This window comes from Kosakonia sp. MH5, assembly GCF_009935945.1.
GTDB lineage: Bacteria > Pseudomonadota > Gammaproteobacteria > Enterobacterales > Enterobacteriaceae > Kosakonia > Kosakonia radicincitans.
In genome coordinates this window covers 1-42,423 of the sequence record NZ_QODH01000018.1, presented here as the reverse complement: position 1 = coordinate 42,423, position 42,423 = coordinate 1, and the positions used below count along the sequence as shown (strand labels likewise).

Annotated in this window: 40 protein-coding genes and 1 pseudogene; 23 read left to right on the top strand and 18 right to left on the bottom strand. The window is 51.4% G+C overall.

What is annotated here, in order from left to right:
- Window positions 1-123 precede the first annotated feature (123 nt).
- Complete coding sequence (locus tag DK872_RS26140; protein ID WP_071921819.1) at window positions 124-450, bottom strand: helix-turn-helix domain-containing protein; 327 nt, start codon at window positions 448-450, stop codon at window positions 124-126.
- 90 nt (window positions 451-540) lie between these two features.
- Here DK872_RS26140 and DK872_RS26135 point away from each other — a divergent pair, with 90 nt between their 5' ends.
- Together DK872_RS26135 and DK872_RS26130 are read left to right on the top strand one after the other, a co-directional pair.
- Window positions 541-867: a nuclear transport factor 2 family protein gene (locus DK872_RS26135; RefSeq protein WP_161519052.1), complete on the top strand. Its 327-nt coding sequence runs from the start codon at window positions 541-543 to the stop codon at window positions 865-867.
- On the top strand, window positions 867-1,646 hold the full coding sequence (locus DK872_RS26130; protein WP_161519051.1) for an SDR family oxidoreductase: 780 nt from the start codon (window positions 867-869) through the stop codon (window positions 1,644-1,646). The genes DK872_RS26135 and DK872_RS26130 overlap by 1 nt, the downstream gene beginning before the upstream one ends.
- Window positions 1,647-1,735: 89 nt before the next feature.
- Here DK872_RS26130 and DK872_RS26125 read toward each other — a convergent pair whose 3' ends face one another.
- On the bottom strand, window positions 1,736-2,341 hold the full coding sequence (locus tag DK872_RS26125; protein ID WP_090398119.1) for a glutathione S-transferase family protein: 606 nt from the start codon (window positions 2,339-2,341) through the stop codon (window positions 1,736-1,738).
- Window positions 2,342-2,642: 301 nt separating this feature from the next.
- On the opposite strand from DK872_RS26125, the gene DK872_RS26120 reads away from it, so the two are divergent.
- Both DK872_RS26120 and DK872_RS26115 read left to right on the top strand, forming a co-directional pair.
- On the top strand, window positions 2,643-3,533 hold the full coding sequence (locus tag DK872_RS26120; protein WP_035889934.1) for a LysR substrate-binding domain-containing protein: 891 nt from the start codon (window positions 2,643-2,645) through the stop codon (window positions 3,531-3,533).
- A gap of 420 nt (window positions 3,534-3,953) precedes the next feature.
- Window positions 3,954-6,020 carry a TonB-dependent siderophore receptor gene (locus DK872_RS26115; protein WP_071920129.1) on the top strand — a complete coding sequence of 689 codons (2,067 nt, stop codon included), beginning with the start codon at window positions 3,954-3,956 and terminating at the stop codon, window positions 6,018-6,020.
- 40 nt (window positions 6,021-6,060) lie between these two features.
- Here the strand turns inward: DK872_RS26115 and DK872_RS26110 are convergent, their stop codons facing one another.
- Entirely contained in the window at window positions 6,061-7,179 is a 1,119-nt protein-coding gene (locus tag DK872_RS26110; RefSeq protein ID WP_079517008.1) for an ABC transporter substrate-binding protein, read from the bottom strand.
- Window positions 7,180-7,450: 271 nt separating this feature from the next.
- Here DK872_RS26110 and DK872_RS26105 point away from each other — a divergent pair, with 271 nt between their 5' ends.
- The 6 genes from DK872_RS26105 to DK872_RS26080 are packed head-to-tail and all read left to right on the top strand — an operon-like array spanning window position 7,451 to window position 15,197.
- The gene (locus DK872_RS26105) at window positions 7,451-8,218 is read left to right on the top strand and encodes an HpcH/HpaI aldolase/citrate lyase family protein (protein WP_035889929.1); all 768 of its coding nucleotides are present in this window, start codon (window positions 7,451-7,453) and stop codon (window positions 8,216-8,218) included.
- A 33-nt stretch (window positions 8,219-8,251) separates the two neighbouring features.
- Window positions 8,252-9,418, top strand: coding sequence for a siderophore biosynthesis protein PvsA (locus DK872_RS26100; protein ID WP_161519050.1), 1,167 nt, complete (start codon window positions 8,252-8,254; stop codon window positions 9,416-9,418).
- A complete protein-coding gene (locus DK872_RS26095; RefSeq protein ID WP_161519049.1) occupies window positions 9,418-11,130 on the top strand; it encodes an IucA/IucC family protein in 1,713 nt (570 codons plus the stop codon). The genes DK872_RS26100 and DK872_RS26095 overlap by 1 nt, the downstream gene beginning before the upstream one ends.
- Window positions 11,130-12,287: an MFS transporter gene (locus DK872_RS26090; protein WP_161519048.1), complete on the top strand. Its 1,158-nt coding sequence runs from the start codon at window positions 11,130-11,132 to the stop codon at window positions 12,285-12,287. Before DK872_RS26095 ends, DK872_RS26090 begins: the two co-directional genes overlap by 1 nt.
- On the top strand, window positions 12,262-14,019 hold the full coding sequence (locus DK872_RS26085; RefSeq protein WP_161519047.1) for an IucA/IucC family siderophore biosynthesis protein: 1,758 nt from the start codon (window positions 12,262-12,264) through the stop codon (window positions 14,017-14,019). The genes DK872_RS26090 and DK872_RS26085 overlap by 26 nt, the downstream gene beginning before the upstream one ends.
- Entirely contained in the window at window positions 14,016-15,197 is a 1,182-nt protein-coding gene (locus tag DK872_RS26080) for a type III PLP-dependent enzyme (RefSeq protein WP_007372895.1), read from the top strand. Before DK872_RS26085 ends, DK872_RS26080 begins: the two co-directional genes overlap by 4 nt.
- A gap of 100 nt (window positions 15,198-15,297) precedes the next feature.
- Here DK872_RS26080 and DK872_RS26075 read toward each other — a convergent pair whose 3' ends face one another.
- Complete coding sequence (locus tag DK872_RS26075; RefSeq protein ID WP_161519053.1) at window positions 15,298-16,209, bottom strand: LysR substrate-binding domain-containing protein; 912 nt, start codon at window positions 16,207-16,209, stop codon at window positions 15,298-15,300.
- Window positions 16,210-16,370: 161 nt separating this feature from the next.
- Between DK872_RS26075 and DK872_RS26070 the strand changes: the two genes are divergently transcribed.
- From DK872_RS26070 to DK872_RS26060, 3 genes are read left to right on the top strand one after another with little or no spacing between them, the layout of a single operon-like run.
- Window positions 16,371-16,916, top strand: coding sequence for a sugar ABC transporter (locus DK872_RS26070; RefSeq protein ID WP_079517012.1), 546 nt, complete (start codon window positions 16,371-16,373; stop codon window positions 16,914-16,916).
- A gap of 3 nt (window positions 16,917-16,919) precedes the next feature.
- The gene (locus DK872_RS26065) at window positions 16,920-17,246 is read left to right on the top strand and encodes a hypothetical protein (RefSeq protein ID WP_072440735.1); all 327 of its coding nucleotides are present in this window, start codon (window positions 16,920-16,922) and stop codon (window positions 17,244-17,246) included.
- A gap of 13 nt (window positions 17,247-17,259) precedes the next feature.
- On the top strand, window positions 17,260-18,096 hold the full coding sequence (locus DK872_RS26060; RefSeq protein ID WP_072440737.1) for an MBL fold metallo-hydrolase: 837 nt from the start codon (window positions 17,260-17,262) through the stop codon (window positions 18,094-18,096).
- Window positions 18,097-18,165: 69 nt separating this feature from the next.
- Here the strand turns inward: DK872_RS26060 and DK872_RS26055 are convergent, their stop codons facing one another.
- Window positions 18,166-18,936, bottom strand: coding sequence for an SDR family oxidoreductase (locus DK872_RS26055; RefSeq protein ID WP_007372889.1), 771 nt, complete (start codon window positions 18,934-18,936; stop codon window positions 18,166-18,168).
- Window positions 18,937-19,030: 94 nt separating this feature from the next.
- Here DK872_RS26055 and DK872_RS26050 point away from each other — a divergent pair, with 94 nt between their 5' ends.
- Window positions 19,031-19,975 carry an AraC family transcriptional regulator gene (locus tag DK872_RS26050; RefSeq protein ID WP_079517013.1) on the top strand — a complete coding sequence of 315 codons (945 nt, stop codon included), beginning with the start codon at window positions 19,031-19,033 and terminating at the stop codon, window positions 19,973-19,975.
- 61 nt (window positions 19,976-20,036) lie between these two features.
- On the opposite strand, the gene DK872_RS26045 is transcribed toward DK872_RS26050, so the two are convergent.
- The 12 genes and pseudogenes from DK872_RS26045 to DK872_RS25995 form a co-directional block, all read right to left on the bottom strand.
- Window positions 20,037-20,513 carry a DUF1348 family protein gene (locus DK872_RS26045; protein ID WP_079517014.1) on the bottom strand — a complete coding sequence of 159 codons (477 nt, stop codon included), beginning with the start codon at window positions 20,511-20,513 and terminating at the stop codon, window positions 20,037-20,039.
- 58 nt (window positions 20,514-20,571) lie between these two features.
- Window positions 20,572-21,141 carry a TetR/AcrR family transcriptional regulator gene (locus tag DK872_RS26040; protein ID WP_079517015.1) on the bottom strand — a complete coding sequence of 190 codons (570 nt, stop codon included), beginning with the start codon at window positions 21,139-21,141 and terminating at the stop codon, window positions 20,572-20,574.
- A gap of 223 nt (window positions 21,142-21,364) precedes the next feature.
- Window positions 21,365-22,297: a homocysteine S-methyltransferase gene (gene mmuM / locus DK872_RS26035; RefSeq protein WP_161519046.1), complete on the bottom strand. Its 933-nt coding sequence runs from the start codon at window positions 22,295-22,297 to the stop codon at window positions 21,365-21,367.
- Window positions 22,284-23,684 carry an S-methylmethionine permease gene (gene mmuP / locus DK872_RS26030; protein WP_035889910.1) on the bottom strand — a complete coding sequence of 467 codons (1,401 nt, stop codon included), beginning with the start codon at window positions 23,682-23,684 and terminating at the stop codon, window positions 22,284-22,286. Before mmuP ends, mmuM begins: the two co-directional genes overlap by 14 nt.
- Window positions 23,685-23,976: 292 nt before the next feature.
- On the bottom strand, window positions 23,977-25,746 hold the full coding sequence (gene uidA / locus DK872_RS26025) for a beta-glucuronidase (protein ID WP_007372883.1): 1,770 nt from the start codon (window positions 25,744-25,746) through the stop codon (window positions 23,977-23,979).
- 47 nt (window positions 25,747-25,793) lie between these two features.
- Window positions 25,794-27,068, bottom strand: a complete 1,275-nt coding sequence (uidC, locus tag DK872_RS26020; protein ID WP_007372882.1) for a glucuronide uptake porin UidC — start codon at window positions 27,066-27,068, stop codon at window positions 25,794-25,796.
- Between the two features lie 152 nt (window positions 27,069-27,220).
- Window positions 27,221-28,498 carry a PTS sugar transporter subunit IIC gene (locus DK872_RS26015; protein WP_007372881.1) on the bottom strand — a complete coding sequence of 426 codons (1,278 nt, stop codon included), beginning with the start codon at window positions 28,496-28,498 and terminating at the stop codon, window positions 27,221-27,223.
- A 57-nt stretch (window positions 28,499-28,555) separates the two neighbouring features.
- Window positions 28,556-28,861, bottom strand: coding sequence for a PTS sugar transporter subunit IIB (locus DK872_RS26010; RefSeq protein WP_035889908.1), 306 nt, complete (start codon window positions 28,859-28,861; stop codon window positions 28,556-28,558).
- Window positions 28,862-28,876: 15 nt separating this feature from the next.
- Window positions 28,877-29,200 (bottom strand): PTS lactose/cellobiose transporter subunit IIA, encoded by a 324-nt coding sequence (locus tag DK872_RS26005; protein ID WP_090398103.1) that lies wholly within the window; start codon window positions 29,198-29,200, stop codon window positions 28,877-28,879.
- 105 nt (window positions 29,201-29,305) lie between these two features.
- Window positions 29,306-31,270: a transcription antiterminator gene (locus tag DK872_RS26000; protein WP_237656263.1), complete on the bottom strand. Its 1,965-nt coding sequence runs from the start codon at window positions 31,268-31,270 to the stop codon at window positions 29,306-29,308.
- Between the two features lie 387 nt (window positions 31,271-31,657).
- Window positions 31,658-31,836, bottom strand: a pseudogene (locus tag DK872_RS28065) (IS110 family transposase); the annotation flags it as partial.
- Window positions 31,837-31,857: 21 nt separating this feature from the next.
- Window positions 31,858-32,610 carry an IclR family transcriptional regulator gene (locus DK872_RS25995; RefSeq protein WP_007372875.1) on the bottom strand — a complete coding sequence of 251 codons (753 nt, stop codon included), beginning with the start codon at window positions 32,608-32,610 and terminating at the stop codon, window positions 31,858-31,860.
- Window positions 32,611-33,014: 404 nt separating this feature from the next.
- On the opposite strand from DK872_RS25995, the gene DK872_RS25990 reads away from it, so the two are divergent.
- The 6 genes from DK872_RS25990 (at window position 33,015) to DK872_RS25965 (ending at window position 37,889) form a co-directional block, all read left to right on the top strand.
- Complete coding sequence (locus tag DK872_RS25990) at window positions 33,015-33,407, top strand: RidA family protein (RefSeq protein ID WP_007372873.1); 393 nt, start codon at window positions 33,015-33,017, stop codon at window positions 33,405-33,407.
- 199 nt (window positions 33,408-33,606) lie between these two features.
- Window positions 33,607-34,443 carry a transporter substrate-binding domain-containing protein gene (locus DK872_RS25985; RefSeq protein WP_007372872.1) on the top strand — a complete coding sequence of 279 codons (837 nt, stop codon included), beginning with the start codon at window positions 33,607-33,609 and terminating at the stop codon, window positions 34,441-34,443.
- A 53-nt stretch (window positions 34,444-34,496) separates the two neighbouring features.
- Window positions 34,497-35,231, top strand: coding sequence for an amino acid ABC transporter permease (locus DK872_RS25980; RefSeq protein WP_007372871.1), 735 nt, complete (start codon window positions 34,497-34,499; stop codon window positions 35,229-35,231).
- Window positions 35,228-35,872, top strand: coding sequence for an amino acid ABC transporter permease (locus DK872_RS25975; protein ID WP_007372870.1), 645 nt, complete (start codon window positions 35,228-35,230; stop codon window positions 35,870-35,872). Before DK872_RS25980 ends, DK872_RS25975 begins: the two co-directional genes overlap by 4 nt.
- Window positions 35,869-36,606 carry an amino acid ABC transporter ATP-binding protein gene (locus tag DK872_RS25970; RefSeq protein WP_035889906.1) on the top strand — a complete coding sequence of 246 codons (738 nt, stop codon included), beginning with the start codon at window positions 35,869-35,871 and terminating at the stop codon, window positions 36,604-36,606. The genes DK872_RS25975 and DK872_RS25970 overlap by 4 nt, the downstream gene beginning before the upstream one ends.
- Window positions 36,607-36,617: 11 nt before the next feature.
- Complete coding sequence (locus DK872_RS25965; protein ID WP_035889905.1) at window positions 36,618-37,889, top strand: alanine racemase; 1,272 nt, start codon at window positions 36,618-36,620, stop codon at window positions 37,887-37,889.
- 124 nt (window positions 37,890-38,013) lie between these two features.
- On the opposite strand, the gene DK872_RS25960 is transcribed toward DK872_RS25965, so the two are convergent.
- Window positions 38,014-38,901: an AraC family transcriptional regulator gene (locus DK872_RS25960; protein ID WP_035889952.1), complete on the bottom strand. Its 888-nt coding sequence runs from the start codon at window positions 38,899-38,901 to the stop codon at window positions 38,014-38,016.
- A 198-nt stretch (window positions 38,902-39,099) separates the two neighbouring features.
- On the opposite strand from DK872_RS25960, the gene DK872_RS25955 reads away from it, so the two are divergent.
- The 3 genes from DK872_RS25955 to DK872_RS25945 form a co-directional block, all read left to right on the top strand.
- The gene (locus tag DK872_RS25955; RefSeq protein WP_107146948.1) at window positions 39,100-39,846 is read left to right on the top strand and encodes an SDR family NAD(P)-dependent oxidoreductase; all 747 of its coding nucleotides are present in this window, start codon (window positions 39,100-39,102) and stop codon (window positions 39,844-39,846) included.
- A 10-nt stretch (window positions 39,847-39,856) separates the two neighbouring features.
- Window positions 39,857-40,573: an SDR family oxidoreductase gene (locus tag DK872_RS25950; protein WP_035889901.1), complete on the top strand. Its 717-nt coding sequence runs from the start codon at window positions 39,857-39,859 to the stop codon at window positions 40,571-40,573.
- A 714-nt stretch (window positions 40,574-41,287) separates the two neighbouring features.
- Window positions 41,288-42,423 (top strand): cache domain-containing protein (locus DK872_RS25945; RefSeq protein ID WP_161519045.1); only part of this gene is annotated, 1,136 nt, incomplete at its 3' end.

The window sequence follows — 42,423 nt, the reverse complement described above, 5'->3', positions numbered from 1 at the left end:
TTTGCTGGCTCTCAAAGCGCGAAACTCGCCCTTACTGAAGCCATAAAAAGCTTGTCGAATGTCTCAGGGCGTGAAGCAGGCATCCGTGATTTTCGCTCAGCAACAAAAAAGTTCTGCTAATACTTAAGCCTCGCGTTTTTCTGCCCACTTCAGCATTGCATCGAGAGCAGGGCACAGCGCCTGTCCCCACTCAGTGAGCCGATATTCCACTTTCGGCGGCACCTGGGGATATACCGTCCGCGACACGATTCCGTCGGCTTCAAGCTGTCGCAATTGCTGCGCCAGCATCTTCTGCGAAATAGCGGGGATCAGTTTTTCGAAATCGGAATAGCGCTGCACCTTTCCGTCGAAGAGATGAAAAAGAATAATTAATTTCCAGCGCCCTTCCAGCAGTCGCAGGACTTGCTCCACGCCGCTTGCAGCAGATTCCGGGCTATATAACTTACTCATAATATAGTCACTCACTTTTTCGTGCGTACTTGTCAATTTCACAGTCTATGTTGAAAATTCCCGTACTGTAAATTACGGGAGTATAAAGCCATGTCATTATCACTACCGCACGCTATTTCTACCTATTTCGCGATCAGCAATGGTGGCGATATCGCCAACGTTAAGCACTGCTTTACCGCAGATGCCGTCGTGAAAGATGAAGGTAAAACCCATCAGGGACATGCGGCGATCGAGGCATGGCAACGTGCCGCGCAGGCCGCGTTTGACTACAGCGTTGAGCCGGTTCAGATTCTCATCGACGGCGACCGGGTGACCGTCACGTCGAACGTCGCCGGTAATTTTCCCGGCAGCCCGGTAGTGCTGAAACATACTTTCGGCCTGGTCGGCGACAAGATCAACGCACTGGAGATTGTCTGATGTCGTGGGATCTTGATTTCCAGGGCACGCGCGTGGTGGTGACGGCGGGCACTAAAGGCGTTGGTAAAGCGGTCGTCGGGTTATTAAAACAGCTGGGCGCCAGGGTGTTAACGACGGCGCGCCACGCTCCTGCGGAATGTCTCGCCGATGTCTTCGTCGCGGCAGACCTGACCACTGCCGACGGGTGCGCCTCAGTAGCGCAAGCCGTTCAGACGCACCTGGGTGGTGTCGACGCCATCATTCATGTGGTGGGCGGTTCTACCGCTCCCGCCGGTGGTTTTGCGGCGCTGGGCGAAGAGGAATGGCAGCAGGAACTCAACCTTAATCTGTTGCCAGCGGTACGCTTAGATCGTGCGCTGTTGCCAGGAATGCTGGCACAGGGTAGCGGAGTGATCATTCACGTCACCTCTATTCAGCGCGAATTGCCGTTGCCGGAATCGACCACCGGCTATGCAGCGGCCAAAGCGGCGCTCTCGGCATACAGCAAAAGCCTGTCGAAAGAGGTTTCGCCAAAGGGAATTCGGGTTGTGCGCGTTGCGCCCGGCTGGATCGAAACCGAAGCGGCGGTGGCACTGGCGGAGCGGCTGGCGCAGCAGGCGGGAACGGATTATGAAGGCGGTAAACAGATCATCATGAATGCACTCGGTGGTATTCCGCTGGGGCGTCCGTCAAAGCCGATTGAGGTGGCGAATCTCATTGCCTTCCTCGCCTCATCTCATGCAGCCGCCATCACCGGTACCGAATATGTCATCGATGGCGGCACCATCCCGACGGTGTAACGCTGTATCACAATCGGCGCATCATTTGCGCCGATTGCGATCGCTTGTGGAAATCGGATAACCGTAATCTCCGCTCATTAGCATCGCTTTTAACCCAGGGGATATTTTTTAAACGCTGGCAGGGCTTCACATGATTCAGCAAGCGACTGAATGTTTTTAAAATTGTCTACCGCTACCACCCCAGCGATCATGAACTGAATAAACGACCACACCACCGTACTGGTTACCGCGACCTGGTCAGGGCGAGGTGCTATAGCGCGGCCTTCAAGCAGAGTATCCCATTCACGGCATGCTGCGAGGAGTTGCCGGGTAATTCGCTCAACCCACGGCTGATGTTGTTTTTCTTCTGGTCTGAGCTTGTGCTCATAAATATTTTGCACCGCTTTTTCGCAGGCTGCGAGAATAACGCCCAAAATCTGCAGATCTTTTGCCAGCGCGTCGGTATTGGCGGGTAAAAGTTTGTGATTTGCTCCGGACAGGGCTTCAAAATAATAAAGAATGAGCGTTGAATCCATCAACTGCAAACCGCTATCCAGAATGACTGTAGGAGCTTTGACTACCGGGTTTATGCGGGAAAACTCTTCAAATGTACTAAATACCGAGAGCGGCATACTTTTGAATTCAATACCATAGAGTTCCAGGGATACCGCAACACGCCTTACGTAAGGCGAATCCATCATACCAATGAGTTTCATCGTTATTCCTGTTCGTGCTACACAACTGTCGTTAATCGATTACCTGTCAGCATCAGGTGATTCGGCAAAGCAGGCAGGCACACATTATCGTAAATCTGCAGGGGCGAATATCATGGATTCCTTACCTCAGGTGTTAGTATTTCTAACCTGTTATTCCACTTTCGCAGGATGAAAAGGCAACGATGAAAATTAATCCATTTTAAATCATTAAGTTAATTTATCCCGCCATTAAATCCAGATTTAAAAAAGGTTTATATGGTAGTAACGTTAACGTATTAAACAACGTTAAGAAAAATGCCCTATGTCGGATTACCCACCTATCTCCGCTCTGCGAAGTTTCGAGGCGGTTGCGCGCCTTGGCAGCGTCACGTTGGCCGCGAACGAGATGAACATGACGCATTCAGCTATTAGCCAACACATTAAAACGCTGGAGGGCATGGTAGGCATAAAGCTATTTATCCGTCACGGGCGCGGGGTACAGATTAATGAAGAAGGGAGGCTTTATGCTTTGCAAATACGCGAAGCATTGAACCGTATCTCGGATGCCACCAGGCTGGTGCAGGTGAAACCGCGCGCAATAGAACTGACGCTGGCGACATTGCCTTCTTTTGGCTGTCACTGGTTATTGCCGCGCCTTTCGCGATTCCGCGAGAAATATCCCCATATCTCATTACGTCTGCAGGCCAGTCTGACGGTGACCAACCTGCAACAGGAAGGCATCGATATTGCGATTCGTATGGGTCAGGGTGACTGGGAAGGAATGGAAAGCCGCTTTCTTTTTTCTGATGAGCTTATTGTCGTCGCCGCACCCGGTTATAACAATGGCAAGCTACCTGGTACGCCAGACGAGGTGGCAAAGAGCAGCATTATTTTTTCGATGGAATCGTGGAAAAGCTGGTGCCTCAATGCAGGGCTGGAGAAAGAGATCCTGCCTGCCGGGTTACGCATTAATGATTCAAACCTGGTCATCGAAGCCGTACGACGGGGAACCGGCATTGCTCTGGAGCGTCGCTCTCTGGTTGAAGACGCTATTTCACGGGGAGAGCTGGTACAAATAACTCCGGTCACCGCACCTTATCCCTGGCACTACTGGCTTGTGACATCCCCACTGGCAGAAAAAAAGCCGGAAGTCGCTCTTTTTATTGCCTGGCTGGAGGAAGAAATAATAGTCGGGAATAAACAGCGGCAGTAATGAGCTCACCGGCGGTTGTGCGCGAGGAGCATAAATAACCGCGTTATTGCGGGCACCCTGTACTTCTGGAAATGGCAAAACCATACCGACAACAGGATAACTCCCCTCTTTTATCGTGGCAGTGGTAATAAACGTCATGTTGGCACAGTAACTAATTCAAAAATATTAAACATGAACGTCATAAAATTCGAACTTTAACGCCAGACATCAATTCCGGTTACTTTTTCCCTCTTGCAGCCAGCGCCTTCTCTGGGTTTCCGCATTCCTTTGCTCATGCTTTTTCATGTTTTATCCCGGAAAAATACCCATATTATTGTCTTGACATAGGTTTACGTTCAATTCAGGAATATTAAGTTTTGTTTGATAATGATAATGTTTATCAGAATCATTACCATAAATTACCAATATTCAGGGTTGACGATGAGACGCACAAAAATTGCCGCAGCAGTGGCCATGCTCATGGCCGGTAAATGCAGTTATGCAGCAGAACAAACCATCACGGTGTCAGGGAATATTCTTGGCGATTCACGCGCAGAAGAAGTGAAAACCTGGGCCGGTAGCCGCACCGTTATCAGCAACGATCAATTGGAAAAAGGGGCCAATCGCACTCTTGATGATGCGTTACAGCGTGTGCCTGGGGTCAAGATTCAGGATGAAACCGGTACAGGCGTGCTTCCGCAAATTGCGGTACGTGGCTTGTACGACAGCCGCAGCGGCCGCGCACAAATCCTTGAGGACGGAATTCCACTGGTACTGGCACCTTACGGCCAGGAAGGTATGTCGCTGTTTCCTGTAACATTTTCGACCATTGATCGCATTGACGTGGTTCGCGGTGGCGCGGCAGTACAATATGGCCCGAATAACGTTGGCGGCGTCATCAATCTGATCAGTAAACCCATTCCGCTGAAATGGGAAAATGAGATTACCGAGCGCGCCACGTTTTACGGTAAGGGACACAATCTTTGGGATACCTACCTTCGCACCGGCGGCATGCTGAATGATGACTTCGGGCTGCAGGTCGAAGCTAACCAGGTAAAAGGTAGCTCGTTCCGCGAGCATAGCGACAGCAAAGTTCAGAACTTCCGCGTACGCGGCCTGTGGAATATCAACGAAGACACAACCTTAAATCTCTCCTACCAATACTACGATGCACACGCCGATCTGGCGGGTGCCCTTTCGACCGCAGACTATAATCGCGATCGCCGTCAAAGCACCCGTCCATGGGATGATTACGACGGTCACACCAAGCGTTATAGCGCAGTTTATAACCAGCAACTCGGTTCACTGGGTTTTATTGATAACGCAGAATTTAACTGGATGTTCTTTGGTCATGAGTCGGATCGTGATTTCCACGTCGGCATGAGTAAAGTCGCCGGGCAAAACTTCAACCCGGCCTTACCTGCCGATATCGTGCAAAACTCGCCGCGTAGTTTCAGGGTCTGGGGGACTGAACCGCGTATCAGCATGGATATCAACGGCGATAATGTGAACCAGCAATGGATTGTGGGTGGGCGCTTTGTCAGTGAAAAAATCGATTACCAGGTACGTCAGCGCACGCTGGCTACAGGCGTGACAGCGGTAACGCGTGACTGGGACTTTGATAATAATGCCTGGGCAGGTTATATCAGCAATGCCGTCAAACTGTTCAATGACACGCTGACCATTACGCCGGGTATGCGCTATGAGAACATCAGCGAAAAATACACCGATAAAAAAACGGGCCAGCGCACCTCCACGCCGGACACGCAGTGGCTTCCCGGCCTGACGGTAGGTTACCAGCTTACCTCGCAGTGGTTCCTGTATGCAGACATGCAGAAAAGCCTGCGTCCGGCACAGGCTACGCAAATCGTCAAAGGCGGCGACGTCAGCTCTGAACTGGCGTGGAACTATGAGAGTGGCGTACGTTACAAACCAACCGAGAATGTCAGTCTTCATGCCGGTCTGTATCGCATTGATTATAAAGACCAGATCTCCTACGACAGCGTATCCGATAGCTATCTCAACATCGGACGCACCCGCCATCAGGGCGTTGAGCTGGAAGGGTTCTGGAGCCCGCAAGCCATTGAAGGCCTCAAATTGCATGCAGGATATGCTTACCTGCAGGCTGAACAGCGTAACGGCGTGAACCGTGGTAAGGAAGTGCCGTATGCCTCGCGCACGCAGCTGACGTTGGATGGAAGCTATGACTGGCGTGAAACCACCTTCTCACTGGCAGGCTACTACTTTAGTAAATCCTATTCGGATGCAGCGAATACCGTTTCGGAGAACAGCACCGGTTCCGTTGGTCAAATGCCGTCTTACTGGGTATGGAATGCTCAAGTGAGCCGCGATCTGTTTAAGTCAGGCAGTACCGTGCTGAACGGCTATGTCGGAATTAACAATATCTTTAATCGCGACTACTGGTTCCGCGGTATTGATACCAGCCCGTGGGGACGTCAGCCAGCGCCGGGACGTTCAGTCACTGCGGGCGTTAGCCTGAAGTTCTGATAGCCAAAAGAAGCCCGTCACGTTGAACGGGCTTCTTTCATTAAGGCTGGACGTAAAACAACCCGCTGTATGGAATGCCGACAAAGTCGCGGTATAACGATGCTAAATCGGCCTGCGGATCGACATCGTCAAACTGCTGAGGATGGAAAAGTTTAGCCATGGCTTCCAGTGCTACTACGTTGAAAGGGCTGTCGTAGAATTGGTGATAGATGGCCATTACCTGCTTGCCCTTCGCCACGGGCAATACACTCACCCCTTCTCGCTGCATCAGCTTCTGCAGCTTCGGTAAAGTACTGGCGCGGCTGGCTTCATATCCCAGCGGCACTGCCAGCGAAGAACTCCCGCGCTGGCTCCAGTCGGCGCCACTCATTAAATAAATGTCGGGGCGCACCGCAATCAGCAATTCGGCGCTAATATCGGCTCCCTGAGGGGGAACTTTGTCCGCCATCAGATTGCGGCCACCGGCTTCAGGAATGAACTGGCCAAAACTGTCGCGACCAAATACGGTACAACAGTTCATGCCCGTCATACCGGCATGGTTTTCAAACACAACGCCAGGCCACGCTTCGCGGGGGATTGTTGCCACTCGCTGGCGGGTACGATCCAACAATTGATTCCAACGCTGAATGAAACGCCCGGCATTCTGCTGTTCGGCAGTCACCTCCCCCAATAACCGCATACTCTCCGGTGTATGGGTTAAGGGTTGCTGGCGAAAATCGATAAACACCACCGGAATTCCGCTTTTCTCCAGTAATGCCAGCGTCCCTTCACTTTCGAGCTTCTTCAGGATCCCCGTATCGAAAACAATCAGATCCGGTTTTAGCATCGCGGCTTGCTCAACGTTAAAGCTGCTCCGGTAAGGGTTAATAAATACCGGTATGGAAGGCAGCGCTGGATAATGCCGGGTAAAAAAACGCCCCATATCCGGCGCCCGGGTTTGCAGCGAATCATCCCATCCGACAATCCCTTTAAGCGCATCGCCAGGATGCAGCAGGCTCATCGGTAACAACATCCGGCTGTCAGCGAGAATGATGCGCGTTGCGGGTGCGTTAAGCGTGACCTGGCGACCGGCAAGATCGGTCACCGTAACCGATTGTGCCTGTGCAGCCCACGGCCACACTAAAGCGGTAAATATAATAATAAGCCACTGGCCTTTCATTCTGGCGATTTCCTTACTGAGCTTGCGCTGACTAAACCACACATAAGTGTTTTTAATTTTTGCTGCCATCAATATGGCAACCCCAAACAGCCTTTTATCAAAGATTAGATATATATCAAAAAGTTACAACAAAACCGCAATCAGACTACTTCGATTCAGCAACTATCACTTAGTGAATTTATTTAATGATCTTGTTTAAATCTTTTGAAAAGCGCTAGTTCATTAGTAATGATAATGTAAATGATAAGCATTACCAACATGGACTAGTTATATGATCTCGCTTGCACTACCAGGGGAACGCCGCAGGTCCAGCAATGGGCTATTTGGCATTCTGAACTCCGTTCCCCACCCAACTCTTGTTGAGATGATTGCCATTGCCGGGTATGACTTCGTGATACTCGATCTGGAACATCTTCCCCATAACGAAACGCTTCTTAGCCACTGTATTCAACTGGCACAACTCAACCACTGCACCCCATTGATACGCCTCACCTGTGACGATATTCCGCGTGCCGGACGCCTGCTCGATATGGGAGCTGGCGGGATTGTACTATCACGGGCGGAAAGTGCGGAACAGGTTAACGCCCTGAAAAATGCGATGTTCTTTCCCCCCATTGGAACACGAGGTATCACCGGCGGCAGCGTAACCGGCTTTGGTACTTTGCCCCTTGAGGATTATATCCGCCAGGTCAATGAGAAGTTATGGCTGGTACCCATGATTGAAACGCCGCCCGGCATTGAGGCTATTGACGCCATATTGCTTATCCCTCAGGTCACGATGGTTATGGAAGGTGCGCTTGACCTGGCAATGAGCATGCAACTTGGCCCGCAGCCTACGCATCCTGAGGTTGAAGCGCTTATTCGCCAACTGGCTACACGTTGCGCAGCCGCAGGGAAATCTTTTTGCGCCAACCCCCGCACCGCAGAACAGCAGCAATACTGGCAACGCCAGGGCGTGGACAGCTGGCTGTGCGGCGAAGATCGCGGTTTTTTGTTTCGGGCGCTAAAGCAACGGCTTACTGACGTTCAGTCTCTTTAACCTTTCCTACTCAACACCCAAACAGGTATACACATGTTCAACCAAAAGCCCTATGTGATCATCAGTCACGTTGTTAACGCGGCCGTGACAGAAGGTTTTATTCCCGCAGCGCAACGCCTGGGCTATTCGGTGATCCTGCTTACCGATCACGCGATGGCGCATAACAGCAAGGTGGATGACAGCGTTACGGTTATCGAATGCGAAGTATTTAACCCACTGTCCATTCTCGACACGCTCACCGAATGGGGGATCACGCCTGCTGCGCTGTTCTCCAATAGCGATCACTTGCAAACGGCAACGGCTATTGCCGCCACTGCACTTGGTCTGCCCGCCAAGAACTGGCAAATTTGCTACGCCGCGAAAGAGAAATGGCGCATGCGCCAGCGCCTGAAAGCACTCGGGCAACCTTCAGTCTGGTCTGCTCAACTCCTTCCTGATACATCACCGGCCGCTGACTGGCCGTGGCCAGTCGTGATCAAGCCAGGCCAGGGCGTGGCGTCTATGGATGTACGGCTTATTGAGGATCTCACGCGTTGCCAGCACTACCTTGACTCCCTGCCTGTCCGCCAGACATTGCTGGTTGAAGCGTTTATGCAAGGACCGCTGTTTACGCTGGAAACTCTCGGCGATGGCAATGAGCTGGTGGCAATTGGCGGTTTCGATGTCGAACTCTCCGCGCCGCCGCACTTTGTGGAGATGAGTGCGCGTTGGGCCGGTGAACATAGCACACGCTGGAAGCAGCAGGCGCTGGCGCAGTTGCGTGAGTTTGGCGTGGGGTTTGGCGCTTGCCACAGCGAATTTATCGTTACGGATAATGGCCCCGTCTTAGTTGAAATCAATTACCGCAGTATTGGCGATGGCCGCGAATTTCTGCTGGACCGCCTGCTGCCGGAGGGGTGGTTCACGCCGATCCTGCGCCTGCATCTTGGCGAACCGCTGCCGCCGATAAAAACGGAACAGGGTGAAGCACTCATCCACTATCTCGTCGCCGATCGCAGTGGCACATTGCAGAGCGCACCTCAACCGCTCAGCGCGCCGGGTCTGCACTACCGTCCACTGAAATCCACTGGCGATCGCATCGAACTCACCCACTCGAATAAAGATTACCTCGGCGTGCTGTACCTTGAAGCCAGCGATGACACGCAGCTAAAACAGCTCACGAACCGCACTCTCGCCGCGCTAAAGTGGGAGATTGTCTGATGAATCAGCATGACTACATTACGCTGCGTATCATAAACGCCTGCCTGCGCGAAAACGTCAGTGGTTTGATAAGCCAGGGGCAGATTACACAGAATTCTCAGCATCAGTGGCTTACCTGGCAGTCGGCCAGTCAGACATTGCGCCTGCAGGTGGATGCCTGTGATTACATGCAGCCATGGCGGGCGGTATCCCCTGAATGGCAGATAAAAACCGCGCAAGGATGGCACTCGCAGTCTGGCTATGCTAACTGGCTGGCGGCGTTAATGCCGGATCAGCAACCAGAAACGCGAGAGCTCTTTGCTACCTATAAAGAGGAAGCCGACAGTGCCGTGGCACAAGGCGAACTCTGTGCCCTCGCTTTTACACAACAGCGCGCATCACTGTTACGTTCACCGCATGAGATGAACTGGGGTGAGCGCCTGCGTCATGCCGATCAACTGGCAAGCTTCCTTGATCATCCTTACTACCCTACGGCGCGCGCTAAATTTGGTTTTAGCGAAGCCGACCTGCGCCAGTACGCGCCAGAGTTTTGCCAGCCGTTTCGTCTGCGCTGGCTGGCTTTACCCCACCAGCAATTAACCCTTACGGTACCGGAAGCCAGACCGGACTGGTGGCCATTGCCGTCACAGGTAGGCCTGGATCCACAGCACTTCGCCCGGCATGCATTGATCCCTGTGCATCCTCTTACGTTGAGCCAATTGCATGACCTTCCCGAGGGAGCGGTAATCGCGCCTGATGCCTGGCTCGATGTCTACCCCACCTTATCAGTACGTACCGTGCAGTTAGCGGACTACCCGGATCAACATCTCAAAGTGCCGCTCAGCATGCGCACACTGGGGCAGAAAAATATCCGCCTGATCAAACCCTCAACACTGTATGACGGCCAGTGGTTCGCTGAAGTGCTGACCATGCTGGGTGAACAGGACAACCTGCTGCGCGGCAAATATCGCCATGTCGATGAGCGTTTTTGTGGCCATGTTGCGGAGAATAAACAGTTAGCCTTTCTGTTGCGGCGCTACGCAGCGCCCCGCACCGGTGAAACGCTATTACCGGTTGCGGCACTTGGCAGCAAACTGCCGGACGGTCGTTATTATCTCTCTTCTCTGCTTGAACAACCCGGTATGCCAGACGTCGCGGAGTGGTGGCGTGATTACTGCCAGTTGATGGCGGATGTTCACCTGACGCTGTGGTTACGCTACGGCATTGCCCTCGAATCCAATCAGCAGAATGCCGTGCTGAGCCTTACGCCAAATGAAGCCCTGACACTGGTGATGAAAGACAACGATGCGGCGCGCATTCTGCCTGAGCGTTTTAAAGCCGCCTGCCCGCACCTGGCAGAGCGCCTCATCACACTGCGCGATCCGCGCATTTGTGTGTCTGATGAAGCCGCGCTGGCACAGATGTTTATCACCATCACCCTGCAACTCTGCCTGGCAGCGGTGCTGGAAAGTCTGACCGCAGACGCACTGCTCGATCGTGAAGCGGGTTATCAAACGTTACGACATGCGCTTGAGCAGAGTCTGGCGCGTCTGGAGAGTGAAGGCGTCGACACCGCCTTTGCACGACAGCAGTTGTTTGTCTCCCCCACGCAGCCAGTGAAATACCTGTTGCTGAGCGGCAGTCTGTTAAGCAAACAGGCGTCCGGCGCTGCAGATATCAACAAATTCTACGGCCAGAGTGGGCCGAATTTCCTGCTGCGGGAAAAACGCTAATGCGCAGTACGTTGCAGGTGGTTCTGGCCTGCCACTTCCTGGCCGCGTTTACCGTACTTGGCGTACCGCTCTATCTGCCACGGCTGCTGGTTTCATTTGGCATCGCTGAACGCAGCCTGTGGGCAGGCGTGCTGTTCAGCCTGCCTTCAGTGATGACGGCAATTTCTGCCGCATGGTGGGGACGGTTTGCCGATCGCTACGGGCGGCGGTTGTCGCTGCAGCGGGCCTTGTTCGGGCTGACATGCGCATTTTTACTGGCCGGCGTATCGCCCTCGTTACCCTGGTTGATCGTCGCACTCGCGTTGCAGGGCATAGCGGGAGGAACCCTGGCTGCGGCGAATGGCTATCTTTCCACGCATCTGCGCGGTGAACAACTGGCGAAAGCCCTTAACTGGACGCAATCATCCGCCCGGTTGGCGCTGCTGAGCGCACCGCCACTAATAGGCGGGATCCTGATGTGGCTACCCGATATTGGGCAGCGTCTGTGGCTGGGGCTGGCAATGTTATCGCTGTGCGGCTTGCTGCTTAGCCTGCGGCTGCCCGCCGATCCGACCATTGAGCCGACACACCGTGCAGTGCAGAACAACGGCATCCAATCCACGTTTCATTATCTGTGGGCGATGCAGTTCCTGTTCAACTTCGCCATGGTGGTGACGTTCCCCTACTTCCTGCCCTATGCCGCACACTGGCTACCTACGGAAGTGCTGATCGGTACGTTCTATAGCTGGCCGCATCTGATCTATCTGCTGCTTTTGCCACTCTGGCACCGTCTGGCGGGACGCAGCCTTTATTTTGTGCCAGGCATGGCGCTGATTGCGATAGCGGCATGGTGGCACAGCCAATTAACCGGAGCGTCATCGCTGCTGGCGGCTCGCACGCTGTTTGGTTGCGGCATGCTGCTGGCTTACAGCGGCGCCAATCAGATGCTAAGCGACACCATTCGCCAACACAGCGCCGGAAAACAGTTCGGGCAGATCGATGCCGCTGGCAAGTGGGCTGGAGTGGCTGCCGGTATTGGTGCGGGCTGGTTGGTTTCGCATGTGTCATTACAGGCGCCTTTCCTGGCTTCAGCGGCGGCGGCTTCTGGCGCCGTCTTACTCTTTGTTATTTCCCCTTTACGAGGATCAGGTTATGTCCGTATCACTCGCCGTTCGTGAAAACCCACTGCTGACAGTAAAAGTCACCCCGGAAAGGGAGCAGGCGGAATTTGCCGGGCTGACAGCACTGCTGAACTGCTATATTCGCGAATTCGCCCGCCCGGCGGGACGCGTTAAACAGGTGCGCCAGGGCAATATTCCGTTGTCGCTAGCCAGCCGTATGGTTTCGGGCAAAGTGATTTTGCTGCAAATGGGAGAGGATGACAGCACGTTACTCGCCATCCGGGCTACCCGCTGGAGTTTATTGGATCGCGGCGACTTTATCGGTACTCCGTTTGTGAAAGAGTTTGGTCGCCCGTGGCGGGCCGTCCGTTGTAGTGAAGCAATGGCGCTGCTGGTCAATGATATGGTGCGGCAGACCGGGCAATTACCCGATTCAGAACTGCTGGATCAAATTGAAAACAGCGTCCAGGTGACGGCCTCTTTCCTGCAGCATCTGCCAAAGCAGGCCAGTGAGCATAGCTACATTCAAAGCGAAGAGCGTCTGCTTTGGGGCCATCCGATGCATCCGAGCCCGAAAAGCCGTCAGGGTGTGACGCCAGAGGCGCTACTGGCTTGCTCGCCCGAAGTCGCAGCGCGCTTCCCGCTGTTCTGGTTCCGCATTCATCCCTCGCTGTTACAGGTTCGGGGCAGTGCGCCAGTTAAGGCAATGCTGGATAAGCTCCATGGCGAGCACTGCTATCCTTGCCATCCATGGGAGGTTCGCCACATCATGCAGTCGCCGCTTTATGCGCGTGCCGTTAGCCGTGGGCTCATCACGCCGCTTGGGCTTACGGGTGCAGAATTCGCGGCGACATCATCGGTGCGTACGTTGTATCGCGCCGATCTGCCCTATTACCTTAAATGCTCCATTCATGTGCGGCTCACCAACTGTGTCCGCAAGAATGCCTGGTATGAACTGGAAAGCGCAGTTGCGCTGAATACGCTACTTGAGGAACGTTTTGCGCGCCTGGAAAGCACGGTGCCTGGCTTTCATATCATGCGCGAGCCAGCCGCCAGCAGCCTTGATTTCTCCGCGCTGGCGCAAGCAGACGAAGCGGAAGAAGTGCGCCATTTACAAGAGTGTTTCGGCATTCTTTATCGTGAGAATCTCACCGATCAACAGCCCTGGCTGGCGGCATCGCTGTTTGCACTCGACCACCTGGGCCACAGCCCTCTTCACCTGCAAATTCAGCAGTTGAGCGCCGCGCAGGGGCTTTCTCTACAGCAGGCGAATTTATTGTGGCTCGACAGGTATCTTTCGGTGCTACTCCCTGGTGTGCTGGAGGCGTTCTTCACGGAAGGAATGGTGTTTGAGCCACACCTGCAAAACGTTCTGGTTTCCATTGAAAATCATCTGCCGACGCAACTGTGGGTACGCGATCTGGAAGGCACAAAACTCACCACCGAGCGCTGGTCAGCCTCCGATTTGGCGATGATGTCCGGACGTGCCAGAGAGTCCGTCTGGTACAGCCGTGAACAGGGCTGGCGTCGCGTCGCCTATTGCCTGCTGATCAATCACCTGTCGGAAGTGCTGTTCCGCCTCGCCGATGACGATCAGGTAATGGAACAGCAATTGTGGGATTTACTGGCGGCGCAACTTGGCCGTTGGCGGCATCAGCCGGAAATCGCTGCGATCCTCGAAGGCGGCGCTATCCCGTCAAAAAACAATCTGAAAACCCGCCTGCTGCGCAAAGCGGATAAACACGCGGATTACACCCTGCTGCAACACCCAATGAGGAGCGCGCAATGACGCCGAAAGTCAGAGAGGCGCTGCAACAGTTGCAGCAACAGCGCTCAGAGCCGTTTTGCGCTTATGTGTATGATCTCGTTGCACTACGCCAGCATATCCGCAGCATGTGTCATGCATTGCCAGCAGGTTGTGAACTGTTTTACGCCGCAAAGGCGAATCCTGAAGCCCCCATACTTCGTACATTATGCGAATACGTTGATGGCTTTGAAGCGGCATCCGGTGGCGAACTCAACTGGTTACGTGAGCAGGTGGCTGGCAAGCCGCTGATTTTCGGCGGCCCCGGCAAGCTGCAGAGTGAACTGCGCCAGGCGGTGCAGCTCGGCGTGGACGTTTTACACGTGGAGAGTTTAACCGAGCTGCGTCGTTTACAGGCTATCGCGCTTGATGAGAATCGAACGGTCTCCGTACTGTTGCGGATGAACATTGCGCTGGAGGGGATCGGCGGTACGCGTCTGATGATGGGAGGCAAACCGACGCCTTTTGGTCTCGATGAGCATGATCTGCCCGCGGCATTACGCGAAATCGCCAGCTCTCCGCAAATCAATCTGCGCGGTTTTCACTTCCATCTGATGTCTCACCAACTGGATGTGGATAACCATCTGGCGTTGATCCGTCTGTATCTGGACAAGGTTCGCAGCTGGTGCGATCGCTGGTCGCTGAACATTGACTTGATTAACGTCGGTGGTGGTATCGGTATTAACTACCTTGAACCGCAGCATCACTTTGACTGGACATCTTTTTGCCAGCGCCTGCCAGACGTGACGCAATTCAGCCAGGCGCAAGGCTGGACGCTGCGCTTTGAGTGTGGTCGTTTCATTGCCGCTGCCTGCGGTTATTACGTCATGGAAGTGCTGGACGTCAAAAAGAATCTCGGCGAATGGTTTGCGATTGGTCACGGGGGAACGCACCATTTTCGCACCCCGGCGGCGCAAAGCCATAACCACCCGTTCAGCATATTGCGACGTGAACAAAACGCTGAATGGATAAAAGATGAACGTGTGACGCTGGTCGGGCAACTCTGTACGCCAAAAGATGTACTGGCGCGCCAGCAGCCCGTTGCCGCGCTGGCACCGGGTGACTGGCTGGTGTTCAGCCTGGCGGGCGCTTACGCCTGGAACATATCGCACCAGAACTTCCTGATGCATTCCCCACCTGAGTTTATTTGGCTCGAAAACTGAAGAAAACGGTTTACCTTCTGACACGACAGGCGGCCCGCTGAAAAAGAGTCAGGCCGCCCTTATTTTAGCGATGGCAGTGTTGAGAGGGCGATGATGAACGTTAAGCCTCTTGCTGCAATGCTCCTGCGACGGGAGTGATTTCAGCAAGCAGCCAGCGTTCAAAATCCGCTAATGCCGCTTCATTCATTCCGGTTTCCGTCGGCTTGATCAAACAGAATGTTTTGCTCAGGCTGGCGGATTCTGGCCAGGGTGAAACAAGCAGACCGCGCCTCAATTCATTTTCGATATACATACGCGGCACCATTGCCACGCCTTGCCCTGCCATAACGGCTGCGATGGCCATTTCATGCAGGTCGTAGCGCACTCCCAGCCCTGGATTATCCAGGTTTATGTGACTTTCTCGGGCATAGAGATGCCACGCGTCCGGATTCTGCCGTCGGTGAATCCGTGGCAGCGCGTTTAACTGTTCCTCAACGTCACCTTGCACCAGCAGCGCGGGGTGGCACACCGGAACCAGCTTTTCCTGAAACAGAAACTGCATGCGCATGCCGGTCCATGCGGGATGTTCAAAATGGATCACAGCGTCAAAGCCACTTCCGCTCAGAATAAAAGGGTCGGTACTGGCCGCAATATTTAACGTTATGTCCGGATGCAATGATCTGAAGCTGCCCAGGCGCGGGATCAGCCATCGGCTGGAAAAGGTCGGCAGGACGGCAATATCCAGACTCTTATTCCCCTCTGGCAAGCCCATGATGTATTGGGTATCCCTTTCGAGCCGCGCCAGCGTTTCGTGGACATGACGCGCATAGCGTGCGCCTGCAGGATTAAGCTTTACGCGGCTTCCCGTACGATCAAACAGCCTGCAGTTCAGCAACGATTCAAGGCGTGCAATCTGACGGCTAATAGCCCCTTCCGTCAGGGAGAGTTCTTCTGCGGCGCGGGCAAAACTGCCGTGCCTTGCGGCGGCATCAAAAGCCTGCAGAGAAGTGCTGCTGGGTATTTTTCTGCGCATAAAAGAGCCTTTCCTCTGTGCTGATAACGCCATCCAGTGAGTTAATGTCACTGAACAATGAAATATTGTCGATTTTAAGGCCGGAATACACCTTATAGCATGATCAAAAGTCATTAAGCGGATTATTCATTGTCCGCTGTTTATCATGCGGAGGCAGGACAATGTTGTATATCGTGGAATGCTCATATACCGATCCCCAAAGCGAGGGAGAATGGAATGCATTTTACAGCCTGGAAAAATTACCAGCGCTGGTCTCTGTGAATGGGTTCCGTACTTCTCAGCGCTTTCGCGCCGTAACCCCCGGCTGCCCGGCTTATCTCGCCCTTCACACTGTAAAAGATGCAGAGGTACTCAGCAGTGATGATTATCGGCGCAAAGGGGGCGGTAATTTCTCCCGTTGGCAGGCATATATCACTGACTGGCATCGTAATCTGTATGCATGCGAAGCGCCGGCTCCGGCCGTCTCGTCAGATGAAATTCTGCTTCTCAGCGCGCAGCCGATAAGCGCTTTAGCCACAGCGCTGGGGAACCCGGCGATGGAAATGCACGCGGCAGGGCTGGAACGATCCCCGGAACATCGCGTTGCCTGGGTTCTGCCACGTGAAAGCGCCTTGCCGCTGGCGGAGGTGCCCGGCGTATATCTTTACGAACCGCTGACATCGCAGCTGCAATGTCCGGTTGAGCGCCACCAGCAGGGGAGCCATTAAATCATGCCTAATCTGACGTTTTACCTTTCGGAAGAATACGCTGACAGGTATACCGATCTTCCCGATTTTACCCGCACCTGTAGCGCCCTCTGCACTGACATTCTCGCCGCAGAGCCGGACAACGTGCATATCATATTTGTCACGGTAAAGCCGGGATGCGGGCATCCGGTCTATGCCGAGCTCTTTTATCGGCTGACACCCAGGCGCACGCAGGAAGTGATGGAAAACTTTATGCGTGAACTGGATCTCGCCACGCAGCAGGCCTGGGGGCTAATGGCGCGTATTCGCTGCTTTGGCTCCCCTGCTCCGTACCCGTACGCCAAAAACTAATCCTGAGGTATGTATGAACCCACTTACCTTTCCATCACGCCAGATTGGCGATTTTCAGGTCACGGCGGTGAGTGATGGCAATATGTCCGCCAGCCTGGAGTTACTGTCAGGTATTGCCACAGAGGATGCCGCATTCATTCAGCATCGCGCCGGAATTGCTGAACCCGGTAATATCCATATCAACGGTTATCTCATTCGCGGGCGGGGGCGAACCATTCTGGTTGATGCCGGTACCGGAGGGCTGAACAACGCGGGCGGGCAGCTTAAAGCCAACCTCGCAGCCATCGGAATCAGCCACAACGACGTGGACACCGTGTTATTAACGCACTGTCATCCTGACCATATTGGCGGCCTGCTTGATGCGGAAAAACAACCGGTCTTTCAACATGCGGAACTTCTGCTGCATCATCGCGAAGCGGACTACTGGCGGGATGATGAAAAACGAAAAATAGCCAGCGAACGCGGCCAACGTAATTTCATGCTGGCGCGCCAGACGTTAGAGGCTTATGCACGGAACGTCCGCTTTTTTAGCGAGGGCACCATAACAGAGGGCATTTCTGCGGTATGGCTACCGGGCCACACGCCAGGGCATACCGGGTTTCGCATTGACTCGGAGGAAAAAAGCTTACTTATCTGGGGAGATATCGTCCATTACCCGCATATTCAGACGGCACAACCGGCGGTGAGCATTCTGTTTGATGCCGATCCCGCGTTGGCCGAAGCAACCCGCAAAAAAGTTCTGGCGCAAGCCGTCCGGGAAAAACTGCTTATTGCGGGCATGCACCTGGGCCAGGCTGGGTTTGCGACCGTTTCCAGGGCCGATACGGGATACCGCCTTTCCTGCTCATGAGGATTCCGCTCCTCAGCGCCCAGCTCTTTAATCGCCTGGCGCAGGCGCAATGTCCTGCACCAGGCGTCATCAGTAAGAGAAGGGGGAATGCTGCTGTGCCTCTTTCAGCCAAAGCCCGGCATCTTCACCCGCTGCGGTGTATAGCGGCGCATTTGCATCGTGAGCAATGGCGAAAATGGCCTTCGCGACATCATCAGCATGCGTCACGGGTGAGTTGCTCTCGCCCACCATCTGGATAAATTCCTTCACCATTTGTCCGTAGGCGGGATCGTCCATCCCGGCAAAATGCGCGCGCGCATTCTCGCCAAACTTCGTTTCCGGAGAGCGCCCCGGTAATACGACATGAACACGAATACCAAAAGGCCTGACCTCAATGGACAAAGACTCGCTCCATGCATTCAACGCCGCTTTACTGGCGCGATAAAGCCCAATCATCGGCATCGCTTTAGTCGTCACGGACGAAGAGACATTGATGATGACGCCTGATTTTGCCTCTCTCATCAGCGGCAGAAACGCCTGCGTTAATGACAATGTTCCCAGGACATTGGTGTTCATTAATTGCTGCGCGGTGGCAAAAGAGGTGAGTTCGACCGGTACAGGCGCGCCAAAACCTGCATTATTCACCAGTACATCAATCGCGCCCGCTTCTTTCACCACATGGCTAATGCTCTGCGCGGAAGTAATATCGAGCGGCAAAATCGTCAGTTTGTCGCTTTCCGGCAAACAGGTCGGGTCAGGCGTTCTCATCGTGGCAATCACTTCCCAGCCCTGGTGTAAAAAAAGTTTTGCGGCGGCAAGGCCAAAGCCTGAAGAACAACCGGTAATCAGTACAGTAGGCATATTTGATCCTCTTTCATGGCAAGAACAGTGATCATAGCCGCCGCTATCCGGACAATATATAATCAAAAGTCCCGCAAACTTTAGAGATCGTCCAATGTCAGATCCGTTGACCGATATCGTTGCCCTGCTCAATCCCAAACCTTCGCATTCAAAACTCGTTGAGGGGCGCGGAGAGTGGCGTATTGTTCGGGAGTCTGGCGGAGAGGCTTTTTACTGCGCCGTGCTGGAAGGCGAATGCCTGATTAATGTGAACGGGCAAGGACCAAAGTTACTTGTTGCCGGTGATTTTATTCTGATACCCGCCGCTTACTCTTTCGAGAACACCAATGCGGGCAGATGCAGCCCCACGGAAATCACGATGCCAACAATAATCAGCGAAGGGCACGTGAGAATTGGCGCAGCAAGCGGGCCAGCCGATCTGGTCATGCATGTCGGCCATTGTGAATTCGATACCCCGGATAAACAACTCATCGTCTCTTTACTGCCAAACGAGATCCTGATTAAAGGACAGCGACGTTTCGTCACCTTGCTTGAACTTCTCCGTGAGGAAAGCCGGGCCAGGCGACCCGGCCGTGACGTGGTATTAATGCATCTTTTACAACTGCTGTTAGTGGAATCGTTACGCAGTAATCCTGAACTGCCGAAAGCGGCGGGCATTCTGAAGGGGCTGCAACATGAAAAGATCGCCGTCGCGCTGCATCTCATGCATGAAAAACCGGGGGATGAGTGGCAAATCGCGCAGCTCGCCCGCCACGCCGCAATGTCCCGCTCCGCTTTTTTCGCGGCTTTCAATGAGACAGTCGGCATGCCGCCAGGGCAATATCTTCTCTTCTGGCGCATGTCGTTAGCGAAAAAAGCGCTGGTGAGCAGCAAAGAGAAAATCGAACAGATTGCTTTTCACATCGGCTATCAGTCAGCGAGCGCCTTTAACGTGGCTTTCACGCAATATGTGGGCGTTCCGCCGGGCGTTTTCAGGCGTCAAAATGGGGCCGCTCAAACGCATGAGCCTGCGTTGAATGAGGATCGGGCTTTTCCATAAGCCTGCGCCGCACGTAAGCCAGGACAGTAGTCGAGGGCTTTTCACGAGATAACCGACAAATTTACAGACCCAGCTCCGACAGACCCGGATGATCATCCGGACGACGCCCCAGCGGCCAGTGGAATTTGCGTTCACTTTCTTTAATCGGCATATCATTGACACACGCGTAGCGGTGATGCATCAGCCCATCTTCACCAAATTCCCAGTTTTCGTTGCCGTAAGAGCGGAACCAGTTACCGGAGTCATCGCGCCACTCATAAGCGTACCGGACAGCGATACGGTCACCGTCAAACGCCCACAACTCCTTGATGAGACGGTACTCCAGCTCTTTTTTCCACTTACGCTCAAGGAATGCTTTAGCTTCTTCACGATTATTGGCGAACTCGGCGCGGTTACGCCATTTGGTATCCAGTGAGTACGCCAGGGATACTTTTTCGGCATCGCGGCTGTTCCAGCCATCTTCGGCGAGCCGGACTTTCTCAATCGCCGACTCGCGAGTGAAAGGCGGAAGTGGTGGGCGAGTTTGTGTAGCGTGCATGGTGAAGCCTCCTGTAAAAATGGATATATCAGTAGAAACAGTTTTTGATACTCAGGCCTTAAGAAGAGGCCTGTTCCAGCAATAGTTTCGCAACGTCCCTTGCACTGTCGGCGGCGCTACAATCGCCCATCACATAGGACATGGTGATAGCGCCCTCGATCAGAATCAGCAGCTGTCTGGCCAGAACGGCCGGTTGCTCAATGTTTAATTGCTCAGTGAGTTCCAGCGTGTAATCGAGCAATTTTTGTTTATGCAGTTTTGCTATCTGGCGAACGGGGTCTGCCGGGTCCCCCACTTCTCCGGCGGTGTTGATAAATGCGCAGCCCCGAAAGCCTTCTGACTCAAACCAGCCCTTGAGCACCGTGAACATATTCAAAATGCGTTGCTGGGGAGTTGCGCCTTTATCAGATTCCGTTCTGAACCACTGCATCCAGCGTTCATCACGTTCATTCAACGCGGCGGCAGCCACGTCATCTTTGGTCGCGAAATAGCGATAAATACTTTTCCTGGCTACGCCTGAGGTTTTGACCAGAAGGTCCATGCCAGTGGCATGAATTCCATTCCGATAGATCAATTGCTCGGCAGTGGTCAGGATTTTTTCTCGGGTATCGGTCGTTTTCTTGTTCATGTGATGATGGTAGAACGATCGTTCTCCCTGGTCAATAATTATCTTAAAGAGAATGGTCAAAATGAAAAATGCAGTCCGTGTGTATTAACGGACTGCATTTTTATGAATGGAACGTATCGCGTTGCGATGAAACGCAGAAAACGGTTCATCATGTTATCGATACCGCGCAGGATAAAAGGCGCAGGGGCTATAAGTTCCAGCCCCTGCTTATTCCTCTTCGCCGTTAACGGTGTTCACTCAGGGCGGAAACATCCTGGGGGGTAGTCCGGCAGCATCCGCCAATCAGTCTTGCGCCAGCCTCTAACCACTGGGGCAAATGTGCCGCTAAGGATCCGCAGGTATCGCCGTGCGCATGCCACGCCTTGGTGACTGCGTCGTAAGTTTCCCCGGAGTTAGGGTAGACCACCAGCGGCAGCGCACTGAGGCTTTGCAGATGTTTGAGCGCGGCGGTTGTTTTGCTCAGCGCAATACAATTAATCCCCAACGCGACGATTTGCGGATAAGCAGACAGCGCGTTCACCACTTCAGCCAGCGGCGTACCATCGCTTAAGTGCTTGTCGTCACGTAAGGTAAATGAGAACCACGCCTGCGCATCGGGATATTCAGACAGCAGGTCAGCCAGTGCTTTTATTTCAGCGAAGGAAGGTAACGTTTCGCAGGCCAGCAGATCGGCACCGGCATTGAGCAACGCGTCAATCCGCGGGCGATGAAATACCTGAAACGCCTCGTGGCTACGCACATAGTCGCCGCGATACTCAGAGCCATCGGCCAGATAAGCGCCGTATGGCCCAACAGAACCCGCCACCAGCAGCGGACCGGCGTTGGGGTTTTCTGCGCGATAAATGTCACTCGCCTCTTTTGCCAACTTCACACTCTGTTCAATCAGCGCTTTCGACTGCGCCTCCGTCAGACCGCGTGCCGCAAAGCCTGCGGGCGTGGCCTGGTAACTGGCGGTAATGGCTATCTGTGCGCCCGCGCGGAAGTAATCCAGATGCACATCCCGAATGATTTGTGGATTTTCCATTAATACTTTGGCGGACCAGAGATTATCAGCAAGGTTGCATCCGCGCGCTTCAAGCTCGGTAGCCAGTGCACCATCAAGCACGACAAAGGGATGACGTTCAAGCAGCGCGGCAAGGGAGTTAATCTGCGGCATAGTCCGCCTCCTTCAATTTGGTTTTGTGGGTAAGAAAATAGGCACCATAGCAAAGGGCGACAAACGGCAGACCGCAATAGAGCGCAATGCGCTGCTCCGGATCGAACGCCAGACCAATGCAGGCCATCAGACACAGCACGAATCCAAGTATGGGAACCAGCGGATACCAGGGTGCGCGGTATTGTAACGCCGCAGACGGCTTGCCCGACTGTAAGTGGCGGCGGCGAAAGACAAAGTGGGCCGCACAGATGCTGAGCCAGACAGCCACGACGGCAAAACCAGAAATGGCGCTAAGCGCAACGAACACCGTATCAGGGGCAATCACGCTGGATAACAGCGCCAGCAGGCCGCCGATCATCGAGACAGAAAGGGCTATCAACGGCACGCCATGCTTATTGACGCGGGCAAAACAGCCCGGCAACGTTTTTTCGTTTGCCAGTGACCAGAGCATGCGACCCGAAGCATAAAGCCCGGAATTCGCCGCTGAAAGGATAGCGGTCAGAATGACGAAGTTAAAAATATCCGCCGCATACGGAATGCCTATTTTTTCAAAAACCAGTACAAACGGGCTCTTCTCAACCCCCGCCACATTTGCCGGAATCAGCGCGGCAAGGACAAAAACGGTGCCGATAAAAAACAGGATTAACCGGGCAATAGTGGCGCGGATCGCGACCGGGATAGCGTGGTGCGGATTTTCCGTTTCGCCCGCCGCAATACCGATAAGCTCCGTCCCGGAAAAAGCAAAATTGACCGCCACCATGGTCATCAGAATCGGCAAACCGCCGTGCGGGAACCAGCCTTCGCTGGTGAGGTTAGAAAGCCCCGGCGACGGTGAACCATCCTTCATCGGGATAAACCCGAAAATCACCCCGCAGCCGAGAATGATAAAGACGACGATGGTCGCGACTTTAACGAGCGAGAACCAGAACTCCCCTTCAGCAAAGAAGCGCGTTGAAATCGCGTTAAGACAAAAAATCACCACACAAAACAGGGCGCTCCATATCCAGACCGGAACATGCGGGAACCAGTACTGCATACAAAACCCGGCGGCGGTAAAGCTCGACCCCAGAGCGACTGTCCAGGTAAGCCAGTACAACCATGCCACGGTATACCCTGTCGCCGGGCCAATATAGCGCGCCGCGTAAACATGAAAAGCGCCCGTGACCGGCATCGCCACGGAAAGCTCACCAAGACACTGCATAACCAGCCAGACGACCAGCGCCCCAATCAAATATGCCAGCAGAGTACCTGCCGCGCCGGTGGTAGAGATGATGTATCCGGTATTAAAAAATAACCCTGTGCCAATGACGCCGCCTAATGAAAGCATGATCAAATGGCGCGTTTTCATGGTGCGCTTAAGCTCTCCATTCTCTTGTTGTGCGTGCATATCACCTTCTAAACGTATAGATGTCTAAATGTCCATGTCCGGGTTATTTATATCTTTATTGTTAACAAAAGGCCAGCATTAGGCTGACATCTGGCTGGGTTGGGCTGGGAATGAGCAAGAAATACGCAAAGAGCCGGCAATATCTGTGGCTACGGTCAATGGCGAATCAAGACCCATGATTACATATCAAACATTTCATGCGGCGATAAAAAAGCTGAGTCCGGTTTAATACAGGACTCAGCTCGTCTGCCTGGTACGTATAATTTCTTGCTCAATAAACAATTAAAGAATTTTATGCTTGTGATGGTTTATCCAGCCATCGCTTCTTCAGCAGAAAGGCAGCGGCTTTTGGTTTCCGGTCCCGAGTAAAAACGCCTTTTTTATTCCCGCCAACGCGTATGATTCCCTGCGAGGTCGCAAAATCGGCAAAGTTCCAGACATGCTCGCCCACAACAAACGATAACCGATCAAATACTTTATGGTACATGTCAAGAAACGCGCACTGGTATTCTTCAGACCACATTTCGTTATAAACCGAATGCAGTCCGGCCAACGTATCAGTACCGTATTCCGTAATAATGATGGGCTTTTGATGCCGCTCATGCCAGGCAACCAGCTCATTTTCTAATGTTTTCTCGGCAGCAACCAGATCCGCAGGGTTTTCATACCAGCCGTAATAGCGATTCAGGCACAGGACATCAAAAAGATCGCTTATCTTGTCTTCATTCAGCGATGACTTGGTAATGTTGACACAACAAACAGGACGGTGAGGATCCAGCTCCCTCGTCGCCTTAACGAGAGGTAAGAAATAATCCCGGCTGGCTGGCTCACGAGCGTCCGGCTCGTTGGCAATGCTCCACATGACCACCGAGGGATGATTTTTATCCCGCGCAATCAATTCGCATATTGCATCAAGATGCGCCTGCTGAGTCACATCGTTTATGGCTTCCGGGCAAAAAAGTTTCTCTGGTCGGGTAAAATTGCGGATCATCGGCAACGAAACGTTAAACCCTACAGCCGGAGTTTCATTAATGACGACAATACCGTGCTCATCTGCCCAATCCAGCATCTCTTCGGCATAAGGATAATGAGCAGTCCGATAGGAGTTTGCTCCAATCCAGGACATCAATGCATGATCGTGCACCAGCAGAACATTATCAAAGCCTTTGCCCCGTAAATCGGCATCCTCATGCCGGCCAAATCCTTTAAAATAAAACGGTTGGTTGTTTATCAGGAAGCAATCCCCGTCGACTTTGACCGTACGAATACCCACAGGCAGCGTATAACAGTCTGTACCAGCAGTGATGAGCAATTGATAGAGGAAAGCGTTACCAGGTTGCCAGAGTGTTGGTTGCGTGACCTCAAGTACCCCCTCCCGGCCCGAACTTTGTGCAACAATATTCCCTCCGCGCCCGATGAGCTGACATTTCACCTCACCGGGAGCATTGATGCGATATTGCACATAGCCTGTACTGAGATCCTCCAAAAAATGAGTGTCAATATCAATATCACGAATAAATTGGTGCGGGGTCGTATAAAGCCACACATGACGATGAATGCCTGAATAATTAAAAAAATCATGAAAATAATGCTGTTTGCGTACGCCATTCTCTTCCGCGATAACGCCAGGCGGAATGGTATGCCAGGACAATTCGTTATTAACACATACTGTGACACGTACCACGCGTTTCTCACCGACCAACGCGCTGATATCTACCTCAAACGGTGTATATCCCCCCTGATGAAACATGATTTGTTCATCATCCAGCCATACCGTTCCGCGGTGCGTCACGGCATCAAAACGAAGCACAATTCGCTGACCATCCCAGCGTTTGGGAATACGAACGTCAGTTTGATACCATACATCGCCAACATGTGTACGTACGGTCTCATCGGCGAATTGATCATTAAAACTGGCAGGGACAGCTATTTTACGCGCGCCATCAAGGCGGTCTTTCCACCACGCTTGCGAAAATCCGCAGCGGTCCGTATCTATTTTAAAATCCCACAGACCATCAAGTAATTTACATTCCCGGGATTCGGTTTCAATTGGTTTTAACATCACAAAATCCTTCTATCTGCATCTATATATGGGAAAAAAAACAACATTTATTTCAACATGAAGTCATATTGTATTCCCGCTTTAACATCCCAGTAGTGCAACTCATTACCAAGCGTGCTGCCATTTCTTTTTTCTTTTGCAATATCCGATGCTACATACATTTTCATTCCTGCAAGCGCCCCGTCAGTTACGTTGTAGAAAACACCGGTGAGGATACCTTGACCATTAATTTCAATCGTTCTCTGGGGATCTTCATATCCGTGGGTAATTAGTGGCGCGACCATGACGCTAAGATTTGGCTGGAAGAAATATTGCACTCCCGCCTGCAAAGAAAACATATCCTCTTTATTTCGATCAATACTCAGAGAGTTGGGGTAGCCAATATCCGTATCCACGTTCGATCCAATATTATTCATCGCATGCGTCACCATGCCGGCTGCGCCAAAAAAACTTATTTTCGGCATACTGTAGGTTACCTGCCCTGAATAGACCTGAGTATTATTATGAAAACTACGGGAGCGTGAAATGCCGTCCAGCAGGGCGTGAAACGCCAGAAGCTCAACTTTGATCGTGTCTTTATTCTCAAGTAAGATTTTTTTCTCAACAATAGCTTCATATTGAGACGAGACATCATCCTGCCAGGAGCCCCCCAGAGAATAGCGACTGCTATTGTCATGCCAGCTACCAGCCAGAAAAGAACGTGCGCGTTTCGTATCATAATGACCCGTTGTCGGGTTATAGATCCCTTCATTACGCACGCCTACGGCGGCATCCGGCCAAAGAAATACGCGGGTACGGTACATAGCCCATAAATCGATATTATTGCTGGGCTCGTAACGGCTGAGCACGCCCTCAGAAAGGGTTGGCATCGTTCGCGTTGAGCCGGATGCAATAAGCGGGACCCGGTATGGCAGACTACCGTAACCATTATCTGTCCCAAATCGGCCAATTTTAAAATGAAGGTTATCAGTGGGTTTGAGTTTAACCGCGCCGGAAACAAGTCCAAAACTATCGTGATCGGCAAGATAACCGCGCGTACTCCAGCGATCTTTTGCGCCTAGCTTATAAACATAATACGCCCCGGCTTCCGCGCCAATAAAATCGGAATAATAATGTGTATTTACGTCAAGCATGGCCCCCTGAACCCAGCCATAAATATCTCTTGCCGATGCCCCCGCGCTGGGTCTGTCTGCACGACGAAAATCATTTTTAAGACGAACTCTTAATACATCCTCATTATCGTTAATTTCTGCGGCCTGTGCTGTTAATGCGCTAAACGCCAGAAGTAAAAGCGCAACTACTGTTCTTTTATTTTCCATCATAGTTATTCTCTATAATAGTACATGGGAAGGTTGTTCTTTAAAAAAAGAAATATATAGATGCTATAATTTTTATAGGTAAAATTCAGTGCGCGGCGACTTTAGCGATATCTGATTCAGATAGTAACTTTTTATTATCGAAAGCCGCCTTATATTTACTTATTATTCCCCTCGCCATTCATTTCCAGCGCATAGGATTCTTTATCTGCCTTTTTAAAGAATGGATACCAGACGATGATTTGTATTCCCACAAGGAAAACCTGCAACACAGCGATTTTCCAACTTCCCTCCATAATACCGCTTAGAATAATCGGCATTCCGGTTATCGGTGTAATCCCTGCAACTCTGGGGACAAGTCCTATGTAGGTTGCGAGATAAGCGATGCTCAGGCTAATCGCATTCATAAAGATAAAAGGGATGGCAAAGCGGAAATTAAAAACCATTGGCGTACCGAAAACTAATGGTTCACTAATACCAAACAGCGCCGGTATGGTAGTCAGTTTCCCCAGTGTCTTATATTGTTGACTTTTTGCAAAAAACAGCATCAGTAAGGTAAGACCTATCGCGCTGGCAGACATTGTATAAGTGCTGACAAATGAGCGTCCGGTGATATTGGGCAGTGCCTCACCGGCAGAATAGGCCGCAAGTTGCACTGCATCCATTGCGGTAAAAATCGGCAATACAACAGAGTAAATAACCATCGTGCCATGGATGCCCATAAACCACAGTAATTGAGCTAATGTCCAAAGTATTATGATGGAAGCAATGTTGCCCCCGACACCCTGCAGAGGTAATTGTAAAAATGCATAGATAAATTGATGCATACTTTTAAACGGAGTAACCGCAAAAAGCACAGAGATAGCAGAAAATAGCAGAATAGAGACAAATCCAGGGATAAGACTACTGAAACTACTGGAAACAACAGGCGGCACACTTGCTGGCATTTTTATCGTGAAGCCCTGCCGTTTAAAAAAAATATAAACCCATGTAGACAGTAAACTAACAATAATTGCAGTGAAAATACCCGTACCGCCTAACCACTGCATGGGAATGACCGGAGCGCCATTTTCCGAAAACGTCACTGGCGTAACAATAAAGAAATTCAGCAATGCCAATAACCCACAGAACAGGCCATCTTCATCATGTTGTTTTGCGTAGTTACCAGCAATAGCGACACCGAATATAACGGCCAGGAAATTAGTAGTAAACATGATAATGACTTTTAACGCTGCAGCAATACCTGCACTGGCGATAAATTCTTTATATGCTGGAATCGGGAGGTTCAGAAATAATGCAGCAAATGCTCCTAAGATAGTAATAGGCATAGCCCCCATCATTCCACCTGTAATACCATTCACCAGTTTGCTGGTCTGAATTTTATTAACTATAGGATGAATTTTATTGGCTATCGTTTTTCTGTCAAATTTGGACATAGGGATCCCCTGCCAATGTATATTGGCTATACAAGTCAACGCTTTTCTTATGAATTTTTAGCTCAATAAGGCCAGTGCATCAACCAGCACTTTTTCGCCGTTCATCATGCCGTAATCAACCATGTCGATGACAGCAACTTTTATTCCATGAGGTTCATATTTTTCTTTTAGGTCATCCTCAAGATACGAAATTTGCGGACCTAATAGTAAAACCTCTGTTTGCCCTTTATACGTTTTGAATTTTTCTTCAGGCATTGCGATAACAGTGACATCGATACCTTTGCTTTTAGCACTTTGCTGCATTTTAGCCATCAACATAGAGGTAGACATACCAGCAGCACAAACAAGAGTAATATGTATCATATGCATTCCTTATTATTATTTGTTTTTAATAAGTTTGTACACTTCAATCATTTCCAGGGCAATATCTCTGGTGGTCATGGCATTCATTAGATGATCCTGCCCATGAACCATAATAAGTGATACTGCGGCTTTTTTTTCTCCTCGCGCTTCTGCCTGAATCAATTCCGTCTGAAAGTAATGTGCCTTCTGCAAAGAGGCATTTGCTTCCGAGATCCGCACCTCTGCTGTTGCGAAATCACCCATCCTGGCGGCTTTCATTGCCTGCATTGCTTTACTTTTTGCGCTTCCGCCATTCACCACCAACTCGGTGATAATATCTTCCAGGCTAATTTCCGTCACTTGTACCACTCCTCACTATGATTATTTCAGATGATACTAACCATCAGTGTTCAGGTTCTCCAGCGGGAAAATTACCATCTTTAATCTGGTAAAAATTGCCATATCTCACGATATGACACCCCCTTTCAGTAACGTCATGAGCACTTCAAATCGTTGTTCCTTAAGCAGTTGCTGTAAGGCCTCACTATCAAACAGCAATTTCGTTGTCAGCTGGTAAAAGCGCCCGATCTCCGTATCTTCTTCAGAAGAAATAGAAATGAGAAAAATAACCTGTACCTCATTATGCCCCCACCATATAGGTTGCTGTAATATGCCTACCGTGACAAAACTTTCTCTGGTCATGACCTGAAATGGATGAGGAATAGCGATCAGGTTCCCAAAATCCGTTTGCCCCAGCACTTCTCTTTTCATTACCGCATCTAAAAAACCGTCAGGCAATGGAAAGTATTTTTCCGTATGCTGGCAGAGTAATCTGAGCGCTTCCTCTTTATTCTCTGCCACAATATCTGTTAGAAATAACTCTGGTAGATAATATCTATGCAAAAAAGCGTTGCTGCTGGCTTCAAAGATTTCACTGCAGGTGATAATATCTTTATTTTCCAGGAATAAATTTACTTCGAACACTGGTACCGGCACGTCAATATTGATCGGGATGGTTGTAAATATATATTCAATATTATGCCCAGCAAAATCAAAGGAATTCAGCTCCCAGGCAGTGCACTCATAAATATTTTCAATGTATTTACCAAATGCTTGTTTATATTTGTACATAAAAAGTTGTGTGGTACCTTTGCCTGACACACACACAACGATGATATTCTTTTTGTCAATTTTTTTATCTTTTTTTTCCAGCGCAAGCTCAAAAAGAATAGCGAAATAAGCAATTTCATCTTCCGGAATATTGGTAACATAATGCTCTGACAGAGCAATGCATGCCGTTGCTGCCATTGTATAGGCAAAAGCGTATTCTTTCTTTATTTCATGCAGTAATGGATTACTGAGTGGAATACCGTATTGCATCCGTATATCCAGCGGAACCATATGCTGATTTAATGACATACGTAATTCCAGGTTATCCATAAAATCGATGTTAAAGCTTTTATGTACAATCTCCAGCATCCGCCAGGTTAGTTCATCAATTTTTCGGGAAATAACAATATTTACACCGGGGTGATTATAAGAGCCAGACGATAATTTAGCTCCCATATGCAGTGCTATATAGAACTGTTCGCTTTCTGGCATGAGGGTCTGGAGTTCTTTCTGGGTACGCAGCACAATCTCTTTAGTTGCCTCCAGAACATCCGGTTTCACCAATTGCACGATTCTGTTACCGTCAATATCTACGGATTGTTCGTGTTTAGATCTATATGATGCGATGAAAATATGAGAAATAAGGTTTTCCAGTGAGACCTCTGATATACGATATTCATTTTTATGCAAAACGGATAAAACGATATTGCCAATCGCCTTTAGCTTTTCTTCTTTTTTTCCATCAGAATTCATAAAGTCATCACGTTTGATGAGATTATTTGCTATGCATACCCTTTTATTGAATTCGCTGCCGTCGATAATAATACCATAATTAGGCCGTCTTTCTAAAACCAGATTGTGTATGTGCAGAATATACTCAACTTTTTTTAGATCTGCAGTCATCGTATTGCGGGAAACATAACACTGCTCGCATAAATCATCTAGTTTGATATAGCTGTGTCGATTTAATAAAAAAGCGAGAATAAAAGTAATTCGTTCATTCGATGTCGTTGGCCGGGAAACCTTATTTTCTTTATTATCAGAAAGAGTAAACTGGTTAAAGCAATCATAATCGTCAACCGTTAATCTATACCCCATATTCGATTTCGAAGCGATCATGGCACCATGTGATATTACGATATCATTCAGTTCTTTCAAGCGGACACGAACTGTCTTTTCACTAACATTAAGCCTTGCGGCTAGTTCGCGAGCGGTATGATATTCTTCATCCATCAATTCCTTAAAAAGGACTGATAATTTGCTATACATCGTATCCCCTTGATGATAACCATCATCTTTTGCCTTATCAGACTTTATCATCGAAGAATAAGGAACTCCACCCAGGCAACCGCCATTAAGATCTGGTAATGGACTGAGTTTTCATTCTTTTTTTTTGACATCCGTCACAAAAGAAGCAATGATTTTATTTTTATTTTATAAATACATTGAATTAATTAATAAAACGCTAAGCATTTTAGAATTCGAAAAAAGCAACGTTTAATAAAAATATAAGACTTGTTATTCTGATGACAAAGAAAAATTCGAATGTATGTAAGCACACTGAATTAAAAAATCATTAAACAGTTTATGTCAGAATAATGCACAGGTGATATTCAAATCTGCCAGAATATTTTCTGGTCAGATAGGATATACCTTATTATATTTAAGATTGTGGAATAATCATTAATCACCTGAAGACTTCACTCTCTGCGGATCATCCTTTGCGCCACCGGGCAAAAAAGCGAGTCAACGCATGCACAGGAAAAACGGTGATAAATAGGGAATTCTGGCTCGCGTCCCTCACCGGGCTTTTCCAGTTCAACGGCAATAGCGACACGCCCTTGCACCTGCTGGTGTAACCCGGTGAGCCAGGTTTCAGATGCCTGTCAATCACAGGGAATAGAGGCTCAGGTGAAGTCAGATAATTTTTGCCCGGAAACGATCAACTCTTTCAGCAGCATCTGACGGCGCTCCTCCGGCGTATCGCGACTTACCATAAAGCAAATAGCGGCGACTGCCTGCCCGCTACGGGAACGAATCGGCGCCGCCATACAGCAGGTAAAACTCTCTGACAAACCTTCGGTCAGGCAATATCCCTGCTGCCCGGCACGATGAATATCTTCGAGGAATGCCTGCTTGTCGAGGACTTGCCCGTTCGCCAGTCGGTAATCCTCTTCGGGGATAAGATCGAGAATGGCGCTGTCCGACCAATTACTGAGCAGCAGACGACCAGTGGCCGTCCAGGTAATCGGCACCCGCACCCCGATATCAGAAGTGATTTTGAACGGGTGAGCATTACTTTCCGACAGCACAACGGTGTACTTATTCCCTTCCAGCATACAGAGCTGCACCGTCTCGCCATGACGGGCCACGATCTCAACCATTAACTGATGCGAGCGGCGGATAAGGTCGTTATGCGCCATGTAGTCCGCACCGTAATAGTGCATTTCACGGCCAAAAAACACCGCGCCGTCGGCATCCAGTTCAAGCAACCCTGCCTCACTCAGCAGGTTAACGAGTTCATATACGCTGGAACGCGGTGCACCGGTAGCGTCGATCAAATCGCGCATCGCCATAGGCTGACGAGCGATATGCAACTGGCGAAAAATGTCGATAACACGGTCAACACCGCGCGCCCGCGATGGCTTCTCGTCCGGCATAAGCAAATTCTCCTGATGCAGTCGGGCGGTCGCGCCAGACAGTAAAAAAGAAAAGCATCATACACCGAGCATCGCCGTTAACCCATCCCCGTTAATTAAAATTTCATTGCCAGAGTTTATATTTCTTTGTTCTATTTTGGGGCCTCATTTTAGCGCATTGCATGCAGGTTATTTTTTTAAACCACGACAGCGATAACATTTTCAGGCAGAAAATTTCGGCATTCCTTTTTTATTTTGCGATCGCAACGACATCACGAGAAATTAAATTCCTCGCGATATATTGCAAAAATAAAAAACCTGTGCAAATCTTGCCATATCCGGTATTACAGATAGCAGTCTGATATACCAGACAACTATCACCCGGTACTAACGGGTATTCTCAGAACAAAAAGGAGCAGCATTGCATGACGATTAAGCGTTATGGCATTGAAGGCGGCACCGGTACAGGTGGGCAGAAACTGCCGTTCGCGCGGGCCGTTGAGGCCGATGGCTGGCTCTATATCTCGGGCCAGACACCGATGCGTGAGGGCGAAGTTGTGGAAGGCGGTATCATCGAACAGACGCAACTGGCGTTCGACAACTGTCTGACCATCATGCGGGAAGCAGGTTACCGCGTGGAGGATGTGGTGCACGTGACGGCGGTATTAACCGACGCACGCTATTTCAGTTCATTTAATAAAGTATTCAGAGAGATATTTAGTGATAATCCGCCCGCGCGTATTTGTAGCGTGCAGGATTTAGTGGTCGACTGCAAAGTGGAAGTGGATATGAAATGTTTCCGCGCCGACCGTAAATAATTAAAACCGTTAAAACAGGCTGAGCGTTTCTATTTCTTCTTCGCCAACACCAGGACAGCCTGTTATTAATTGATGCTTTTGCTTGTTCATTAAAATATCCCGAAATAATCAGCGCTGCCGCTGCGCCGGTGATCGTCTGACTTATAACGGATGACACGGTATTACACCGTCTCGTTAAACATTAAAAGAGAGCATAAAAATGAATGCAACATCGCTGAAATTAAGTGCCAAGGCACTGGCGGGCGCGCTGGTATTGCTGGCTGTTGCGGGCTGTACGCCGACCGAAGAGAAAAAAGAGGCGGGTGCTGCGCCACAGTCTGCGCTGCAAACCGTGCTGCAGCGCGGCACGCTGCGCGTGGGTGACTGCCTGAGCTTTGCCCCGTTTGGTTTTTACGATAAAGACGGCAATCCGGATGGTTATGATGTCGATCTGGCTAAAGCGCTGGCGAAAGAGATGGGCGTCAAACTGGAAATGGTCAATACCACCAGCGCCAACCGCATCCCTAACCTGCAAACCAATAAAGTTGACGTGGTGTTCTGTAACTTCACCCGCAATCTGGAACGCGCCAAAGAGATCGGTTTCACCAACCCCTATGTCGTGGCGAGCGAAGCGATGCTGGTGCGCAAAAACAGCGGTATTCAGTCCGCGCATGATATGGCCGGAAAAACCATTGCCACCGTGAAAGGTTCCACTAACGGCGATGAAGTGCGCAACCTCGGCATCGACGTGAAAATTCAGGAGTACGATTCCTCTCAGGCAGCAATTCTGGCGGTGAAACAGGGCCAGGCGGATGCCATGATCGAAGATAACAACTTCCTCGCCTATCAGGCGAAACTCGATCCGTCGCTGACCGTGACCAACGAAGCGCTGGTGCCGCTGGAGTACAACGCCTTCGGTGTGAAACAGGGCGATCAGGTATGGACCAACTATCTGAATGAATTCCTTTTTGAAATCAATGCTTCCGGCGAGAACGCCCAGTTGTATGAGAAATGGTTCGGCAGTAAACCGCGCTACCCGCTGAATCCGCAATACTGATTGTTCGCCCACGGCGCAGCCGCCGATGCTGCGCCGCCTGAAGGAGTCACACCATGAGTTATCAATGGCTAACCCTGTGGCGCTACGCCGACACCTTTCTGGAAGCCGCGTGGCTAACACTACAGGTCACGCTGCTGGCGTTTGCCCTGGCGGTGGCGCTCGGTCTGCTGGCCGCGCTGGCGAAATCCTCGCCGCTGGCGCCGCTACGCTGGCTCAGCCACTGCTACGTCGAGTTCCTCCGCAACACGCCGGTGCTGCTGCAAATCTTCATCATCTTTTTTGGCCTGCCGTCGCTGGGTATCACCATGAGCGCCTTTACCGCAGGCGTACTGGCGCTGGGGATTAACGTGGGTGCTTACCTGGCGGAAACCTTCCGCGCGGGCATTCAGTCGGTAGCGAAGGGTCAACTGGAAGCGGCGTATATCCTCGGTATTCCGCGCCGACAAATCTTCCTCAGCGTGGTGCTGCCGCAGGCCGCGCGCGCAGTGTGGCCAGCCATTATCAACAACCTGATTCAGCTACTGCTCGGCACTTCGCTGCTCTCAGCCATCGCGCTGCCGGAGCTGACCGGTACCGCAACGGTGATCAATGCGCGCACCCTGCTGTACATCCAGACCTTCAGCGTCGTCGCGCTGGTTTATCTGGTGCTGAGCAACTTGTTCTCGTGGCTTGGCAACATGGCAGGACGCCGGATGTTCCATCCGCCGCTGGTAACGCCAGTAAAAAAGCCCGGCTGGTGGTGGGCAAGAAAATGGATTAACCCAGTGAAACGGGAGAATGCGCTATGAGCGAACTTATCATCGGCTCGCTGCCAATCCTGCTGAAAGGCCTGGTCGTCACTTTACTGCTCTCCATCGCCGCTATCGTCGGCAGTACGCTGCTCGGTTTACTGGCGGCAGTGTTACGCACCAGCCGTTTGCCGGTCGCCAGACAGATCGCTGTGTTCTATACCGAACTGTTTCGCGGCACACCGGTCCTGATCACACTGATGTTTATCTATTTTGGTGTGGCGTACTTCGGCTATGAAATCAATCTGTTCGCTGCCGGTATCCTCGGCCTGAGCATTTATCAGGGCGCTTACATCGCCGAAGTATTCCGCGCCGGTATTGAAGCCGTACCTAAGGGCCAGTGGGAAGTATCGTGGATCCTCGGCCTGTCGAAGCGCCAGACGTTTCTTAGCGTGATCCTGCCGCAAACGCGTGGCATTGTGCTGCCGCCGCTGGTAGGCCAGTACCTTTCTCTGATTAAAGATACGTCGATTGTCAGCATGATCGGTATGTCGGAATTGATGCACCAGGGCCAGGCGATTGTCGATCGCATCGGCCAGCCAGTGGTGATCTACGGCCTCGTCGCCCTGCTCTACTTCGTAGTCTGCTTTCCGCTTTCCCGTTGGGTTCAACATCATCAAACCAGGAGCCAGTTATCATGAGCAAATCCGCCATTACGCTGAGCCGGATTACCAAATCCTTTGGCTCAACCCAGGTGCTGAAAGAGATAAGCCTTGATGTTTCGCCCGGCGAAGTGCTGGTACTGATTGGCGCATCCGGCTCCGGCAAAAGTACCGTGTTACGCATCATGAGCGGGCTGGAAACCGCCGATGGCGGGGAAATCTGGGTTAATGAAGTGCCACTGCATGACCGCAAACGTAGCAGCGAAATCTGCGGCCACGTCGGCATGGTGTTTCAGCAGTTCAATCTGTTTCCCCATAAAACCGCGCTCGGTAACGTGACGCTGGCGTTGATTAAAGCGCAGAAACTGTCCGAGGCCGAAGCCAATAAACGCGGCCTCGCAGCCCTGGCGCGTGTCGGGCTGGCCGAGCGCGCGCATCACTACCCGGCTCAGTTGTCCGGCGGTCAGCAGCAACGTGTGGCGATTGCTCGCGCGCTGGCGGTGGAGCCGAAAATTATGTTTTTTGATGAAGCGACGTCAGCGCTCGATCCCGAACTGGTCGGCGAAGTGATGGAAGTAATGCGCAGCCTGGCGCGTGAAGGGATGACCATGGTGGTGGTCACTCACGAGATGGGTTTTGCGCGTAAAACCGCTGACCGCGTGGTGTTTATGGATCAGGGCGTGATAGCCGAGCAGGGTTCGCCGGAGCAGATTTTCGTTAATCCGCAGAATCCGCGCACCCAGCAGTTCTTATCACGCGTACTTGAGCACTAACAGGAGGCATGATGTCGATTCACTTTCCATTGCAGGCGGACGGCGCGCTGGATGCGCAGCAGCCTGCACCGCGTTTTAAATCAGTCGCAGGTTCCGGCAATCAGCCGCTGGCTAACGGCACCCCGATCTTTAGCAGCCCCGAGGTGTTTTCCCCACTGATGCTGATGAAGCAATCAGCACTGGAGAATAATCTGCGTCAACTGGCGGATTTTTGCCGCGAACAAGGCGTGATGCTGGCAGCACACGGCAAGACATCAATGTCTCCGGCGATCCTGCGCCGCGCCGTCACGGAAGGCGGTGCCTGGGGATTGAGCGCCGCGACACCTGCGCAGGTTCGCGCGTTGCGCCAGTTCGGCATTCGTAACGTCTTCCTTGCCAACGAACTGGTCGATCCCGGCGGCATTCGCTGGATCGGCGAATGGCAAAAACAGCATCCCGATCATGGCTTCCTGTGCTACGTCGATTCGCTGCAGGGGGTTCGTTTGCTGGAGCAACATCTCGGCGACAGCCGCATTGCGGTACTGCTGGAGATGTCGGTCAGCGGCGGGCGTACCGGCTGCCGCTCATCTTCTGAAGCGCTGGAGATTGCCGCCGCGATTGCTGCCAGCCCTGTCCTGCAACTGGTGGGCGTTGCGGGGTATGAAGGCGCGCTCGGTGCCGGACGCGATGCCGCAGGCGTGCAGCGGGTAAAAGATTACTGCCAGATGCTGATCGCCACGGCGGCGCTGCTGGCCGAACATCAGCTGTTTGCCAGCCAGCATATTATCCTCAGCGCTGGCGGCGGCGCGTGGTTTGACGTGGTCTCGGCCTGTTTTACGGCCGCGAACCTGCCGCTGCCGATGACGCCGCTGATTCGATCAGGTGCCTACATGGCGCACGACAGCGGGCTTTACGCGCGTATCGCGCCTTTCGCGCAGCCCGGTGCCACACATCATTTCACCGCCGCGCTGGAGATCTGGGGACGAGTGCTGTCGCGCCCCGAGCCAGGCCTGGCGTTTGTTGATTTCGGCCGCCGTGATGTGCCGTTCGATCAAGATCTGCCGAATCCGCTGTGGGTGCGGAATGTCGATGGCAGCGCCCCGCGCGCAGCTTCTGGCATGCGCATCAGCGAGGTAAATGATCAGCATGCGTATCTGTTGCTGCCGGAAGAGGATGCGTTAAAGCCCGGCGACTGGGTAGGCTGCGGTATTTCACACCCCTGCACCGCCTTCGATAAATGGCGGTATTTGCCTCTGGTGGATGATGATTATTGCGTCACCGATTCACTGGAAACCGCATTCTGAGTGAGATATGAGCTCGTAACAGCGCGATGTATCGCGCTGTTTTAGCACGGATACTTCTATGAATGATGGAGTGAATTGCGCCCATCCGTTCTTTAAATGCCACAACGTCGAGGCCGAAAAAGGGTTATTCCGGCCAGTACGATTCAGCTTTGACTTTTAATAAATGGCGTAAACGGTGAGCTTCCTTTTGCGGCGGACAACCAAAGAACCGGCTAAATTCTCTGCTGAATTGTGTCGGGCTGACGTAGCCAACCCGAAAAGAGGCTTCACTGGCAGTAACATTACTCTTTACCATTAAAAAACGCGCCTGATGCAGCCTGATGGAAATCAGATACTGTTTTGGCGTCGTACCGGTGAATGCCCGGAAATGGCGATGAAAAGAGGGGGCGCTCATTCCGGCCTCTTTCGCCAGCATGTCAACGTCAATAGGATCCATAAACCGGGTATGCATCGTGCGGATAGCACCCGCAATTTGCCGGAAATGCCCCTTTCCGGAGAGCGCCGCTCTGATTGCCGCCCCCTGAGTATCAATCAGTACACGATAATAAAGCTCCTTCAGAATACCCGGCCCCAGAATTCTGCTTTGCTCTTCATCAGAAAGCGCCACCAGCAGGCGATAAACCGTATCGGCCAGCTCTTCTCCCAGCGGAGTGGAAAACAGGATCCCTGCCTTCTCACCTCCTTTTCCTTCGCCCATTTCAATCAGTAATTCGGCAATAGTGGCGACATCAAGCGATACAGACATCGCCAGCAGAGGTTCTTGCTGGCTGGCCGTCGTCTGGCTGGTGAACGGCAGAGGTGCCGAGACAACCAGATAGTGCCCGGGATCGTAGGTAAATTCCGCCCCACCCATCAAACCGGTTTTCTTTCCCTGCAGAACAATAACAATGCACGGTTCATAAAGGACAGGCGTATGGGGCATCGACTCATTGACCCGCAACAGTTTTATCTCCTTCATCCCGGTGCGCGTGTAGCCTTCATCAGGCGCCAGCGCCAGCAAAGCAGGGATCATTTTCCGCATAAGGCTTGAGGTAACGCCGGACATTGCGCCTCCTGTATATGAAAAGATAAATTTCCCCGCCATCAGCAGGTTGATAAACCGAATTCTGACAGAAATAGATAATCTTTGTACAGGAACCTTCATTGTTGCATTGCGCTGCTTCTCATACCCTTTTGCGGACAACGTGACACAGCATGTGAGGAACAAAAAATGGCAGATTTTTTGGGATTAGCGAACCGCGTGGCGATTGTCACGGGAGCCGCAGGGGATATTGGCAAAGCCACTGTAAAACTTCTCGTCAGCCATGGCGCGAAGGTAATCGCGCTGGATATCAACCCGGCGGTTCATGCGCTGGCACAGCGCAATCAGGTGGCGACGCAACGTTGCGACGTCAGCCAGGAAGCGGAAGTCATCAGCGCGGTCGCTCTCGCGCAGGCTGAATTCGGCGGCGTGGATATTCTCATCAACAATGCGGGCAAGACCCTGAATAAACTGGCGACTGAAACCTCCGTTGAAGAATGGGACAGCATTATGACCATCAATGCCAGAGGCTATTTTCTCCTGAGCCGGGAAAGCCTGAAGGTGATGCAGCCCCGCAGGCAAGGCGCGATTGTCAATGTGGCGTCCGTGGTCAGCATGGTGGGCATGAAAACCACGGCGGCTTACTCGGCCTCTAAAGGCGCAATTGCCCAACTGACGAAAGTGCTGGCGCTGGAGGCTGCTGAGTATGGCATCCGGGTTAATGCCGTCGCTCCCGGCGTCGTCGAAACGAATATTCTTTCCGGCATCGTGGAAGACAGCCGCGCCACGCTGGCCAGCTACGGCCACGTTCATCCACTTGGGCGGGTGGCTCAGCCGAAAGAGATTGCTGAAGCGATTATCTGGCTGGCATCGCCGAAAGCCAGCTTCGTGACGGGAACAGTATTAATGGCTGACGGCGGTTATACCGCACAATAACCGGGAGACAATGATGAAAAAGCAGAGCATTTTGATTGTCGGGTCTGAGAAAGGGCTGGGGCTGGGGCTGACAGAAGCCTATCTGGAGCGCGGCTGGGAAGTTTTTGCCACCCACTTACCGGCGGCGGACACCTCCTCACTGCTCGCCCTGGGAGAGATTTACCCAGGCCATCTCACCACCAGCGAGATTGATGTCACCGATGCGTCCCATATCGGGCCCCTTATCGGCAAGATGCGTGAACGGCGTTTTGACGTTATTTTTATGGTTGCCGGTATGTACGGCCCTTTGCATCAGTCAGTGTTACAGGCTTCTGACGCTGAATTTCAGCAAATCATGATGACCAATGCTTTTGGCCCAGCCCGCCTGGCCCGGCACCTCCTGCCGATGCTTAAGCCGGATGGAAGCCTGGTTTTTATGTCGTCGCACCGGGGCAGTATTGCCGGCAATACCGAACCGGGGATAGGTCTTGAGCTTTACCGGGCCAGTAAAGCGGCGCTGAATATGCTCGCTCGCTGCATTTATATGGATATCAGCCAGGGAGCGCAGACGGTTCTGTCCATTCATCCTGGCTGGGTGACGACAGCGATGGGCACGCTGGACGGTACAGTGGATGCCGAGATCGATGTGAGCACCAGCGTCAACGGCATGGTCAGTGTGATTGAGCGACACCGGAACGCCAGAAGCCATCTCTTCCTCGATTACGAGAACAACAGCTGGCCCTGGTGATAACGGACAACGCCGCCTCTTTTTATCATTTTGAAACCCTGCGTTCGCATATGAAAATGACTCACTCCCCCAGGCCAACCGGTATGTTGCCCCGACGGGCAAAACATCCCTGAATAACGCCTTGAAAATGGATGAGAAAAAGGCGCTAAAGCTTCTGGAGAAAATATTTAACGGCGGGTCTTGAGGAGAGGGATTTCTTCGCCTGCTTACAGAATAAATAAAGGCCTCACATCATTATGCTTATTGCATCAGTACGGGCGCGATAATTAGCGCACTTTCATGAGATATATTTCGTTCAGCCAAACCGCGCTTTATTTCCAGACATAGTTTATGCGGGTATTATATCGGGCGTGATGATAAGTGAGAGCGATTCCACCGCGCCAGCCTGAAATAATGTGAAAACCATCACACCGCTTAGCGCTAATTCATGTTAAGCGGCTATAAGTATTTCGTTCTTATGGCCGAAATGATTACCGTGAATACGTTTATCTATTTGCTAAAGTTTAACATGCCAATGATTTTTCCGGAGAATAACTTTATATCTATCATGGCGTTAACCTCTCAACAACAAAAATGAAATATATAATTTCACATATATCAATATTATCGATTAATTATTTCTCTTACCTCTCCCGATAAAGAAATTAAGCGCAGTCTGATACCCGCAGACCTGCGCAATACCTGCCCTATACAACAACAACAGGTTAGCATGCTATGAAATTATCCTTTGCGCATAAACTGTGGCTTCCACTTGCTGTCGCACTGCTAAGCCTTGCCGGGTCATTATTCTTTGGCTCAGTAAAAATTAAAGATGACCAGCTGGCGCTACGAAAAAAGGAATTAATGTATGTTTCCCAGTTAGCCCTTAGCGTGGTGAAAACGCAGGCTACACTTGTTGATAAGGGGCTGATATCAAAAGAGGAAGCACAACAGCGTTCAATCCAGATCATTAAAGACTTACGCTATGGCGACACAGGATATTTTACTATTCTGAATAACCAGGCGCAGGTCATTATGCATCCCATTAATGCCGCGTTAATTGGCAAAGGGCCGGATATTGCCGATGCAAATGGCGTCTATATTTTCAGGGATATGGTCAAGGTGACGGAGGATGGCCATGATGGTTTTACCGCCTATGATTTTCCGCGGCCGGGAGACACCGTACCAAAACCCAAAATTGCCTATAACATTCCATGGTCTCCCTGGGGATGGATTATTACGACGGGTCTTTATGTTGATGATATTCAGGACGTCTTTCTCAGTTCTCTTTACCAGAATATCGCGCAATTTATCGCTATCAGCATTCTGCTCTCGATACTGGTTTATCTGATTAACCGCAGCACGCTGAAAACACTGGGCGGAGAACCGCGTTATGCGGCTGAGGTCGTGTCGCGAATTGCCGCCGGGGATTTATCGCAGAGCGTGAATAAAAAAGCCAGTGATAACGCCAGCCTGTTACATGAGATGGGGGTGATGCGCGAGCAACTGACTTCCGTTATTGAAGAGATCCGCGATGGTGCTGAGAGGATCAACACCAATACCCAGGATATCGTTGCCGGTAATCAGGAAATCGCCGGGCACACCGATCAGCAGGCGGTATCTCTGGAAAAAACCTCCTCCAGCATGGAAGAGATCACCGCAGCCGTAAAACAAAATGCTGAAAACGCAGGACAGGCGCGTGAACTGGCGCGTGGCGCGGTGGATATTGCCTCACGCGGGGGTGTGATGATGCAGAATGTCAATGACACCATGAACGGTATTTCTGAAAGCGCAGGTAAAATTGCCAGTATCATCGATGTGGTAAACAGCATTGCTTTTCAAACCAACATTCTCGCGCTGAATGCGGCAGT

Bases quoted from the DNA above. Each gene is read 5' to 3' on its own strand.
- DK872_RS26010 (WP_035889908.1), bottom strand. From the start codon at position 28,861: ATGATACATATTACTCTTGTTTGTGCTGCTGGTATGTCTACCTCTATG.
- DK872_RS26000 (WP_237656263.1), bottom strand. From the start codon at position 31,270: ATGATAAAGTCTGATAAGGCAAAAGATGATGGTTATCATCAAGGGGAT.
- DK872_RS26080 (WP_007372895.1), top strand. From the start codon at position 14,016: ATGACGCCGAAAGTCAGAGAGGCGCTGCAACAGTTGCAGCAACAGCGC.
- DK872_RS26075 (WP_161519053.1), bottom strand. From the start codon at position 16,209: ATGCGCAGAAAAATACCCAGCAGCACTTCTCTGCAGGCTTTTGATGCC.
- DK872_RS26120 (WP_035889934.1), top strand. From the start codon at position 2,643: ATGTCGGATTACCCACCTATCTCCGCTCTGCGAAGTTTCGAGGCGGTT.
- DK872_RS26065 (WP_072440735.1), top strand. From the start codon at position 16,920: ATGCCTAATCTGACGTTTTACCTTTCGGAAGAATACGCTGACAGGTAT.
- DK872_RS25985 (WP_007372872.1), top strand. From the start codon at position 33,607: ATGAATGCAACATCGCTGAAATTAAGTGCCAAGGCACTGGCGGGCGCG.
- DK872_RS26070 (WP_079517012.1), top strand. From the start codon at position 16,371: ATGTTGTATATCGTGGAATGCTCATATACCGATCCCCAAAGCGAGGGA.
- DK872_RS26125 (WP_090398119.1), bottom strand. From the start codon at position 2,341: ATGAAACTCATTGGTATGATGGATTCGCCTTACGTAAGGCGTGTTGCG.
- DK872_RS26130 (WP_161519051.1), top strand. From the start codon at position 867: ATGTCGTGGGATCTTGATTTCCAGGGCACGCGCGTGGTGGTGACGGCG.
- DK872_RS26110 (WP_079517008.1), bottom strand. From the start codon at position 7,179: ATGAAAGGCCAGTGGCTTATTATTATATTTACCGCTTTAGTGTGGCCG.
- DK872_RS26050 (WP_079517013.1), top strand. From the start codon at position 19,031: ATGTCAGATCCGTTGACCGATATCGTTGCCCTGCTCAATCCCAAACCT.
- mmuP (WP_035889910.1), bottom strand. From the start codon at position 23,684: ATGCACGCACAACAAGAGAATGGAGAGCTTAAGCGCACCATGAAAACG.
- DK872_RS26100 (WP_161519050.1), top strand. From the start codon at position 8,252: ATGTTCAACCAAAAGCCCTATGTGATCATCAGTCACGTTGTTAACGCG.
- DK872_RS26040 (WP_079517015.1), bottom strand. From the start codon at position 21,141: ATGAACAAGAAAACGACCGATACCCGAGAAAAAATCCTGACCACTGCC.
- DK872_RS26115 (WP_071920129.1), top strand. From the start codon at position 3,954: ATGAGACGCACAAAAATTGCCGCAGCAGTGGCCATGCTCATGGCCGGT.
- DK872_RS25965 (WP_035889905.1), top strand. From the start codon at position 36,618: ATGTCGATTCACTTTCCATTGCAGGCGGACGGCGCGCTGGATGCGCAG.
- DK872_RS25955 (WP_107146948.1), top strand. From the start codon at position 39,100: ATGGCAGATTTTTTGGGATTAGCGAACCGCGTGGCGATTGTCACGGGA.
- DK872_RS26095 (WP_161519049.1), top strand. From the start codon at position 9,418: ATGAATCAGCATGACTACATTACGCTGCGTATCATAAACGCCTGCCTG.
- uidC (WP_007372882.1), bottom strand. From the start codon at position 27,068: ATGATGGAAAATAAAAGAACAGTAGTTGCGCTTTTACTTCTGGCGTTT.
- DK872_RS26105 (WP_035889929.1), top strand. From the start codon at position 7,451: ATGATCTCGCTTGCACTACCAGGGGAACGCCGCAGGTCCAGCAATGGG.
- DK872_RS26140 (WP_071921819.1), bottom strand. From the start codon at position 450: ATGAGTAAGTTATATAGCCCGGAATCTGCTGCAAGCGGCGTGGAGCAA.
- DK872_RS26055 (WP_007372889.1), bottom strand. From the start codon at position 18,936: ATGCCTACTGTACTGATTACCGGTTGTTCTTCAGGCTTTGGCCTTGCC.
- DK872_RS26015 (WP_007372881.1), bottom strand. From the start codon at position 28,498: ATGTCCAAATTTGACAGAAAAACGATAGCCAATAAAATTCATCCTATA.
- mmuM (WP_161519046.1), bottom strand. From the start codon at position 22,297: ATGCCGCAGATTAACTCCCTTGCCGCGCTGCTTGAACGTCATCCCTTT.
- DK872_RS25950 (WP_035889901.1), top strand. From the start codon at position 39,857: ATGATGAAAAAGCAGAGCATTTTGATTGTCGGGTCTGAGAAAGGGCTG.
- DK872_RS25975 (WP_007372870.1), top strand. From the start codon at position 35,228: ATGAGCGAACTTATCATCGGCTCGCTGCCAATCCTGCTGAAAGGCCTG.
- DK872_RS25980 (WP_007372871.1), top strand. From the start codon at position 34,497: ATGAGTTATCAATGGCTAACCCTGTGGCGCTACGCCGACACCTTTCTG.
- DK872_RS25960 (WP_035889952.1), bottom strand. From the start codon at position 38,901: ATGATCCCTGCTTTGCTGGCGCTGGCGCCTGATGAAGGCTACACGCGC.
- DK872_RS26135 (WP_161519052.1), top strand. From the start codon at position 541: ATGTCATTATCACTACCGCACGCTATTTCTACCTATTTCGCGATCAGC.
- DK872_RS26085 (WP_161519047.1), top strand. From the start codon at position 12,262: ATGTCCGTATCACTCGCCGTTCGTGAAAACCCACTGCTGACAGTAAAA.
- uidA (WP_007372883.1), bottom strand. From the start codon at position 25,746: ATGTTAAAACCAATTGAAACCGAATCCCGGGAATGTAAATTACTTGAT.
- DK872_RS25995 (WP_007372875.1), bottom strand. From the start codon at position 32,610: ATGCCGGACGAGAAGCCATCGCGGGCGCGCGGTGTTGACCGTGTTATC.
- DK872_RS26060 (WP_072440737.1), top strand. From the start codon at position 17,260: ATGAACCCACTTACCTTTCCATCACGCCAGATTGGCGATTTTCAGGTC.
- DK872_RS26090 (WP_161519048.1), top strand. From the start codon at position 11,130: ATGCGCAGTACGTTGCAGGTGGTTCTGGCCTGCCACTTCCTGGCCGCG.
- DK872_RS25970 (WP_035889906.1), top strand. From the start codon at position 35,869: ATGAGCAAATCCGCCATTACGCTGAGCCGGATTACCAAATCCTTTGGC.
- DK872_RS25990 (WP_007372873.1), top strand. From the start codon at position 33,015: ATGACGATTAAGCGTTATGGCATTGAAGGCGGCACCGGTACAGGTGGG.
- DK872_RS26045 (WP_079517014.1), bottom strand. From the start codon at position 20,513: ATGCACGCTACACAAACTCGCCCACCACTTCCGCCTTTCACTCGCGAG.